Genomic DNA, 57,101 nt, shown 5'->3' with positions numbered 1-57,101 from the left:
TTTCCGTTTCCGTTTTCTTATAACTGAAGAGCTCGCGGGCCTTGATGACGGTGGCGACGGAGTCGGGTACGAGCTCTTCCCAGCTCGGGTCTTTGGCACGGATGCGGCGGAGGACTTCGCGCGAGAAGATGTGGAGGATGTCGGGGTTATAGCCCGTGAGGCACTCGATGTAGCAGTTGTCCTGGAGATGCGCGTAGAGGTTGCGCAGGTGGGGGGCGACCTGGATGTTGCGTGCGGTGACGGTGGCAGCCGGTGCAGCGGCGCGCAGCTGCGCGGCGTCGGGCACCCCGGGGGCGTTTGGCGCGGAGGGCAGCGCAGCGGGCGGCGTGCCGTTTTCGCCGGTGCTGATGTATTGCTGATACGCCTCAAGGAGCATCGGGTAGACGTAGAGCTTCACCGAGTGGCGGAACAGGCGCCCGAGCGATTCGAGGATGCCGCCCTCGAGGTTGTCGTAGTATTTTTCGTTAAAAATCTCGACCAGGTTGGTGATGCCCATCGCCATGCCGATCATCTCCTTGGTATAGCGGCGGAAGTAGGCGGTGAGCCGGTAAAACTCCGAGTAGTTGGAGATCAACACGGTGAAGCCGATCGCGCCGAGCAGATCCACGCGCGAGAGAAAGTCGGCCGAGTCAAACTCTCCGCTCGCGATCAGGTTCAGCACGGTGATTTCCATGAGGACGACGACCTCGCGGTCTTTGACGAGCGGCTCTTGCATGAACTGCTCGGCAGCGCACTTGAGCATGTCGACGTTTACGTGAGTCACCGGGCGGAAGCTGCCACGCTCGACGAGGATCGCTTTTTTGCGCAGCACTTCGGAGGGCTGGAGCACCGAGCCGCCGGGGCCGAACATGACGGCATTCGTCAAGCCGTAGTGCACGAGGAGCAGCGAGGTGAGCCGGTTGTCGATGTGCGCAAACTCGGGCCCGCGAAACTCGAGCATGTCGATCTCGATGCGCTGGGGGCTCAGGTGGTCGAGCAGCGAGGCGATGAATTTCTGCGGGTCGTGCCGGTAGTAAAATGCGGCGTAGACGAGGTTCGTTCCGACGATGCCGAGCGCCTCTTGCTGGAGCAGGTTGTCCTTATCCGACATGCGCACGTGCAGGACGATCTCGCTGGGCTCGGCCGCGGGCGCGGGCTGGAAGCGCACGCCCATCCAGCCGTGCTGCTCGTTGGTGCCCGAGTAGTTGCGCGCGGAGACGGTGTCGGCGAAGACGAAGAACTGGGTCTTCGCGCCGCGGCTCTCGGCGAGCCGCTCGCGCAGGAGCTCAAACTCGTGGTCGAGCATCAGCAGCAGCCGCTCCTGGGAGACGTAGCGCGGGGCTTTGCCGTAGATGGCGTCGCTAAACGTCATATCGTAGGCGGAGATCGTCTTGGCGACGGTGCCCGAGGCGCCGCCCGCCTGGAAAAACACGCGGGCGACTTCCTGGCCCGCGCCGATCTCGGCAAAGGTGCCGTACTTGCTGGTGTCGAGGTTGATGCGCAGGGCTTTGCGGTGGGTGGTGAGCAGGTCTTTGGAGTCGCCAGAATCAAGCATGACACGGGAGCGTGAGTGGGGCGCGGGAGCTGGCAAATATTCGTTGGGCAAACCGCTTGGAGGGGAGCATCGATGGCTCCTCGCCGCGCCGGCTCAAGGGGCGGCGGGGGGGGAGCGCGCGCTCCCGCATTCGCGCGCAGTGCGCGGTGCTCCTGTGCGCGCGGTGCTGCCTTCGCCCAACTCGGCGGCGGCGGTACCACCGTCGGAATGGACAGCCGCCCGCGCGTGCGGCTGGCTCTGCCGGTTTGGCTGGCTTGGCGGGCGCGGGGCCGCATGCTGCGCGCACGTATGAAGCATTTCTTGACCTCAGTGCTCGGGGCTTTTGTGGCGCTGCTCATTTTTGTGGGTGGCAGCTTTGCGCTCATGCTGCTGTTTGTGCTAGGGCTGGGACTCCTCGGGCAGCAGAGCAGCCAGGCACCTGAGGTGCCGCAGGGCGCGTACCTCGTCGTCGATATGGCGACGAGCTTTCGCGAGCAGGCGGGCGCGCCGGATCTGGACGCGTCGTTTTTCCTCGGGCAGGGAGCGCCGCGCACGCTGGCACTGCGACGCGCGGTCGAGGCGATCCGCGCCGCCGGGCAAGACCCGCGCATCGAGGGGCTCGTTCTCCTCGGCGCCAGCGGCAGCACGGGCCTCGCCGAGCGCCGCGAGCTGCGCGGCGCGCTGCTCGACTTCAAGGAGTCGGGCAAACCCGTCCAGGCCTACCTGAGCCACGCGATGACGGGGGAGTACTACCTCGCCTCGGTGGCCGACGACATCGCGCTGGATCCCTTTGGCGCAGTGGTGATGCCGGGCCTCGCCTCGCAGGGGCTGTTTTTCAAAAACGCCTTCGAAAAACTCGGCGTCGGCGTGCAGGTGACGCGCGTCGGCAAGTACAAGAGCGCGGTCGAGCCCTTCACCAGCGAGGGCTTCAGCAAGGAGAACCGCGAGCAGCTCCAGCAGCTCCTCGGCGACGTGTGGGCAAGCCTGCTGGGCGAAATCGCGGCGGGCCGTGGGCTGGAGGTCGCGGCGATCCAGGCGGCGGTAGATACCGAGGGGCCCTTGATGGCGGAGTCCGCATTGAAGTACGGCTTGGTCGACCGGCTCGCGTACCGGGATGAGATTTGGGAAGAGCTGAAGGAGCGGACGCAGGTCGAGTCGCCGCGCAGCGATTTCAGGCAGATCACGCTCACGAAATACGCGCGCGCCCTGCGCGTGGAGGGGCGGGAGGGGCGCAGCGGCGGCGACACGGGCGAAGACTCGGGGAAGATCCTCGTCGTCGCCAGAGAGGACGACCGCCCGCGCCCGCGCGGCCGCATCGCCGTGCTCTATGCGGAGGGCGCGATCGTCGACGGGCAGGGCGGGCGAGGGGAGATCGGCGCCGAGCGCTTCGTCTCGGAGCTGCGCGAGCTGCGCAAAAACGACCGCGTCAAAGCCATCGTCCTGCGGCTGGATAGCCCGGGCGGCAGCGCCTCGGCCTCCGAAGCGATCTTGCGCGAAATGCGGCTCGCCGCCGAGGTGAAGCCGGTCGTCGTCTCAATGGGCTCGGTCGCCGCGTCGGGTGGCTATTGGATCTCCTCCTTCGCCGACCGGATCTTTGCCGAGCCCGTTACGGTGACGGGCTCCATCGGCGTCTTCGGCCTGTTCTTTAACGTAGAGCAGCTCGCCGGGCGCCTGGGCGTAGGCGTGGACACGGTGAAGACAGGTCGCTTCGCCGATTCGGGCGCGATTGATCGCCCGATGACCGCCGCCGAGCTGGCGCAGGCGCAGCGCATGGTGGACTGGACTTACGAGCGCTTTATCGAGCGCGTCGCCGCAGGGCGCGGCCTCGCCCCCGACCGCGTGCAGGAGATCGCCCAGGGGCGCGTGTGGTCGGGCACGCAAGCGCAGCGGCTGGGCCTCGTCGACGAGCTGGGCGGCCTGCGCGAGGCGATCCACTACGCGGCGGAGTCCGCCGGACTGGGGAGCTACCGCGTGAGCGAATACCCGAAGGCGAAGAATTTTAACGAAATGCTGGGCGAGTTTTTTGAAGAATTTCTGGAAAGCTGCTTTGGCGAAGTGCGCGCGCGAAGGGGCGGGAGGGTGGCTCTGAGCGGGACTGCGCGCGTCTCGCTCGGTGCACTGTGGAAACGCGCCACAAGCGAGCTCCAGTCGCTCGAAACCTATAATGACCCCAACCGGATTTACGCGCGGTTGCCCTTCTCCGTGCAGCTCGACTGAGCGCACACCACTCGCGCACGATCTACCGCGCTCGCGCCGCGCGTGACCTATTCACCCAATACGCTCCCACCACCGACTTAAGCTTCTCTATGGAACACATACTAAAACGCGATGTGCAGGCGACCCGCATCCCCTCGGGCGAAGCGGTGACACTGCCAATCGGATCCGAGCTGCAGATCACCCAAACCCTCGGCGGCAACATCACCGTACGGCTCGACTCGGGGCTGTTTCGCATCGCCGCCGCCGATGCCGATGCACTCAGCGACTACGTGCCAGAGCCGGGCGCGGCCTCCGCGGATACACCCTCAGCGGACACCGCGTCGTTTAGCGCCGACGCCGTTTGGGCCGCGCTGCGCGGCTGCTTCGACCCCGAGATCCCCGTCAACATCGTCGACCTGGGCCTCGTCTACGATCTCTCCATCGAGAAGACCGAGAACGGTCAGCACCGCGTGGAGGTCAAGATGACGCTCACCGCGCCAGGCTGCGGCATGGGCCCCGTAATCGCCGAAGACGCCCGCCGCCTCATCGCCGCACTGCCCACCGTCGAAGACGTAAAAGTACACATCGTCTGGGATCCCATCTGGACGCCCCAAATGATCTCCGACCAAGGCCGCAAAAAACTCGGCCTCGAATAAGCCACCCGCGCCCAACGGGCCACGCGCATAATAAACGAGTCGAAGCTGACGCGCGGCCAACGAGCGGCTCGCCAAAAAAACAGTCTGAGACTGCCCTGCGCGGGCGGCGGCAGGCGGTGCCTGCACCCATTTACTGTGCCGCTTGTGGGCCGTGCGTTCCGCACAACCCGCAAGCGGCACAGTAGAAAGGGCCTGACCATTAATCGGTGATTCACCGGTAAATCGCTTCATCTCGCCCAAATGGGTCTACGCTCCTTTTTCGTTTCAGGCTTCTTCCCAGTCGCAACGCGACTGGGAGTGGGCCCGTTCAATTTGGGAATCGTGCTTCGGCGCTACGCGCCGGAGCCGATTCCCAAATTCAATGGCACGTGGCGCCCCGCCACCGCTGCACGCGTAGTGCGGTCTTCGCCTCTTCTCTTGGGCGAGTCGCTCGCCCTCCCGCCTGGCGGCTCGTCAATGGACGAGGGGGGCCTGACAGCCTTCGGAGTTGGGGCGGGCGATGACGCCCGGGTAGGGTTCGTCGGCGTAGGGTTTATCTGGCTCGGCGAGCAGGTGTGCGTCGCACACGGCGAAGAGCTCGGCGGCGCTGGTGCTGCGCCGCATCTCGTAGAGGAAGGCGCCGTCAGGGGCGACGCTTTGGCCCACGAAGTTGAGGTATTTCTTCATCTTGTTGACGTGGGCGCGCTCGGGGAAATCTGCGCTGCGCGTCGCCTCGTAGAGCCGCTCGATGTAGTCGCGCACCTGTGCCAGTGAGACGGGCGCGGCGGCCTGTCCGGCAAACGCCGCGCGGCACTGCGTAAAGATCCACGGATTGCGAATCGCGTGGCGGCCGATCATCACACCCGCTGCGCCTGTTTCGGCGAGGACAGCGCGCGCCCGCGCCGCGGAAGTGACGTTACCATTGGCGAGGACGGGGCAGGCTGCGCGGGCAACGGCCCGGGCGATCAAGTCGTAGTGCACCTCGCCGCGGTAGCCCTCGCGCACGGTGCGCCCGTGCACGCTGAGCAGATCGGCCGCGTGTCGGTTTACGCTATCGAGTACGGCCTCAAACGGCGCCGCATCGTCGAAGCCGATCCGCATTTTTACCGTAAAAAGGCCGGTGCCGCAGACCTCGCGCAGGGCGGCCAGGATCTCGTCGATCCGCTGCGGGTCGCGCAGCAGGCCGCCGCCCACGTTTTTCTTGTAAACCTTTGGCGCGGGGCAGCCGAGATTCAGGTCGATGCCTGCGATGGGGTGCGCCCGGAGCTCGCGCACGGTGCGGGCGAGCTGGGGGATGTCCTCGCCGATGAGCTGCGCAAAAATGGGGCGGCCCGTGTCGTTTTCGACAATCGAGCGCAGGATGTGCTTCTCGGGGCGGGAGCTCGCATGGACGCGGAAGAACTCGGTGAAGAAGTAGTCCGGCGCGCCGTAATGCGCGACCACACGCATGAAGGCGAGGTCAGTCACATCCTGCATCGGCGCCAGCGCCGTCAACGGCTGCCCCAAAATCTGTCCCTTCGGTAACATTCACACAAGCCATGCGGCCGGGGCGCGGCTGGCGAGTGTGCATTGCGGAGGTTTTTTGCCGGGGGCTTTGCGCAGCTCCGGGCATGTCGGTGCGCGCAGGTTCGCAGGCGCGCACTTGCCAGATAGTCGCATTTCTCGGGCGGGGTTTTGCGTAGAAGGTTGGACAAATCGGGAGGCGGCGGCATGGTTCGGCGCGAAAACGAATCCCGTTACCCACAACCCCCTGTTACATCCCATGAAATTCCTTAATCTTAAATTCATCCCGCAGAGCAGCGATCTGGCCTTGTTGCTCGTGCGTGTGCTCGCCGGTTTTGGCCTGATCTACGCTCACGGCTGGAAGAAGCTCACGAACTTTAGCGGCACGATAGAGCAGTGGACCCAGTGGGGGCTCAACCTGATCGGAATCGGTGCGCATGCCTCCGTCACGCTGGTGGTCTTTACCGAAGTGGTTTGCTCGTTGCTGCTGATCGTGGGGCTGAAGGCGCGCTTCGCCGCGCTGGTCATCGGGATAAGCATGGCGGTGGCATTCCTGCTGGTGCACAAGGCGGCGTTGACCGGCGATAACAACGGCGAGCTGGCCTTCCTCTACCTCGTGGCCGCGTTGGCGGTGCTTTTCGCGGGTCCCGGGAAGCTCTCGGTGGACGGGAGGAAGTAGCGGGACTTCTGTTGCAGGCCGTTTTTGTGGGTGCGCTGACGACGACTGCTGCGTGAGCGCACCCGTGTTTTTGGCGGGGGCAAAAAGGAGAGGGGCGGGAGTGGCGTAGTGTTTTTTGGTGGATTGTGGCGGCGGCTGTGCCACAGGAGCGACGGGATGACTAAGCGATCCACTGATGGGCAGCGTGCACTCTCGCGCGGCGGGCTGGTGCTGCTGCTCGGTGCACTGGCGGCTCTGGGGCCTTTGAGCATCGACATGTACTTGCCGGCATTTCCGCAAATCGCCGCCGATCTGGGCGTGGAGGTGGGGCAGGTGCAGCTCACGCTTTCGTTTTACATGGTGGGGCTGGCGGTGGGCCAACTGGTTTACGGGACGGTGTCGGACCGGCTGGGGCGGCGCGGGCCGCTGTTGTTTGGCACCTTTTTACTGTGTGTGGCGACGCTGGGCTGTGCGCTGGCGTGGTCGATCCACGCCCTGATCGCATTTCGCATCGCAGTAGCGCTCGGCGGATCGGCGGGGATGGTGATCACGCGGGCGATTGTGCGCGACCAGTTCGACGAGCACGAGTCGGCCCGGTTTTTCTCGCTGCACATGTTGGTGATGGGGGCAGCCCCGATCATGGCGCCGATTGTGGGCGGGCAACTGCTGCTGCTGGGCTCCTGGCGCGGGATTTTTTGGGTTATCGCCGCATTCAGCCTGTGCTGTTGGGTGGCCTTGCTCCGGCGTTTGCCGGAAAGCCTGCCGGTGGAGCGGCGTGTGCGCCACGGCGTGCGCGAGATTCTGCGGACTTATTGGGGGCTCCTGGGCGAGCGGGTATTCCTCGGTTACACGCTGGGGTCTGCCTGCGTGACGGCCGGGATGTTTGCCTACATCTCGGGCGCGCCCACGTTTTTCATCGAAGAACACGGGATCAGCGAGCAGGCCTTCGGCCTGTTTTTCGGGGCCAACTCGGCGGGGCTGATTCTGTGTTCGCAGCTCAACCTGCGCTTGTTGAAGCGCTTTTCCGCGCGGCGAATCATGCTCGGGACTTATACCGTAAAGCTGGTCGCGGAGCTTTTGTTTGTCGGGCAGCTTTTGCTCGGCTGGGGCAGCTTCTGGACGGCGCTGCCGTGCCTGTGGGTGTGTATCGCCTCGGGGGGGCTGATCTTCCCCAACGCGAGCGCACTGGGCATGGGCTTGGTGAATCGCAAGGCGGCGGGCAGCGCCTCATCGCTCATGGGGACGATTCCCTTTGCGCTCGGCGGGCTCTCCTCGGCCGCAGTCGGCGCAATGCACGACGGGACGGGCCGCCCGCTGGCAATCGTGATGGGCCTGATCGGCATCACCGGCTGGCTCATCACCATGATGATGACGCGAACCCGCCGTGCGCAGCAGCCGTAGCTGAGTCTTTCTCAGCGGCACTACGCGTGGGGCGGTGGCGGGTCGCCACTTCCATTGAATTTGCGATTTTGCCCGTGCGCTGTGCGTCCGAACAAAATCGCAAATTTAACGAGACATCCCCCCTGTCGCGTTGCGACAGGGGTTGAGGCATTCAATGCGAATGACGCGGAAACCCATTCGGGCGAAGTTTTTGGTTAACGCGTAAATCTCCTACCCGGGGCTGGAGGGGTTCGACTGTTTCAGTTGGCGCGCCACTTGCTGACGGCGCGCCACCCATTTCCTCTCTTAGCTCTTGGGAGCTTCCAGGCCGAACTCCTTCAGCAGGGCGCTGATTTTTCCGGTGATGTCGGCGCGCGGATCGGCGGGGTGCAGCCCGCTGTAGCGCAGGGTGCCATCGGGCGCGATGATCACCATGTGCGGGATGCCCTCGACGCCGTAGTCGGGGTTAAAGACTTCTTCTTCGCTGAAGACGACATCCCAGGTCATGTCGAACTTCTCCATAAACTCGGGCATCAGCGAGAGTTCGCGCTGCGGGTTGTTCTTGGTCTGGATGGGCTTGCGCTGGAGGTTGTGCACCGCGCCTTGCAGGCTGGTGACGCCGAGGAAGGTGACGGGCGCGCCAGCGAAGTGGGCGACCTCTTCGCGGATATTGGGGAAGGAGTTGATGCAGGGGCCGCACCAGGTCGCCCAGAAGTCGATGACGACGACCTGGCCGCGCAGGTCGGAGAGCTTCTTGAGCCCTTCCTTGCTCGACCACAGGAAGTTGAGCTCGGGGGCGGGCTTGCCGACGAGGTCCGCTTTGGGGGCTTGTTCGCTGGCGGCTCCGGCGACGAATTGGTCGAGCGCCTCAAGCGTGGCCGGGACTTGCTCGGCGGTTTCGGTGCCGGGGAAGTCGGTGGCGATGGCCGCGAAGAGTTTGCGCGCCTCGGCGGGATCTTCCCGGACCTGGAAGGTCATGAAGGCCTTGAAGGCGGCGAGCTGTGCGACGGGGTCAGAGCGGTCGCCCGCGTATTTGGCGATGAGTGCGTCGAGCTCCTTGAAAAGCTCATCGGCTACTCCGGGGCCGGCCGGGTGATCGATGTATTTTTCGATCAGCGTGTTGAGCTCCTTTGTGGCAGGTGCGAGTTCCTCGTCGCTTTGTGCGCTAGCGGCGGCGGCGGAGTCCGCCGCGTGTGCGTGCGGGCTGAGGCTCGGGCCAAAGAGCAGCGCGAGGGCGAAAAGGAAGAGGAGGGAGGCGGTGGCTTTCATGGAAGTGTATGTGTGGGAGAGATGAGGGAATGGCCTCTGGCAGCGGCCGGAGGCGTGAGTGCGGGAGAGTGATGTGTGCGCGGACTGCGACTGCGGACGATCAAGCGGAGAGACTGCGGTTGAGCGCACTGACGACGGCCTTGATTGAGGCGAGCTCAATATTCGTGTCGGTGCCTGCGCCGTAGAGCGTCTGGCCGCGCGCGGTTTTGATCTGGATGTAGGAGACGGCCTTTGCCTCGGCGCCTTTGCCCAGCGAGTGCTCGGAGTAGGAGAGGACTTCAAACTTGGGGAGCGTGGTCGTGGCGAGCGCGCGGACGAAGGCATCGATCGGGCCGTTGCCCTCGGCTCGCAGCGCGTGGCTCGTGCCGTCGAGCATGATCGAGACCTCGCAGTGCACGGCACTTTCGGTCTCGGTGGACTTGAAGTGCTGGATGGCGAGCGGTGTCGCGCGGTCGAGGTACTCGGCGACGAAGGCGCGGTAAATCTCCTGACTGGTGAGCTCGCGGCCCGTGCTGTCGGCCAGCGTGTTGATGAGGCGGCCGACTTCGCGGTGCATGGCCTTGGGCAGGTCGAGCCCGTACTCGCGCTCCAGGATGTAGGCGACGCCGCCTTTGCCCGACTGGGAGTTGATGCGGATGATCGCCTTGTAGCTGCGGCCGATGTCGGCGGGATCAATCGGGATGTAGAGCACGTCCCAAGGCTTGCCGTCGGCCTGCTTGGGCCAGGATTTCTTGATCGCGTCCTGGTGCGAGCCGCTGAAGGCCGTGAAGACCAGGTCGCCCGCGTAGGGCGAGCGCGGCGGCACTTCGAGCTTGGTGCAGCGTTCGTAGGTGTCGCGGATTTCGTTGATCTGCGAAAAGTCGAGCGCCGGGTGGATGCCGTGCGTGTACATGTTTAGCGCGACGGTGATGACGTCCAGGTTCCCGGTGCGTTCGCCGTTGCCGAAGAGGGTGCCTTCGACGCGGTCGGCCCCGGCCAGCAGGCCGAGCTCCGTAGCGGCGACGCCGGTGCCGCGGTCGTTGTGCGTGTGCAGCGACACAAGGCTGCGGTCGCGGTGGCGCAGGTGCGTGCAGAACCACTCGATCTGGTCGGCGTAGACGTTGGGCATCGCGTACTCGACCGTGGCGGGCAGGTTGAGGATGATCTTGTCGGTGACGCTCGGCTGCCAGACTTCGCTGACGGCCTCGCAAATCTCCAGCGAGAACTCGAGCTCGGTGCTGGTGAAGCTCTCGGGCGAATATTCGAGCTGAAACCGGGTGCCCTCGGCGACGAGCGGCTGCATTTTCTCCTTAAGAAAACCGACCGCGTGCGTGGCGATGGCGACGATCTCGGTCTTGGTCGCGCCGAAGACGTATTCGCGCTGCTTGGGCGAGGTGGAGTTGTAGAGGTGGAAGATCACGCGCCGCGCGCCGCGCAGCGACTCCAGCGAGCGCAGGATCAAGTCCTCGCGGCACTGGCAGAGGATCTGGATCGTCACGTCTTCGGGGATCAGGCCGCCCTCGATGAGGCGGCGCACAAAGTCGAACTCGATCTGCGAGGCCGAGGGGAAGCCGACTTCGATCTCCTTGAACCCGATTTTCACGAGCATGGCGAAGTACTCCAGCTTCTCCTCGATGCTCATCGGTTGGGCGAGGGCCTGGTTGCCATCGCGCAGGTCAACGCTGCACCAGATCGGTGCTTGGGTGATGGTGCGCGAAGGCCATTGTCGGTTGGGCAAATCGACCGGCGGGAAGGCGCGGTACTTGGTGACGGGCGGAGCTTGCATGACTGAATTAAAGGGAGGGGTGGGAAAGTGTGATTTCAGGAAACAACAGAGACGGTGAGCGAGTGCGAGGCTCGGCCAATGGCGCTGCGCGGGGCAGAAGGCGGCGGCGTATCGCATCGGGCGTGGCGCGCGGCTCGCGGGAAAAGCCTCGCTGCGCAAGACTGGCGCGGGACAGGCGGGAAACTGGAGAGCGCACGATCACCCGGATGGCGCAAGGTAGCGCGCGGGCGATTCACAGATCGTGCGCGTTGCTAAGTCGTAGGAGGACTTGCGGCCAGTTTCGCATTGGGAAGAGAGCGCGGAAGCTAGGCCGCTGCGCCGCGCCGTCAAGGCAGGCTTCACGGCTCTTTGTCTCAAGGGGCGCGCTGGAGCGCTTTCCGGCCGTGGCAGTCGCGTCGCGAATCGCCGGCCGGCACCCCGTGCCGATCGGCGCGTGGTGCGCGCGCCGCGGTTTCGATGTGCGGAGCAGCAGGCTTTTTAATGCGCGATATTACGCGGTCTTATTCCGGATGAGATCGGGCGAGCGGGGGGCTTCCGGCGCCGGTGCTCACGTAACTTGCTCCAGTGGCTCGCGTCTTGTCACGCGTGTATGATGCTGCTGAAATCGCGCTATGTCTGACGATGACGAGTCCTTCGACTTGCTGGCCTGTCTCGCGCGAGTGCGGGAGGGGGATCAAGCGGCGGCGCGCGAACTCGTCGACCACCTCTACCCGCTGGTCATCCGCATCGTCCGCACGCGTGTGCCGCGCCGCCTCACCGAAGAAGACCTTGCCCAGGAGGTGTTTATGAAGGTCTTCTCACGGCTCGATCAGTATCAGGGCGCAGTGCCACTCACGCACTGGGTGTCGCGCATCGCGGTGACGACCTGCATTGATGCGCTGCGCGCGCAGAAGCGCCGGCCCGAGTTTCGCTGGGCCGATCTTTCGGAAAACGAAGCCCGCGTAGTCGAGCACGCTGCCTCTCCCGACACCGGCCTGACCGCAGGTGACGCGCTCGCGGCCCGCGAGATCATCGACCGGCTCCTAGGGCAGCTCAAACCTACCGACCAGCTCGTCATTCGTTTATTAGACTTGGAGCAAAAAAGCGGAGCCGAAATCAGTGCCCTGACCGGCTGGTCTACGACCCTCATCAAGGTGCGCGCCTTTCGCGCACGGCAGAAACTCCGCAAACTTTTTGAAACCCTAGAACGAAAGGAACGCTCATGAAGCCGTCCCATCTTCCTCTTTCCTCCGCCAATTGCGCGGGCGAATCGGCCCGCCGGGCTCGCCGCTCTGCTGATGCGACCTGGGCCGAGCTCACCCGCGCCGCGCGCCAGCTATCGAGCGCAGAGTTTTCCGCCAACTGCGGTCCGGAGGCCGCGCCCTACGGCTTCGCCACGCGGGTTGCCGCGCGGGCCCTCGCGCAACGGCGCAGCAGCCCATCGCTGCTGGAGACGCTCTCGCTGCGCGCACTGGGCCTCGCGGGGCTCACGATGGCACTGGCCCTCGCGGCGCATTTCTTCGTGCCGCAGAGCGTAGCCGCTGCGGATGAGGAGCTGTTTTTCGCGGTCGAAGACCCCTCCGCGATCATCCTCGGTGAGGGTGGAGGTGCTTATGAATAAGCGCTGGAAAATCATCCTCGCATTTTGCGGTGTGTTTTTGGCTGGAGCGGTCGTTGGCGGGCTCGCCGCCCGTCGCGGCCTGGCCTCGAAAGCACCGCCTCCGCGGCACGGCAGCGGGCGCTCGCTGGAGAGCTTTGCCCCTTCGGTCATGCGACGCTACACCGCGCGGCTGGAGCTCGATGAGGCGCAGCGCGAGCAACTCCGCGAAATCGTGCACCAGGCCGAGCGCGAGCTGCGCGAACTGCGTGGCAACACCTTTCAGGAAACGATCGCGATAGGCGACAAGATGAACGCACAAGTGGAGCGCCTGCTGCGCTCCGACCAGCGCGACCGTTTCGAGACACTCAAGCAAGACGTGCAAAAATACTGGGAGCGTGAACGCATCCGCCGCGAGCAAGCGCAGCGCCCGGGCGACAACGGAAAGCGCGAGCCACGGCCGGGCTCCGGGCACTCAGAGAAGAGGCCTCAGAGGTGAGCGCGCGTGCGTGATGGCGCGCGTCCCCGCTTGGTGCGTCCCGCCGGCGGGGCTGGCTGCCGAGATTGCCGGAACGCCTCACGCTGGTCAGGCGCGGCTACCCTCTGCCGCGTCGTCTGCCGCGCGCCTCGTACCCGCATGTGAAGCAGCGAGCTCCGTAGCCGCGCGTTTTTGAGTGCGCGATTTTCCGCAGTTTGCCGATTTAGCGATTGATCGGCCCTTGGCAGCTCCTAGCTTCCGCGGCGGCCAGGTGCCATGCATGGGCACAGCGCGTGAACCCCGCCAGGACCGGAAGGTAGCAACGGCAACGACGCTGTCTCAGTGCCGTGGAGTGCCTGGCCACTTTTTTTTGCTTTGCGCTTGGCGGGCTTGGACTTGGGCTAGCGGGCCATGTCGAGCAGCTCCTACCAAGTGATCGCGCGCAAGTGGCGCCCCCAAACGTTTGAAGATGTGGTGGGGCAAGACCATGTGGTCCGCACGCTGCGCAACGCGATCGCGCGAGGCCGCATCGCCCACGCGTACCTGCTCGTGGGGCCGCGCGGCACGGGGAAAACATCGACCGCGCGGATCTTTGCCAAGGCGCTGAACTGCACCGGCGGGCCGAAGGCCGATTTCGACGTAAACGACCCCGTCGTGCAGGCGATAACGGACGGCTCTTCGCTCGACGTAATCGAGATCGACGGCGCCTCGAACAACTCGGTGGATCAGATCCGCGACTTGCGCGACGATGTGCGCTACGCGCCCAGCCAGGGGAAGTACAAGGTCTACATCATCGACGAGGTGCACATGCTCTCGAATCAGGCCTTTAACGCCTTGCTGAAGACGCTCGAAGAGCCGCCCGAGCACGTGAAATTCGTCTTCGCAACGACCGACGTGCAGAAGGTTTTGCCGACTATCCTGTCGCGCTGCCAGCGCTTCGACCTCAAGCCGATCCCTGCGGAGCTGATCATCGGGCGGCTGCAAAAAATCGCTGACGACGAGAAAATCGCCATCACGCCCGAGGCGCTCGCCTGCATCGCGCGGATGGCCGATGGCGGGCTGCGCGACGCGCAATCGATCCTCGATCAGATGATCTCCTTTTGCGGGAGCGAGATTGCCGAAGCCGATGTGCTCGACGTTTACGGCCTCGTCTCTGCCGAAAAAGTCGCCGCGCTCGCCGCCGCGCTCGCCGCGGGGGATCACCCGCAGATCATCGCTCTGGTCGACGAGTGCGACGCGGCGGGCCGCGACCTCGTGCGCCTGCTCAGCGACCTGCAAGCGCATCTGCGCAAGGCGCTGCTCGACGCAATCGCCCAAGGTGGCAGCACCAGGCTTCTTGGCGGCATCCCGATGAGCACCGAGCAGGTGACGCGGCTCCTCGACGCGCTGCGCGAAGGGGAGGGCAGCGTGAAGCTGGGGCTTTCGGAAAAAATCAACTTCGAGGTCGCGCTGCTCAAAGCCGTCGAGGCGAGCCGTGCGCGCGCGATTGATTCGCTCATCAAGGAGTTGAGCGCTCTAGCCGAGGAAGCGGGTGAGCCGTCTGCCGAAAGCGGCTCTGCCGCTGACGGCGAAAAAAAAAAGGGCTGATTGAGACGCTCGAAGCGCGACTGGCCGCGCGGTTGGCCGAGGCGTATGCCGCTGAGCGGTTGTCGTATTTTGCGCCGTCAGCCGCAGTGAGTGTTGCCGTTGCTTCTGGTGCACGTGCGCCGTCGACGGGCCTTCGAGCGGAGCAAGCGGTTGCACCGACCGTCGCACAGGTGAGCGCCCCTGCGCCGGGTGCCCTTTCCGATGAGGACGCGGCCTCTGCTTCCTTTGCTGCGCCAGATGACGATGTCCCCATAGGGCCGAGCGAGGAGGAGGAGAGCGCTTACCTCGCCGAGGAAGCGGCGAGCGGCTATGGACGGGGAGCCGGTTTTGGGCTTTCCGCCGCAGAGGGCGAACCAGAGGCGACGTTCGCAGGGCCGCTGCCGAGCCTTGCTTCACTTCAGGAGAAAATCTCGCCGGCGACCTTGGCCCTGATCGATGAGTTGTTCCGCGCCAAGTTTACGCGAGTGCAACGCGTGCACGCCAAAGACCTGAAGTCATAGGCCACGGCGTCCCGACGATTCGTCGCAAAGAAACAGAGCCAGAAATTCCCGCTGCGCGCGGGGCGGTGGCGTGGCGCCACGTGCCATTGAATTTGCGATTTTGCCCGTGCGCTTCGCGCCCGCACAAAATCGCAAATTTAACGGACCATCCTCCCTGTCGTTTCACGACAGGGGCTGAGACATCAAGTGCGGATGGAGCGGGTTACCCATTTGGGCGCGGCGAAAAAGTTAACGGGTTAAACTCCCGCCTGAGCTCCGTTCAGGGATTTCATTCAACTGTGCGGTTTGCTGCCGTGCGGGACGCACGGCAGCAAACCGCACAGTAAATGGGTGCAGGCACCGCCTGCCGCCGCCCGCGTAGGGCCACCCTCCCGTCCTACGCGCAGCGGAAAGAAAGTCGTGGGCGTGGCTACCGTTGGGCAGCAGTGGTTTCGATGACGATTGCGGTGAGGTTGTCGCGGCCTGAGCGGTCGAGTGCTTCGGCGATGAGTCGCTCGGCGAGCGGTGGCTGCGAAGCCGTTTTCCCCGAGATTGGCGCACCGTTTTCCGTGTTGCTGCCGAGTACGGGCTCGCGCCCAAATTCTTCGAGGTGGTGATCCCAGAGCCCATCAATGAGCCCATCGGAGCAAATCAGGAAGCGGTCTCCGGGCTCGTAAACGACGGCACCGAGTTGCGGATCGGCAAACTGTCGCCCTGCACCGAGTGCCTGGTTGAGCATGTGCTTCATCGGGTGCTGGCGGGCTTGGCGTTCGTTGATTTTTCCTTGGCGGCGCAGCCAGCCGGGGTGCGTGTGATCGTGCGAGAGCTGGCGCAGCGCGCCCGACTTTGGCAGGTGGTAGATCCGGCTGTCGCCGATGTGGGCAAAGAAGACTTTCTGCGGTGTGATCCAGCAGAGGCTGAGCGTCGCGCCCATGTCGCGGCATTCTTCGTAGCTGTGTCCGAGGTGGACGAGCTCGGCGTGGATGGCGTGGAAAACCTCCTGGAGCACTTCCGTGTGATCGAGCGCGACGCCGCTGGCCGAGAGCCGGAAGCTGCGCGGCAGCCAGCGCGAGAGTTTATCGATGGTGATCCGGCTGGCGAACTCGCCCGCCTGCGCACCGCCCATGCCGTCGCTGACGGCAAAGACAAAGTCGAGCGCGTCGGTGGAGGCTTCGCCAAACTTGCCGAGGTGGTGTAGCTCGTGCCCATCGAAACACAGCCCGATGAACGCGTCTTCGTTGTTTTTGCGGACTTTGCCCCGGTGTGTGAGCGCCGACCAGGTGAGGCGAATACAGTCTGCGGCTTTTCCCGAATCGTCTGTCGCGGGTTCCCCGGGCTCGGGCGCTGCTGGCTCGGCGTGTTTATTTGTCATGAGGTGCGGGTTGCGTCGGGGCGCTCGCATCTTCGAGCAAGGTCGCGAGTTCAAAGTCGATGAGGCAGAAGCGCCCATCGGCAATCCGGTAGGTGACGTTGCGGGGGTACGGGTCGTCGTGCCGCACGCCATAGCTCTCAAGCTCGACGAACAGGGAGCGCAGCTTCTCGTCGCTGATGTGCTCGACGCGGCGGCCACAGTTGGTGGTTACGATTTTAAGCTCCTGCGGGTCAGCGCTGATCAACCGCGGGACGAAGTGGCAGCCGCGCGCTTCGAGGTGCTGGAGCACGCGCACCTCGTTGGCGAAACGCTCGGCGGCCTCGCTCCCGCGAAACGTCTTGTGCACCGTGCCATCGAAGCCGATGCGCACGAGCGCGCGGTTGGTGTCTTTGCGATCTTCAGGCATGGCCCGCGAGAGCCTCCACCCGCACTCGACTTAGGCAAGCTCCCGCTATTCGCGCGCTCGCCCGCCCGCCTGTCCGGCAGGCGCGGCGCAAGAACTACCCGATGCCGTCTTGATTGGCGTCAAGCTTGGCGGGCTCAAGGCGCGGGGAGAGCAGGTGCATCACGAGAATGGCGGCGAGGTAGGCGAGACCGGCGATGATGAACATGACGCTGTAGCCGCCCGTATTTTCGCGCAACCAGCCCGCCCCGAGATTCATCATGAAGCCGCCCATCGCTCCAAAGAACCCGCCGATTCCCACGACAGAGCCGACCGCTTTTCGCGGAAACATGTCGGAGACCAGCGTGAAGATATTGGCCGAAAATCCCTGGTGCGCGGAGGCCGCCAGCCCGACGAGCCACACGGCGACCCACTTGCCCTCGACATGCGGGGCGAGTGCCACAGGGAGGATGCACGCGGCGCAGACGAGCATCGCGGTCTTGCGCGCGGCGTTGGCACTCCAGCCGCGTTTCAGGAGCGAGGAGCTGAGCCAGCCGCCGCCCACCGAGCCCACATCCGCGAGCACGTAGACGGTGATCATCGGGAGCCCGATCGTGCGCAGGTCGACGCCGAAGGTATCGGCCATGAAGAGCGGAAACCAGAACAGGTAGAACCACCAGATGGAGTCGGTGAGGAGTTTGCCGAGCGCAAAGGCCCAGGTCTGGCGAAAGCGCAGGAGGCGGCCCCAAGAGACTTTTCCTGGCGCGTCGGGCGGGTCGCTCTCGATGAGGCTGAGCTCGCCTGCGGAGATGCGCTTGTGCTCGCGCGGGCGCCGATAGATCGGCCACCAGAACGCGATCCACACGAGCCCCGCCAGCCCTGTGACGATAAAGGCCGTGCGCCAGCCCCAGGTCAGCGCGAGCCACGGAACGATGAGCGGGGCGAGGACGGCGCCGACATTGCTGCCCGCGTTAAAAATGCCCGTCGCCAGTGCGCGCTCTTTCTTGGGAAACCACTCGGCTACCGTTTTGATCGCCGAGGGGAAGTTGCCCGACTCGCCCAGCCCGAGTACGAAGCGGGCGATGCCAAAGCCGAACACGCCTTTGGCCAGCGCATGAGCGGCGGCGGCGAGCGACCAGAGCGCGAGGTAGGCCGTGTAGCCGATGCGCGTACCGACGCGGTCGATGAACCAGCCCGCGAAGAGAAACCCGAGCGCATAGGCGAGGGTAAAGGCGGCACTGATCCGGCCGTAGTCCTGATCGCTCCAGCCGAGCTCGTCGCGCAAGAGTGGGGCGAGCACGCCGAGCACGGCGCGGTCGATGTAGTTGATGGTCGTCGCAAAAAACAGCAGCGCACAGATGCTCCAGCGGTAGCGGCTGACAAAGCTCGTCGGGGTACTCATGGGATAACGCGTGAACTTTTAAATGTTGGGGTCTGGGGGGCGGGTATCGGCCTTAAGCCGCGGCGGGAGGAAAGCCATTTGGCCCGGCCAAGGCGACAACAGAATAAGTGAAAGCCGCAGGCGCGGATGCCGGAGACTGGCGAGAGGGCGCGGGCACTGACGCTGCGGTCGTCGACCGGGGGGGCGGGAGGGAGGGGCGCTTTTTTTCCCATCAACGGGCGGCGCATGCGGCGACGGGTAGTGCGAGGCCGCGCTCCCGTGCTATTCAGGCCACGGGGCCTACCACGTTTCGACGGGGCCTCTGGGGACGGGGATCGCGCTGCGCTCGGCAGGCGCGGAGCTGTCGCGGTGCTCGGCTTCCATGAAAGAGGCGCGCAGCGGATCAAGCGCGTAGCGGGGGAGCAGCTCGCCGCTCTCGTCGCAAAACTGGGTGCGCCATTGGATGTAGCGCCCGAGGACTGCGGCGAAGTCCGCGCGCGAGTTGATCGTGATGACGTCCTGCTTGAAGGGCTTCGCGGGGCCGAAGCGTTTGGCGTACCAAGGGGCGACTTTTCTGAAAAGCCGCGCGCCGTGGGCCTCGCCGTAGAACTCGCAGTAGCGGTCGAAGTGCCGCTGCATGACGCGCACGCGCTCGGCGAAGTCGGGCTCGGGCAGCAGCTCGCCGCTGCGCAAGTAGTGGGCCGTGCGCCGAAAAATCCACGGGTCGTAAAACGCGCCGCGCCCGATCGACACACCCGCGCAGCCCGTCTCGGCGATCATCTGCCGCGCGGCCTCGGGCGTGGTTACGTCGCCATTACCGATAACGGGGATCGTGCGCACGGCCTGAACCACGGCGCGGATGCCGCCCAGGTTTACGCGACCGCTAAAGCCTTGGGCGCGCGTGCGCCCGTGCACGAAGATGGCGGCGACTCCGGCCTCCTCAAGGACGGCAGCGAGCTCCGGTGCGCTGAGGTTATCCTCGTCCCAGCCGAGGCGCATCTTGGCAGTGATCGGGATTTTCACGGCCTCGACCATCCCGCGCACGAGGGCCGCGGTTTTCCTCAGCTCGGTCATCATGGCGGAGCCGCCGCCCACGCGGACGACTTTTTTGACCGGGCAGCCCATGTTGATGTCGACGGACTGCGCGCCGCAGGCCTCGGCGATTCGCGCTGCCTCGCGCATTTCCTCGGGCACGTTGCCAAAGAGCTGAATCGCGAAAGGGCGATCTTCGGGTGAGCTGGCGATAAGCTTCAGTGCGGCGGGCGTGCGCTCGATCAGCGAGCGGGCGTTGACGAGGTCGCAGGTCGTCCACGCGAGCCCGCCGAGCTCGCGCAGAGTCAGCCGGAAGGGCAGGTTCGTGTATCCCGCCAGCGGCGATAAGAAGAGGTTACTGCTTAGTGTGTACGGGCCGATTTTCACAGTGCTGAAAGGCAACTTCACCTACGCTCCCGCGGCCTGGAAGCACGCATTGTTTTGTGCCCTTTTCGCGCGCGCTGGGGTCCGAATTGGGTGATTTGTGCGACAAAGACGAAGCGGCAGCGACGCTTCGCCAATGAAAACGGGCTGCGCCCCCGCTCGCACGACTCGGGAGTCACGCACTGTTTTCTACTTTGCTCGCGCAGGGCGCGGGCAGTGTTGTCGGCGTAGTTTTGTGGACGATTAGCGCCAAACTCTCCATTGGGCGAAATCCCAGTCGCGGAAGGGGGTGATTTGCAGTCTTTCACGCAGGGCGTCTTTGCTGACCGCGAGGCCGTCTTGATTGGCTTTTTCGAGCCATGCTTCTGCTTCGGACTCGCTCTCCCTGACGCCCAGTCCTTCGAGGTGCATCACCGCCAGGAGCACCTGGGCTTCGGGGTGACCTTGGTCTGCGGCTTTTCGCAGCCAGCGGGCGGCCTCGGCGTAGTTTGAGGCGGAGCCGGTGACGCCTCGTTTGACTTCTGCAAGGTAGATCAGCCCCAGAGTCAATTGGGCATGGAGGTGATTGTGCTGGGTGGCGGCTTTCCGGTACCAGTGGATGGCTTCGCGCAGGTCTGGCTTGAGGCTATCCAGCCCGTTTTCAAAAAATTCCCCCAGCCGGTAGAATCCCTTGCCGGTGCCGTTATCGGCCTTTGCCGGATCTTGCTCCAGCATCCTGAAAGCTAGAGCCCAATATTGCAGTTCCCCGTGCTCGGGAGTCTCGGGGGCGTATGCCCGTGCGGCATGCTCAACCTTGGCAGCGGCCCGGCCCAGGTCGCGTGCCAGTTCTGCGGATTGACTCGACCCCGTTTGCGCCACTGCGCTGCTGTAGGCGCAGCAGGCCATCAGGATTGCGGATGTGAAAATAGGGCGGTGGGTCATGGACGGCTTCCTTGGTGATGGGGCTGGGGATTGTGGGCAATCCCTGACGGAGTACGCGGCTTGTCTGCGAGAGGCTTGGCGTGGGGGGATGCTGGCTTCATTGCGAAGCGTGCTCGGTGCCAAAAAAAAGCCGCTCCGAAAATCGGGAGCGGCTTTTGCAGCGAGAGGGGGGGGGCGTGGTTTTGCGCAAAAGGGAGCGCGGCGCGGTGTCGTTTTTTTGGTGAACCGATCAATTTTGCCGAGCGGGTTCTCACTTTCTCTCCACCTCTGCGCCCGCCTCAGAACTTGAGGTTGGCGGTGAGCTTGAAGCTGCGGGGATCGCCCGGGACACCCGCCCAAGTGCCCCAGCCGCGCGCGTAGTACTCTTTGTCGAAAAGGTTGTAGAGGTTGAGCGTGAGGTTGACTCGCCCGTTTACGCGCCAGCGGGCAAAGAGGTCTACGGTTTGGTAACCGGGGAGCTCAAAATCACTGGTGACGTTGGCCTTGCGCGCATCGGTATGGGTGTAGGCGCTGCCTATCTCGAAGCCGTGCGGGAGCTCGTAAACGGCGAAGAGACTGGCGTTGTGCAGGGGCACGCCCGCGAGGCGGTTGCCAGTGTAGTTGGCGCGGTTGTCTCGGGTGACCTTGGCGTCGATGTAAGCGTAGGCAGCGATAAGCCGGAGCGCGTCGGTGAGCTTGCCGCTGACCTGCATGTCGAAGCCGCGGCTGCGCTGCTCGCCGACAGTGATGCTATCGATGACTAGCGGGTCGGGGTGTGGTGTTTTTACGTTTTCTTTGGTGATTTGAAAAAAGCCGAGCGTCGCGCCGAGCCGCCCGCCGAAGAGGTTAAGCTTACTGCCCACTTCGTAGCCGATGCCTTTCTCGGGGGCGTAGACCTCGCCGTTGGAGTCGACACCGTTGGGCTTGAAAGAGCGCGAGACGTTGGCGAAGGCGCTGACTTGCGGTGTAAATTTGTAGAGGAGTCCGGCGCGCGGGACGGTCGCATCGCGGTCGTAGCTGCTGCGGTTGCCGGTGACGCGGTTTTGGCTGGAGGTTTCGACCGAGTCGTAGCGGAGCCCGAGCGAGCCGATGAGGTTTGGTGTGAAGTAAATCTGATCTTGGATGTTGATCGCGTAGCTCTCCTCGCGGGCGAAACTGTCGGACAGGCTTGTGAAAGCGGGGGGCGGTTTTCCGTGGTCTTTGGAGGGCTCAAAAATATCGACTCCATACGCATTGGTGGAGCCCGTGGCGGGGTAGATCATGTCGGAGCGATAGAGCTCATACTCGACACCGATCAGGACCTGGTGCTCCCAGCCAAAGAGACTGAACTGGCCGTGTACCTCGGCGTGGTTGTGGAGGTCTTGCCACTCAAAGTTTCGTACGCGGTAGAAGCGGCGCACGATGTGCGGCGTCGCGGCGAGCGGTGCGCTGGGCTCGGTCGCGGCCCCTTGCAGGTGGCCGTGGTAAAACTGGCCTGCCAGTCGCAGTTTCCAGTGCTCGTTAAGTTGGTGCTCGAGGCTGGTTTGGAGCGATTGGTTTTTGTTTTTGATTTTGCCGCTGGAGGGCTCGCCGTAGAAGTTCTTGATCCGCACTTGCCCAAAATGCCCGTCGATTGCGGGGATGCCGCGGTCGAAGACGTTGTCGTTGCGCACGTATTGGCCGTCGATGAGGAGCAGCGTTTTCGCGGTGATTTGCCAGCTCAGGCTCGGCGCGAAGACGTAGCGCTGGATTTCGATGAAATCGCGAAAGCTGCCGTTGTCTTCGAGTGCCATGTTGAAGCGGCCCAGCAGACTGCCGCTGGCGTTGAGCGGCGAGTTGGTGTCGAGCGTGGCGCGGTAGCGATCCCAACTGCCGACGCTACTGCTGATCCGCGTGAAGCGCTCGGCGCGCGGCTGCTTGGTGACGAGGTTGACGAGCCCGCCAGGTTCGCCGCGACCAAAGAGGCCGGAGGCCGGGCCCTTGAGCACCTCGACGCGTTCGAGAGTCGCCGCATCCGGCTGGCTGTTGGTGCCCTTTCCCGAGCTAAAGCCGTTGCGATACATGGCGCCCGTGGTAAAGCCGCGCACATTGTAGCCAGAGATGTTCATCCCGCCAAAGTCGTTGCCGCGTGTGACACCGCCCACGAAATCAAGCGCGCGGTCGATACGCTCTTCACCGAGATCGGCCATCACCTCGGCAGTGACGACGCTGACGGCGCGAGGCACATCTTCGAGCGGAACGTTGGTGCGCGTGGCGGTAGACGAGCGGGTAGGGCGCCAGCCTGCGCCGACTTCGTCGCGCCCCTGCACGCTGAGCGAGTCCAGATGCACGATCTCATCGGCATCGATCAGGTCGAGCGCGTCGTTGCCTCGAGCCGCTGCGTGTGCGCTTGGCACCATGGCGGCCCCAGCGAAGATGCTGGTGGCGCATAGCGTGCGCAGCAGCGCGGGCCTGATGCGAGCGCGTCGGAGCACTGGGCCCTTTGCGGCAGTTATCGAGTCTCCCTGTGTGAGTGGGGTGTGGGTTTTCATGAGTGTTTGCTTGTGTAAAAGTGTGTGAGCTCCCGCTCCGACTTTGGGTGCTGCGCACTGCTCGCGCCGTGGGCTCGCGGCCGGCGGCTTTGTGGTTTCGGCCTAGCCACAAGTCGCGGAGCGGCTGGCAGTAAGAATAGTCGCGCCGCCCGGACGGCGGAGCCACCGACCCTACAGAAGGCGTCAAGCCCCTGCGATTAATCCGGAATTGGCGGCCCGTTTAGTCGTGCTCATAGGGCTGCCCGAGGAAGGCCAAGGTCGTGTGCAGGAAACCGCGGTTTCCACTGGCATCTTCCTCGGCGATGAAGCCCGCGATGACGTTTAGTCCGGGGTTGCGCACAACAATGCGGGTGCGGCCTTCGGCATCGGTCGTGGGAGACTCCTCACCTGCGCTGAGCGCGACCGTCCCTACGCCGCGATAATCACTCATCAGGCGGACTCCGGCGGCGGGCTTGCCATCGATGTAGGCGCGAATGGGTAGGGGATTTCCGGCGCCGACTTTCAGCGGATCAACCTCGGGCACGAGCAGGAGTCGGATGTCCCTGATCTGATCGAAGCGTGCACCTTCGCGCAGGACGATTATCGCGTTTTTAATGTTTTTGGCAGAGGTATTTTCGGGTCGGAAAAACTTGGCATCCAGCGAGGCCACGACGACCGCGGGGGCCGTGCGCGGAACGAGCAGCGCATGCGTGTCCGTGCGCTGGATATCGATCTTGATCGCGCGGCCATCGATATCGTAGCCCCAAGCACCCACGAGGTTTTCGCTCGGGTAAGCTTCGACGGCAGGACCGTGGCCAAAAGTGGCTTCGAGCCGACCATAGCGCGGCTCGATCCAAAACCCGTGGGCAAGGGCTTGAGCCGTGGCGACGGCACTTAACAGAAGGGCGGCGAGAGTGCATCGGACTTTCATTGTGACATGTGGGTTAGTCGTTGAGAGCGGTTTACTCGATTAACCGATCGACTTGAGCGGGTGGGTTTACATCGGCCTCACAACCTGAGACTGATATTCAAACTAAAGTTGCGCGGGGCGGCAGGGACTATCCATGTGGTGCTGTGAAATTTGTCGTAGTATTGTTTATCGAATAGATTATTTACATTCAGCCCGATACTGATGTTGGCATTGGGCCTGTAGCGCAGGAATAGGCCCGCTGTCAGATAGTCAGACACAATCAAACGGTTGACATCTGTACCCGTGGGCCGCTCACCGACATAGTTTACAGAGGCACCAATCTCCGAGCCTTTTAGTACAGTAGTTTGGATTTGGTATACTCCCATCAAGCTTCCGCTGTGTCGCGGGATACCCTGGAGATCTCGTCCCACGGGGAGCGAGGGGGTGTTGCTTTTGCTTACCTCGGCATCGATATAGGCGTAAGCAGCAATGAGGCGCAGCGACCTTGTCAGGCTGCCGGCGATTTGCATATCAAAACCTTCGCTGCGCTGCTCGCCGATCGGGATTTGTTGTACGATACTAGACGCCGGATAATCAGGGTTGCTGGTAAGTACGTTTTCTTTTGTAATATGAAACAGCCCGAAGGTTGCACCCAATCTCCCGTCAAAGAGTCCAAACTTGGTGCCGATTTCGTAACCAACCCCTTCCTGCGGCTTGCGCGAATTTCCGAGTTCGTCTACTCCATTGGGTTTGAATGACTTGGAGGCACTGGCGAATACGTTTAGCTCTGGCAGGATTTCGTATACGAAGCCGAGCCTTGGCGTAGTGGCATCCTTTTTCTGGGGCGTATTAATGGCACCGGTGATGCGGTTATAGCCTTCGAGTTTGTAGTCCTCAAAACGCAGGCCTAGTTGCGCACGCAGTCTCTCTGTGATCTGAACTTGGTCCTGGATATTGAAGCCCCAGATTTCCGTCGTTGATAAACTGCTGGTATGTGAAGCGATTGGCGGTTTGGGCGCGCCATAAACAGGGTTATAAATATTTAATGAGTAGTTCGGGTCGTAATTACTGTGAAAAAAGTCAGAGCTGCTGCTGTAGTCTTCGTGCTCAATGCCAAGCAATAACTGGTGAGACATGCCCGCAAGTGTGAAGCTCCCTATGAAATCCAGGTGTGTCATATTCCCATGCCACTCGAAATCACGGTCGCGCCTGCGGCGTTGTATCACATCAAAATCAGGGCCAGCAGGCTGACGGTTTTCGGCGGCTTTGCTGCGCAGGTGGCCGTGCCAGTTTTGGTGGCCGAGTCGGACTTTCCAATTCTGCCCGAGTTGGTGAATGAGTGCGGCTTGGAGTGATTGATTATTATTGCGCGACATGCCATCGTTGGGCTCTCCCAAAAATCGCCTGATACTCATTCCTTTTATATTGCCGTTTACGGGAGTGATACCGCGGTCGTATGTGGAGTCGTTGCGCACGATTTCCGCATCCACCTGGATCTGGGTTTTATCGTTTATGTGCCAAGTCAGGCTGGGGGCGATGACTTGGCGTTGCTGTTTCACGTATTCGCGGAAGCTGCCGTTGTCCTCGACGGCCAGGTTGAGGCGCGTGAGCACGGTGCCGCGTGCATTGAGCGGGTGGTTGATATCGAGTGCGCTGCGATAGCGATCCCAGCTGCCTGCCGAGAGTCGTACGTTGGTGAACGCGTCTTGCTGCGGACGCTTGGTCACGATGTTGACGAGCCCGCCCGGATCGGATCGGCCGTAGAGGCCGGAGGAGGGGCCTTTGAGGACTTCGACGCGCTCAATCGAGGCGGAGTCGGGAGAAGCACTGGTACCACGGTTAGCGGGAAAACCGTTGCGGTAGATCTCGCCTGTGCTGAAGCCCCGCACGTTGTAGCTGGAGATTTGTAGCCCGCCGAAGTCATTGCCACGCACTACGCCTCCGGCGAAATCCAGCGCGGCGTCAATGCGGGCGACGTCGAGATCTTCGAGTACTTGGGCCGGGATTACGCTGACCGACTGTGGGATGTCCTCAATCGCGGTGTCCGTACGTGTAGCACTGATGGAGCGCGGGGCGTGGTAGCCATCGCTGGCTTGCACGCTCATCGGGTCGAGGTGGTGAATCTGGTCCGCATCGGCGAGATCGAGAGCCGCATCATTGCTGCCGCTCCGTGCGGCCGAGAGCGATGCCGGAGTTTGGGCGAGGAAGCCAGCGGCCAAGAGCGCCATTAATGCCGCGGCGGTGCGAGCTACGCTGGTCCGGGGCTGGATCGTGGAAATGGTTTGTGAGGTGTCGGTCATGTTCGGTTTGGTGTGTTCTTTAAAAAAGAACTGGTCTCAATCTTGATTGAATGAGTAGCCGTCAAGCCTCACCGTGAAATAATTAGCTTTTGAAAACTCGCTGATACGGCGTAGTAGAAGTTTTCTTATCTATCTGGAATCCAAGATTTAATCCGATCTACTGGTCGGCTATTCGGCCTGTACGTGGAGGATTTTTCCACCGTGCAAAAACGATGAGCAGCTCGCCGAAGGCTGATCTTTCTCGGATTACGCTGGCCCGGGTTGCTGAGTTCCAATGTGCGACTAGCGAGCGGCCGGTCTACTCACCCCGTAGCGACTTACCGCACCCTGCTTGCGCACAACAACACGCTCCGTGCTATCCGCGGGTCACAACTCACTCGTAAACCCCAAAATTCGCCTGAATGGAAAGCCACTCTCCTGGCGATTCACTCCTCAGGGGGCTCAATGGGGAGGGGCTTTATTTTATGTGACAGCTTGGGTGGGATGCAGTGTGTATACGCACGTATGAACATGTGCGGGCCCGCGCCAAAGCTTGCCCATACTGTTCAGACCCCGTTTTTTATGCGGCGGAGGGCTTCGTCGAGTGTGCTGCGCGAGCAGCTGAAATTGAGCCGGACGCAACGCCTACCCGGAAGAAGCGTCATTCAATTGAGCTTTTGTCTGTTATTTCTGAAGCTAACCGGCTCACCAAGAAGGTGGTATGATGGCAGATAGCGCAATTATGACATTTTGATCAGATTTAATCTTGAATTTTAGTAAAATGTACTAATCCTCGTGGTGCTTTTCTTAGTAAAACCCTGTCTTACCCCGAAGTGAAAACTCGACGTGTGCTGCCTGTGCGCTGTGCGTGGCTTCCATTGCTGTGCCTCGAACTTTCGATTACTCAGGTGCAGCATTGGCTGCGCAGCTTGTGCAACGAGTTGACAATGCCCCGGAGATTCTCCCTCACATCCTTTTATTACACTCAAAAAGCACGCGAATTGCGTCTTTTCAGGAACTTTTTGCAGCAAACGAATGCCATAATTACGATTAAAGCACTACCCGCTCTGCTGGTATTTCCGCACTTTTATCCCTCTTCCTCTAAATGATGACCTCCTGATATTCCTGATTTGGAATTTTTATTTATGATAAAAGAAAAACATAATAATGCTACGGCCGGTGCAAATTTAGAAATTGCTGGCGGCCTTTCTCGTCCTATCAGCCGTCGCGCGGCATTGCGTACTGGGGTGTTGGGCGGAGTTGGCCTTGCCGCTGCCTCCGGGGTGAGTTCCTCCCTTGCGGCCTCTCCCAAGTCGGGGGACTATCCCCCGCTCAAGGGAAGGATAAAACACTCGGTAGTCCGTTGGACTTTCAAACAGATACCACTGGACGAGCTTTGCGTGGCGATCAAGCAGATCGGATTTTCGGCGACGTCCCATGTGCCGCCGAACGACTGGCCCACGCTGAAAAAACATGGAGTGGACTGCTCCTTGTGTTGGGGCGGCATCATTAATATCAGCAGAGGCTGGGCGAATGCGAATGAACACGAAGAGCTGGTGGAGCGCTGCACCAAGCAGATTGATTTTGTAGCCGACGCAGGCTACCGCAACACGGTCATCTTCTCGGGCAACCGTCGCGGGATGGACTTGGAAGAGGCCTTGACCAACGCCGAGGTTGGCCTGAAGCGCGTCCTTGGCCATGCCGAAAAGCGCGGCGTTACGTTGGTGATGTCGATGCCGAACAGGATAGACTTTCCGGACTATCTTTGCAGCAACCCCGACTGGGGCGTTGGCCTGTGCAAGCGGCTGGGCTCGCCCAACTTTGGGCTGCTTGGCGACACCTACCATATGCAGCTGACGCGAGGTGATGTCATCGGGACCATTCGCAGATTCCACGAGTATTTCGTGTACTTTCACACGGGTGGCGTCCCGGGACGCTGCGAGATAGACGACCGCCAGGAGCTGAACCATACCGCCGTTTGTCGGGCACTTGTCGACGTGGGCTACAAGGGGTATTTTTCCCAAGAGTTCATTCCGACTTTAAAGGATCCGACCAATGCCGAGCTCATAGCCTTACTGACTAAGGCTATACATATTTGCGATGTTTAGCTGATAAGCCTTACTGCTGTCTTTAAACCAATAACCTTTTAATATTCCAGTATTGGGGAATCTTTAATTATGACGAAAGAAAAATATAATAATGACACGGTCGGTACAGCCTCAGGAAATGCGGGCAGTGTTTTGATGCAGTCTATCAGTCGGCGCGCGGCATTACGTACCGGGGTGCTGGGTGGTATTGGCTTAGCCGCCGCCGGGCTAAGCCCCTCTCGCGCGGCTCCAGCCCAGCCAGCGAAGTATCCTCCGCTCAAAGGCAGGATAAACCACTCGGTGGCTTACTGGCCTTTTAGGAGAGTAATGACGCTCGACGAGTTTTGCGTGGCGATGAAACAGATCGGGTATTCGGCTATTTCTCATTGCCGTCCCTATCAATGGCCAACATTGAAGGCACACGGGCTGGACAGTTCATTATCTGCTTGCGATGGGCCTATGGATTTTGAGAATGGCCTTGTGACGGCGTCAGTTCACGACGAGTTGGTGGCGCGCTATCTTAAGGCCATTGATCTTGCAGCCGATGCGGGGTACCGGAACCTGCTCATCGCTGGTGGAAATCGCCGTGGCATGGATGTCGACGAGGGGCTGACTAATGCCGAGAATTGTTTAAAGCGTATTCTCGGGCATGCTGAAAAGCGCGGGGTGGTGTTGGCGATGGCGATGGGCAACACTAGGCAGCACCCTGACTACTTTTTTGACAGTGCCGCTCTGGGGGTAGTCTTGTGTAAACGGGTCGGCTCGCCCAGCTTTGGGCTGATCTACGACATCTACCATAGGCAGATGATGGAGGGCAATATCAGGGGCACTATTCGCAAGTACCATGAGTACTTTGTGTACTACCACACCGGTGGCGTTCCCGGCCGAAATGAGCCCGGCGACCCAGATCAAGAGCTCAATTATCCAGCCATCTGCCGGGCGATTGCAGATAGTGGCTACAAGGGCTATCTGGCTCAAGAGTACTTCCCGAAAAAGCGGCCTTTGACTAAAGACATTATTACTGCTTCTCTGCGTGAGTCATTACATGTTTGTGATGTTTGAAGGTTCATCGCATCAGCTTGGGCTTTCCCATGTATACTCATGACCAATCAGTACGCAGGCCGAAGGAGTTCTTTATAGCAAACAAAGGGCGCAGTCTACCGCTGGGGTAGACTCGCCGCCGGCTTGTTTCGCTCGGTGAGGCCTGTGTGAGGCGGGCCGCGCCTGTTTGGCCGAGTCTACCCGTCAACCGGAAAAATCGCCCAAACGGGAAGCCTCCTTCTCTGGTGGCTTCCTTGGGAGCTCTGCCCGGACTGCGGGAACTATTGCCGCTAAAAGCCCCTCCGCTGAAGGGGCTTTTGTGCGGGTTCTTGTTTTTTGAAAAAGCGGGCGGGGCCAAAGGCTCGTCCGGTACTCAGATCCCGTTTTTTATACGGCGGAGGGCTTCGTCGAGCGTGCTGAGCGGGCAGCCGAAGTTGAGCCGCACGTAGTGTCCGGCAGGGGCGCCGAAGAATGCACCGTCACTCAGGCCAACGCCGTGTTTTTCAAAGTGTGCGACGGGATCGCTGAGGCCCAGTGCGCGGACGTTTAACCAAGCTAGGTAAGTGGCTTCAGTCGGGGCCTCGATTTCGATGCCGGGAAGCTCGCGGCGGACGAAGTCGCAGAGGTGGTCGCGGTTGGTTCGCAGGGTATCGAGCAGGGCTTGGCGCCAGGGTTCGCAGTCGCGGTAGGCGGCTTCGCAGGCGGCGTAGCCGAGCGCATTGACTTCGGGCACGATGCCGGTAGCGGCGTGGCTAAATTGCGCGCGAAGTGCGGCGTCGGGGATGATGGCCAGCGAGGTGCCGAGGCCCGGGATGTTGTAGGTCTTGCTAGGGGCCATGAGCGTGAGGCTGCGGCGGGCGATCTCGGGGCCGAGTAGGGCGCTAGGCGTGTGCTTGAGGGCCGGATCGAGGATCAGGTCGCAGTGGATTTCGTCGCTGCACAGGATGAGGTCGTGGCGCAGGCAAAACTCGGCGATGCGCTCCAGTTCGTCGCGCCGCCATACGCGGCCGATCGGGTTGTGCGGACTGCATAGCAAGAAGAGGCGTGTGCGCGGAGTGACGGCGGCTTCGAGCGCGTCCCAGTCGATGCGCCACTGCGCGGTGGGGGCGCCGGATGCGTCGAGCCGTAGCGGCACGGTGACGGTGTGGCGTCCGCCGTTTTTTGGGGCGGACATGAAGGGCGGGTAAATCGGGGCGAGGGTGAGGACTTCATCGCCCTCGTCGGCAAAGGCGCGCGCGGTGACGTTTAGCGCGCAGACGAGGCCTGGCAGCCAGACGATCCAGCTCGGGTCGATGCGCCAGCCGTAGCGGTCTTGCATGGCGGCGACGACTGCGTCGGTGGTGCTTTGGCAGGGGCGGGCGTAGCCGAAGATGCCGTGGTCAATACGCGCGTGCAGCGCGTCGAGAATCGCGGGAGCCGAGCGAAAGTCCATGTCGGCAACCCACATAGGGAGGATGTCGCGGTTTTCGTACTTGAGCCATTTTTGGGAGTCGGTGCCGCGGCGCTCGGGCGGGGTCGTAAAGTCGAATTGCATAGGTTGCGGGCGAGTCTTGTGCGGGGCGTTTTGGCGTTGCGATTCAAAACCGTGTGTTAGCGTGCGGGGTTGTGAATCGGGGAGACCACGCAGCCAAGTTTACCGTGCGATTAGCCGAGCGAGGCGGCACGGTTTTTTACGACGCCGAGTGCGGGCTATGTCGGGCTTGTGTGCGGTGGTTGAGGCGTGCTGACACGCGCGGGAGGCTGAGCTTTGCGCCGTTGCAGGTGGGCGAAGAACTTTGGGGCGGGGGCATCGGCGTGAGTGCAGGCCGAGGCACGCCGCCAATGTTGGAATTTGGAGGTCCTTTGGTTGGGCGAGGGCGTCCGGACAGATCGAGCGCGTTGCTCGCTGATGGCACGCCTGATGCCATCGTGGAACCGGATTTTTTGCGAGAAAACGAACTGCTGCCGAAGGCGAGCGAAGACTTTGATTCGATGGTATTTATACCGGATCGCGTGCGAATCGGTAAGCCGGAGTTTTTGTTGCGCACGGATGCGCTTGTGGCGGCGCTGCGGGCCTGCGGCGGTAGCGCAGCGTTTTGGGGTAAACTGCTCAAGCTGGCACCACGGGGATTGCGCGACTTAGGCTATCGCCTCGTTGCTCGCTACCGGCATCGATTTTTTAGCGACTAAACTGCTGGTAGTCTTTCGCTTTGAGAAGAGGGGGTGATAATGGCAGCGGCGATTATGCCGTTTTGTTGAAGTTTTATTTTGCTTTTGAGGGGCAGTGCCTTCTCCCTCAGGTCGCTTCCCTTAGTAAAACCCACCCCGTCCCCAAATGAAGAAATGCTGTCTGTCCGTGGCCGCGCTGTGCGCCGCCTTTTTGTCGTGTTTCGGCCCCTCAGGCTGTTCGCAGCAAGGCGGGAAAGCAGAGGATAAGCCCGTGGCGATGCATATGCATTGGTTGCGGGATATGGCCTCAGAGGAAGCTCAGTTTGAAACGGTGCGCGCGGCGGGAGTCCGCTTGGTGGAGATTTCCGGCAGGCAAAGCCTATCGGCGGAGGAGCTGAAAGCGCTTCTGGACAAATATGAGCTTCGGACCATCGGGATGTACGTCGGGGGACTGGATGGGGGGCTAAACGAGCTGCGCAACAATTTAGACGGGCTGGTGGCTTTCAACAAAGCAATTGGTAATCGCGTGCTGGTGGTGCCTTCCGTGCCAAGGGAGGAGCGACCTGATACGGCGCAAGGCTGGATAGCACTAGGCAGGGAGCTTGGCCAGTTGGCTGAGAGGGCGGCGGCGGCCGGGATGTTGCTCGCTTACCACAATCACGACTTTGAGATGGTTGAATTCGGTGGGAAAACCGCGCTGGAGTTGCTATTTGAATCGGCGGTTTCCGCACTTAAGGCGGAAGTTGATGTGGCTTGGGTGGCGCGTGGAGGGCGAGATCCCGCGGAAATGTTGGAGCGGCTTTCTGGGCGTGTGTACTCGATTCACGCTAAGGACAATTGGCCGGAGGGGGAGGGCGAGGCTGAACGTGGGTTTGCCGACGTAGGCTCGGGCGTGCTTGATTGGGCCGCCATTTTGCCCGCTGCCGCTCGGGCTGGTGTGCAATCATCATTGAGCACGACCGCCCTAACGACCCGGCAGAGTCAATCAGGGGTAGCGCGGAGTATCTCAAGGCACATTTGCCTCAGGGGACGGTCTACTGATGAAAGGAATTATATATGAACTACTCAACATACAGGGTCAGTCGGCGCCTAGCGCTGCGTAGTGTAATACTTGGTGGTGTCGGTCTTGCTTCTGCCGGGCTAGGCGCAGCTTGGGCGGTCGAGCCTCAAGCATCACACGCTTCGCTGAAAGGGAGGTTGAAGCAGTCCGTGGCCCGCTGGACCTATAGGAAACTGTCACTTGATGAGCTTTGCCAAGCGGTGAAGCGGCTTGGCTTTTCAGCGATTGATTTGGCTCGCCCGGCTGATTGGCCGACCTTGAAGGCGCATGGAGTGCACTGCTCAATGTGCTGGGGAGCTGAACTCGGTTTAGCAAAGGGCTTTGCTGCCTCGGAGTATCACGATGAGCTGGTGACGCGTTATCTTGAGCATATCGATTTGGTGGCCGATGCCGGCTATCGCAAATTGATCTGCTTTTCTGGCAACCGAAACGGTATGGACCCTGAAGAAGGACTGGCGAATGCCGAGGTTGGGCTGAAGCGTATTCTGGGACATGCTGAAAAGCGCGGTGTGATGATCGCAATGGAGTACTTGAACTCTAAAGTGGACCATAAGGATTACCTATTCGACAATTCCGAGTGGGGTGTTGCTTTGTGCAAGAGACTGGGTTCACCCAATTTCGGCATCCTTTACGATATCTACCATGCGCAGATAATGGAGGGCGATATCATCGCCACCATTCGTAAGTACCAACAGCACTTCGTGCATTATCACACGGGCGGTGTCCCCGGTCGGCATGAGATCGGGGCTGATCAAGAGCTCAACTATCCGGCCATCTGCCGGGCGATTGTGGAGACTGGCTTCGATGGTTACTTGGCGCACGAGTTCATTCCGACTGCGCCAGACCCTGTGGATTCTTTGCGCGAGGCTGTACACTTGTGCGATGTCTGACTTGATTTCGATTATACACTCTCGTTTTTCTATATTTACATAGATAGCTCTTGATTCTTGGTTTCCTGGAGACCCTCTTATGGCAAACGAAAAATATCATTACGATGCGATCGTCGTTGGTTCAGGTATCACGGGCGGTTGGGCCGCAAAAGAGCTGACCGAGAAAGGGCTCAGGGTGCTGATGCTTGAGCGCGGGCGTAATATTGAGCACGTCAAAGACTATGTAAATGCATGGAAAGAGGCGTGGGACCTTCCGCACCGGGGACGTCCAACTCCGAAGCAAAGAGCGGTGACAAAGGGGTGGTTGTTTTCGCAAGCAACGCTGGGAATGTGGGTTGATGAGCGGGATAGCCCGTATACCGAGACTAAGCCCTTCCGTTGGGTTCGTGGTTATCATGTGGGGGGGCGTTCGCTCCTATGGGGGCGGCAGAGCTACCGGATGCCTCCGATGGACTTTGAGGCTAATGCGAAGGAGGGGATCGCGATAGATTGGCCGATTCGGTATAAAGATCTCGCGCCGTGGTATGACTACGTGGAGCGTTTTGCGGGGATAGCGGGAACGATGGAGGGCTTGGACGAGGTGCTGCCTGATGGTCAATTCCTGCCACCGATTCGGCTCAATGCTGTCGAGCGGGATGCGGCTGCTCAGATTAAACGAGCCTTTGGTGGCACGCGCCATCTCATTAATTCACGTGTGGCCCATGTCACCGAGTACCGTCCCGAGCAGGGGCGGGCGGCTTGCCAGCTTCGGAATAAGTGCAATGTAGGCTGCCCATATGGGGCATACTTTTCGACCCAATCGGCTACACTGCCTGCGGCGATGAAAACGGGGCGGCTGACCCTGCGTCCGTTTTCAATCGTGAAGGAAGTTCTGTATGATAAAGACCGTAAGCGTGCTCGTGGCGTCGAGATTATCGATGCAGAGAATGGCCAAACCTATCAGTACACAGCTCGTGTTATTTTTATCAATGCAGGCAGTTTTAACTCAACTTGGTTGTTGATGAACTCGGCGACTGATGTTTGGGAAGGTGGGCTTGGCTCCTCCTCGGGTGAGTTGGGGCACAATGCCATGGACCACCACTCGGGTGCGGGTGGAGGCGGACAGGTCGAAGGCTACTTGGACAGTTATGTCTTTGGTCGTCGTCCAGTGAGTGGTTTTTATGTGCCTCGTTTCCGCAATGTAGGTGGCGACAAGCGCGATTACCTGCGCGGCTTTGGATATCAGGGCGGGGCTGGCCGGGGCCGAGGCGCCCCTGGAGCTGGCGATATTGCTGTTGGCCCGGAGTTGAAGGAGGCTCTCAGTGTGCCAGGAAACTGGAATATCAGCATGGGGGGCTTTGGCGAGATGCTGCCGTATTACGATAACAAGATCAGCCTAGACCCCGTGCGCAAAGACAAGTGGGGCCTGCCTATTTTGGCGATAGACGTATCGCTGCATGAAAACGAGTTAGCTATGCGCAAGGATATGAAAGAGGCAGCGCAGGAGTTTTTTGAGGCCATAGATTTTGTTAAAAATGTGGGTAGTCACGACGGCGGCTATACACCGGGGAATGGGATTCACGAGATGGGGACGGCGCGGATGGGGCGTGATCCGAAGACTTCGGTGCTGAATGCGCATAACCAAGTGTGGGATGCGCCGAATGTCTATGTGACTGACGGCGCGTGCATGACCTCTTCGGGCTGCGTGAACCCGTCGCTGACCTACATGGCAATTACTGCGCGCGCGGCCGACCATGCCGTGCGAGAGCTAAAAGCGCGGAATCTGTGAGTTCAGGTACTCTTCGTTTCACTTTAACTCCTCCCGGCTGGTCTGGACTCTGCCTAACCTAAATTGGCGAACCCTAACTCCAAAATCACTAAGTCTTCTACATCTTCTGGCTCCTTGACTCTTATGAATACCTCACGACGGAAATTTATCAAAAATACCTCAACTGCCGCCGCGGCCTTTACCATCGTTCCCCGGCATGTGTTGGGTGGCTCAGGCTTCGTTGCTCCTAGTGAAAAGCTGATTGTGGCTGGCATTGGCGTGGGGGGAATGGGAGATGCTGATCTCCAGCGCATTCACGGCAGCGGAAAGGCGGAAATTGCTTATCTGTGCGATGTTGATGACCGCCGCGCGGCGGCCTCGGTGAAACGCTTCCCCCAAGCCAAATATTACAAGGACTTCCGCGAGATGCTGGACAAGGAGCATCGGCATATCGACGCCGTCTCCATTTCCACGCCTGACCACAATCACGCCATCCAGGCCTTGGCCGCGATGCAACTAGGCAAGCATGTTTATGTGCAAAAACCCATCGCTCATGATGTCTGGGAAGCTCGGATACTGACTGATGCGGCCAAACGTTACAAGGTAGTCACTCAGATGGGCAATCAGGGTGCCTCCAATGATGGCCCGCGCCAAGTGCGCGAATGGTATGAAGCCGGTTTGCTCGGCGATGTACATACTGTCTACTGCTGGACTGACCGCCCGGTGTGGCCACAAGGTATTGCTTGGCCCAGCCAAGCAGCGAGCGTGCCTGCTGAGCTGGACTGGGATCTGTGGCTCGGCACCGCTCCGTATCGCGACTATGTGGACAAGCTTGTGCCGTTCAACTGGCGCGGCTGGTGGGATTACGGCACGGGCGCACTCGGCGACATGGGCTGCCACCTTCTGGAAGTGCCCTTCAGTGTGCTCGGTCTACAATATGTGCAGGATGTGCATGCTTCTGTCGGTTCGGTCTACGTGGACGAGTTCCGCCGCGGGGATTTCCCCGAAAGCTGCCCGCCGTCTTCTCACGCCACCATGACTTTTCCCAAAACCGAACGCACACAAGGGCCAGTCACCTTGCACTGGATGGATGGTGGCATCCAGCCTAGCTTGCCTGACGAACTCGAAGCGGGCGAACTGTTTGGTGATGGGGGCAATGGCATTTTGCTTGTCGGCACCATGGGGAAGGTGCTGGCCGATACCTACGGTGGCAAGGCCCGCCTGCTGCCTACCTCCCGCCAAGCAAGTGTGCCGCAAAAATACGCCCGCGTGGAAGGCCAGGCACGGGGGCACTGGGCTCAGTGGGTGGATGCCTGTCTTGCTGGATATGGGCGCAAGGAAGTTAGTTCTCCCTTCGAGATTGCTGGGCCGCTGACGGAGGCGCTGCTCATGGCCAATCTCGCCATTCGTGGAGCTGCCCTTCGGGTTGGGAACCAATATCCCGGCCGCAGTCTCAAGCTACTATGGGATAACAGTGCCATGCGGGTGACTAATTTTGACTTGGTTAACCAGTTCGTGAAAAGGGAGTACCGCTCGGGCTGGGAGGTAAACTACACTTTCTGAGTGATAGACGGTGACTCCACAAAAGCTCCGCTGAGGCGTTCTCTCCCTTTTCCTATACTCAGAGAGCAACACCCGACTCCCAGTTTCGGGAAAATATCTCATGACAAACGCACCATTTCGTTACGGCGTGATTGCCGCTGGCTGCTACTATAGGCGGCCACGGGATTACCGGGTTGGAGTTTTAACAAGGGGGAAGCTGTAACATGAGCTTTTCGACTTACACAATGAGACGCCGCCCAATTCTTTGTGCTGCCATGGCTGACAGTGTTGACATTGCCTCCCTTGGAATGGGGGCTGCTCGGGCGATTGAGCCGCAGGCGCGGGACTTTTCACTCAAAGGCAACCTCAAGCAATCAGTGACCCGCTGGACATACGGGATGCTGTCACTCGACGAACTCTGCCAGACGGTGAAACAGTTTGGTTTTTCGGCTATTGAAGCTGTTGGTCCGGCGGACTGGCCAACCTTGAAGGTGCATGGGATGAACTGTCCCATGTGTGGTGGTGCGGAGCTCGGCTTGGCAAAGGGCTTTGCGGTGCCGCAGTATCACGATGAGTTGGTGACTCGTTATCTTGAGCACATTGACTTGGTGGCCGATGCCGGGTATCGCAAAATGATCTGCTTTTCCGGTAACCAAAATGGGATGGATCCTGAGGAGGGATTGGCCAATGCCGAGGCTGGGCTGAAACGGGTCTTGGGTCACGCTGAAAAGCGCGGTGTGGTGTTGGCGATGGAGCTGTTGAATTCAAAGGTGGATCACCCTGACTACCTATGTGATAACACTGCATGGGGAGTGGCTTTATGCGAGAGGATCAGTTCGCCGAGTTTTGCGCTGCTCTACGATATCTACCATATGCAGATCATGGAAGGGGACATTATTGCTACCATCCGCAAGTACCACACCTACTTTATACACTATCATACGGCTGGCGTGCCCGGGCGGCATGAGATCGGTGCAGATCAGGAGCTGAATTATTCGGCCATCTGCCGTGCGATTGTCGAAACTGGCTTTGATGGCTACTTGGCACACGAGTTCATCCCGACTGCACCAGACCCTGTGGATTCTTTGCTCGAGGCTGTGCGCCTATGCGACGTTTGAAACGGTTTCGTCTCTCACTTAATTTTGCCTTCTAATTTTAATCCCCTGCTTTCTTAACTCCCAAAATTTCAGGCTTCCCTTGCTTTCTGGAGACCCTCTTATGGCAAACGAAAAATATGATTACGATGCGATCGTCGTTGGTTCAGGTATCAGTGGTGGCTGGGCTGCCAAAGAACTAACCGAAAAAGGGCTGCGAGTCCTGATGCTTGAGCGCGGGCGTAATATTGAGCACGTCAAAGATTACATAAATGCGTGGAAGGAGCCTTGGGACTTTCCTCATCGCGGGCGCCGGACTCGAAAGATGATTGAGGATCACCCAGTACTCAGGCGCGACTATCCGCTAAACGAAGCGACCTCCGGGATGTGGGCCAATGAGCAGGATAACCCTTACACCGAGATTAAACGTTTCGACTGGTATCGTGGCTATCACGTGGGGGGACGCTCTCTCTTGTGGGGGCGCCATAGCTACCGCTGGGCTCCGATGGACTTTGAGGCTAATGCCAAGGAGGGGATCGCGATTGATTGGCCGATTCGGTATAAAGACCTCGCGCCGTGGTATGACTATGTGGAGCGCTTTGCGGGTATCGCTGGTTCTTTTGAGGGCCTCGACGAAGTACTACCCGATGGTCAATTCCTGCCGCCGGTTCCACTAAATGTGGTCGAGCGCGACGTGGCAGCCCGCATCAGGCAGGCTTTTGGCGGTACTCGTCACCTCATCAACTCACGCGTGGCCAACATCACCGAGCATCGCCCCGAGCAAGGACGCGCAGCTTGCCAATATCGCGACAAATGCTGGCAGGGCTGTCCTTACGGGGCGTATTTTTCGACCCAGTCAACGACGCTACCAGCCGCGATGAAAACGGGGAGACTGACTCTGCGTCCATTTTCGATTGTGAAAGAAGTCCTCTACGACAAAGATCGCAAGCGCGCCCGAGGCGTCGAGATCATTGATGCTGAGAACGGTCAGACTTACCAGTATACAGCCCATATTGTATTTTTGAATGCCTCGACGTTTAACTCCACGTGGCTGCTGATGAACTCGGCGACTGATGTTTGGGAAGGTGGGCTTGGCTCCTCTTCGGGTGAGCTGGGGCACAACGTCATGGATCACCACTTCCGGTGCGGAGCGGGAGGTCGGGTCGATGGCTATCTGGACAGTTATGTCTTTGGTCGCCGCCCAGCAGGCTTTTATGTGCCGCGGTTTCGCAACGTGGGTGGCGATAAGCGTAACTACCTGCGCGGCTTCGGTTATCAGGGCGGCGCTGGTCGCGGTCGTGGACTGTCGGAAGTGGTCGCTGAGCTCTCTGTTGGTCCGGAGCTAAAAGGGGCTTTGAGCGAGCCAGGAAACTGGAGTATCGGGATGGGGGCCTTCGGCGAGATGCTGCCGTATCATGACAACACGATCAGCTTGGATCCTGTGCGCAAGGATAAGTGGGGCCTGCCTATTTTGGCCATGGACGTATCGATTCGAGAGAACGAGCTGGCGATGCGCGAGGATATGAAAGCAGATGGGGTGGAAATGCTTGAGGCGGCCGGAGTTAAAAACGCCCGCGCCTACGATTCTGGCTATGCACCCGGGCAGGGTATTCACGAGATGGGGACGGCGCGGATGGGGCGCGATCCGAAGACTTCGGTGCTGAATGCGCATAACCAAGTGTGGGATGCGCTGAATGTCTATGTGACTGACGGCGCGTGCATGACCTCTTCGGGCTGCGTGAACCCGTCGCTGACTTATATGGCGATGACTGCCCGCGCAGCCGATCACGCCGTGCGAGAGCTCAAAGCACGTAATCTATAACTTAAACAACAGAGCTATTCTTATTATGAACCGTCGAGAACTCCTGAAACTGATCGCTGCGGCCACTGGTGCGGCGATGATTGGCACCCCCCAATTCCTCTATGGCTACATCAACCCGCCAGAGGCGAACAACGACTTCTCCGAGGCCGATGTCGCCAAGCTGGATGAGATCGCCGAGACGATCATTCCCAGAACTGACACTCCGGGTGCGAAGGATGCGGGCTGTGGGCTCATCATGGCGCAGATCGTGACCGATTGCTACTCACCTGAGGAGCAGCAGCGCTTCCGCGAAGGGCTGGCGGACCTTGATAAGCGCACCAATGGCCGCTTCATGAAGATGTCACCCAAAGAGCGCGCCGACTTGTTTCGCACTCTGCATGCTGAGCTGAAGGCTCCGGATGTTGAGGGTGGACCACCCAAGCCGCATTACTTTACGATGTTTAAGCAGCTCACCATCTGGACCTTCTTCAGTTCCGAAGTGGGGGCAAAACAGGTGTTGCGCTACGTAGCCGTTCCCGGGCGCTACGAGGATATCCCTTACGAGCCGGGAATGCGGGCTTGGGCGACCTGAGCCGGGTGCGCCACGAGAACACAGTTACAGCTTCTACTGAGCTTTAAAACCATTAGGGCTCCTCGGGAAGACTGAGGGGCCGTTCAACAAAGGAGTTTATATGATGAAGAAATCCCTCTCAGGATTAGCCCGCCTTTCGCTGGCTGTTGCGGTTTGTGCTGCAGCACAAGCTCGGGCTGCCGCTCAGCCACGCAAGCCCGCCGACTCGGAGGTTTGGGAGCATGTCCCTGTGCACGTCGCCACACCTCCGAATGCAGCTCCCTCGGATGCGGTGGTGCTGTTCGACGGCACAAACCTTTCCGAGTGGGAAAGCGAGACCGGCAGGCCGGCTCCTTGGCATGTGGCCGATGGCGTGTTGACTGTCGTGCCTGGCAGCAAGGGGATTCGCACCAAGCGGAGTTTTTGCGACATCCAGTTGCACATCGAGTGGCGCATCCCAAACGAGCCGCAGTCGAATCGGAGCCAAAATCGGGGTAACAGCGGCGTTTTCCTCCAAGAGCGCTACGAGGTGCAAATACTCGATAGCTACGAGAATCCGACCTATTCCAACGGCCAAGCTGCCGCGATTTACAAACAGGCCATCCCGCTGGTGAATGCCTCGCGCGCGCCGGAGGAGTGGCAGACTTATGACATTATCTGGAAGGCTCCGCGTTTTTCTAAAGGGGGCGGACTGATTTCGCCCGCACGGATTACGGTGCTGCACAATGGCGTACTCGTGCAGAACGACATCGTTATCGCGGGGAGGACAAACGCCGCTGAGCCGTCTTACACTCCGCACGGCTGTGCGCCGCTCTTCCTGCAAGATCACGGCTCGAAGATCAGTTTCCGCAATATTTGGGTGCGCGAGCTATAGCGCGCGAATGCCCGAGAGCTGAGAAATTGACTGCCGCCCGCTTTCTTTATTGGCGCACCGCGCTTCGTCTCGACTTTGCGTGATCGCAAGCCGCGCACGGAGGGACGCGCGGCTAGGGCTTTCGCTCCGGTATCAGCAGCGAGGCGAGAATGGCCGTGCCGAGGAGGCCTGCAATCACGGCGAGTGAGCTGCCGATGCTGATATGTGCCCACGGCTCAATCAGCATTTTAACGCCGATGAAGCAGAGCACGAGCGCGAGTCCCAACTTCAGATAACGGAAAAGCTGCATGATGCCGCTGAGCGCAAAGTAGAGCGAGCGTAGCCCGAGGATCGCAAAAATATTGGAGGTCAGCGCAATAAACCCGTCGCGCGTGATCGCCAAAACTGCGGGGAGCGAATCGAGCGCGAAAACCAAGTCGGTCGTTTCGATGACGATCAGGACGACGAAGAGGCTGGTCGCGACTTTCGCATAGTTGGGTTGCTGGGCCTGCGCGCCGTTTGCCGAAAGCTCGGCGGCGCGATTTTCGCGGACGAAGAAGTGGCCGCCGTGTGGTTGCTCGCTGACGGGGAAGAAGCGGCGGAAGAGCTTTACGGCGAAGTTTTGCTCAGGGTTGACGTCGGCCTCGTCACCCTTGCCTGGCAGCGCCATTTTGATGCCCGTGTACACGAGGAAGGCGCCGAAAAGGTAGAGGATCCAGTGGAAGCGATTGATGACGCTCACGCCTACGAGGATGAAGACCGCCCGCATGAGCACGGCACCGACGATCCCCCAGAAAAGCACGCGGTGCTGGTAGCGCGCGGCGACCTTGAAGTACGTGAACACCAGGATGAAGACGAAGACGTTGTCCACGCTCAGCGAGAGCTCGATCAAGTAGGCAGCGAGAAACTCTTGGGCCGAGGCGGGGCCGCGCCACCACCAGATCAGCGCGTTAAACGAAAGCGCGAGCGTGGCCCACACGGCGCACCAGCCGAGCGCCTCCTTCATTTTTACCTCGTGTGCCTCGCGCTGAAACACGCCCAGGTCGAGGGCCAGCATGGCCGATATGAACAGGAAAAAACCGACCCACGCCCACCAAGGCAGGGCAGGCAGCGTATCCACAATCGCGAAGAACCGGACGGCAACAGCAGGCATGGCAAACATCGGCCGCGAAGCATGCGCCCGGCCCCACCTCCTTCGAGCGTTTTTTCCACTGCGCGTGGGGCGGTGGCGTGGCGCCACGTGCCATTGAGTTTGGGAATCGGCTATCGGCGCTACGCGCCGAAGCACGATTCCCAAATTTAACGGGACATCCTCCCTGTCGCGTTGCGACAGGAGAAGGAGCCTGAATCGCGGATGGAGCGGAAACCCATTTGGCCGAGGTGAAAAAGTTTACGGGTTAAACTCCCACCTGAGCTCTCATTCAACTGTGCGGCTTTGTTCTTCGGGCAGAATGCCCGAAGAACAAAGCCGCACAGTAAATGGGTGCAGGCACCGCCTGCCGCCGCCCGCGTAGGGCCGCCCCCCACGCGCAGTGGGGCGATCCTTTCGTTTGGTGGCGCGCTCGTTGGTTCGCCGTCCTCCCTGCCGCTTGCATAATTCAGTGACTGCCGCTGCGGTGCAGGGCGTCGACTGGTTATTGGGCGGAGAGCTCCCTATCCCTCTCGCTTCCTGAGCCCAAACTTATTAGTGCTGCAGGCTGGTGGTGAGGGCAGCGGTGGCGTGGCGGAGGGCAGCTTCGAGGTGTGGGTTGCCGCTCAGGTCGCCCCACAGGCTGGTGTCGGCACAGAGGGCGGCGACGGGATCGGCTGCGGTGCAGATCCGGCGGGCCTGTTGCTCGTCCATCGCCTGGTCTTGGTAGGTGTAGGGGAGCTCGCCGCGCTGCCAGCGTTGCAGAAAGAGGAGAAAGAGGGCAGGGAGCGCGGCGGTTGCCGAGATGTCCGCGCCGACTGCCAAACGCTCCCGCAGTGTGGGGGCGATGAAGCCGGGGATTTTTGAAAATCCGTCGGCTGCGACGCGTTGGTTGGTGTCGCGGATGGCGGGGTTGGCGAAGCGGTCGAGTACGATGTCGCGATAGGCGGGGAGGTCTACGGGGCTGGGCTGCCCGGGCTGGCTGAGCGCGGGGATGACGTCGCGCGTGACGTAGTCGTAGGCGATCTGGCGGATCTCGGGCACGTGCGTGCCTTCGTGGATGTAGGTGAGCCCGCGCAGCGTGCCCGCCCAGGCGATGGCGCTGTGGCTGGCGTTGAGGATGCGGATCTTGGCTTCTTCGTAGGGGGCGACCGAGGTGACCAGCTCGGCTCCTGCCTGTTCCCAGGCGGGGCGGCCCGCGATGAAGTCGTCCTCAATCACCCACTGGATAAAGCTTTCGGCCATGATGGGGGCGGCATCTGCCCAGCCCGTGGCCTGGCGCACGCGCTCGCGCAGCTCGGGCGGCGGGCGCGGGGTGATGCGGTCTACCATCGCGTTGGGGCAGCTCGTGTTTTGCTCCGCCCAGGCGCGCAGCTCGTCGAGTCCAGCGAGCCGCATAAACTCCAGCAGGGCCGCGCGAAACTTCGCTCCGTTGTGCCGTAGATTATCGCAGTTTAGCAGCGTGACGGGGCCGCTGCCTTTGGCGCGGCGGGCCTGCAAGATGGCGCAGATCGCGCCGTAGAGTGTGTCGCCCGCCTCGCGGCCTCCTGTTTTTCGCGCGTGCTCAATGGCGGCGGCCAGCTCGCCCATCTGTGGGTTGAGCGCGCCGCTGCCGTCGATGAAGTAGCCCGCCTCCGTCACGGTGAAGGAGATGATGCGTGTATCGGCGGCGCTGCCGCGCTCAATTACGCGGGCGAGCCCGGGGGCGTAGGGGATGACCTCGCGCAGGGCGGTGATTCGCTGGTACTGGGTTGCCCCATCGGGCGCGACCGTCTCCAGCGTGTAGCGGCCGCCTTGGGCAGCGAGCGCATCGACCGCGCCGCTGGGGTCGGGGCGCAGGTTGGCGCTGATGAGTTGCCAGTCGGCGGTGCCCTGTGAGGGCGGGGCTTGGTGTGCGGAGGCGTCGTCGTGCGCAGCGTCGCGCGGGGCGCCGTTTTGAGCGGCTTTGCTCTGCTCAAGTAGCCGTTGAAAGTAGACGGCTTGGTGTGCGCGGTGGAAGGAGCCGAGGCCCAGGTGGAGTTGCGTGTAGGGGCTGAGGTTAGGGGTTGAGGTCACTTTTGGTGTCTTCTTCTGCTTCGGTTTTTGCTTCTGCCTCGGGGGTATCTGAGGTGGTGTTTTCTTGGGAAAGGGCTTCCTGGGGTTCCGGGAAATGCTGGTATTCGTCGTGGGGATGAGGAATGCCCTGGTCGTCCAGGTAGGGCGTTGGGGAAAACTCGGGGCTGGGCGTACTCGGGGGGGGAGGCGTGGCTGTGTTGAGCGGGGCATCAACTGGCGCACTGAGGTTGGCGCTGCGCTCCACGTCGTCGATTGCGCGCTTGAATTCGTCTTCGACGTTGTTCGCGGCTTTGCGGAATTCGCGCATGGTCTTGCCCATCGTGCGGGCAAACTCGGGCAGCTTTTGCCCGCCAAAGAGCAGCAGTACCACGAAGAGGATCATCATCAATTCGGGCCCGCCGACTCCCTCGATAAAAGCGATGTGACTGGAAAGGGTACTCATGTGGGGTGGGGACTCTGAGGGGCTGCGGCGGCTTATGTAAATTGAGTAAATTGAAAGTGTGCGACGGCTGTGGCGGTGCTTGCGTGGGGCGGGCAGCTCCCTACTGTCCGCCCGCATGTTGCCCAAGGCCCTTTCCCTTATCGGATACGTTGTCCTGCTCCTGCTCGGTGCGGTTGCGGCCAAGTCCCAAACGCAGGAGGCAAGACCGGCGGTGGTCGCTGCGGCTCAGCCAGTCGATGCTCCCGCACCGGGCCCGCTGGCTGCCGCTGCGCCTGCCGTAGCTTCTGCCGAGGCAGCCCCGAGCGTGGACGCAAACTCACCGCTCGCAGCGCAGCTAAAGGTGGTCGTGATCCCGATCCGCGAAGCGATTGCCAAGCCGACGCTCTACGTGGTGCGGCGCGGGCTAAAGGAGGCGATCGAGCGCGCGGCCGACATGGTCGTCATCGACATGGACACGCCGGGCGGCGAGGCGGGCGCGATGCTCGAAATCATGGAGGCGCTCGATAAATTCCCGGGGAAGAAATTCACCTACGTAAACAGCGAGGCGATCTCGGCGGGGGCGATTATCGCTTCGGTGAGTGACGAGATTTACTTCGCTCCGCGCGGAGTCATGGGCGCAGCCGACGTGGTCACAGGCTCGGGCGCCGACATCCCAGCCGCCATGAAGCGCAAGATCGACAGCTACATCTCGGCCAAGATCGAGAGCTACACGACACACGCGCCGCGCCGCGCCGAGGTCATCAAGGCGATGCGGCTGCCCGAGTTTGAGCTCAAGCTCGACGGGCAGGTCATTAAAGAAAAGGGCGAGCTGCTGACGCTCACGGCGGAGAAGGCGATCGCGCTCTACGGCGAGCCGCCGACGCCGCTGCTGGCAGCGGGCGTGGCCGACGATGTGGAGTCGCTGCTCGATAGCCGCCTGGGCGAGGGGGGCTACACGCTGGAGCGGCTCGATGCGACCTGGTCGGAGCAGCTTGCCGTGTGGCTCTCGGCGATTGTGCCGGTGATGCTCGGGCTGGGGCTGCTGGCTTTGTTCATCGAATTCAAGACGCCCGGCTTTGGAATTTTCGGTGTGGTGGGACTGACGCTGCTCGGGCTGGTTTTCTTGAGCAACTTCGTCGCGGGGCTCTCGGGCCACGAGCCCGCGCTCATCTTTGCACTGGGGCTGATCCTTGTCGCAGTGGAGTTGTTTTTCCTGCCGGGCACGGTGGTTTTCGCGCTCAGTGGCGTCGTACTGATGCTGGGCTCGCTGCTGTGGTCGATGGCCGATATCTGGCCAAACGAGCCGATCTCCATCTCGGGCGACATCTTTTTAAGCCCGCTGCTCAACCTGCTCGGCGGCCTCGCGCTGGCACTCCTCGGCGGCCTCGCGCTGCTGCGCTTTTTGCCGAAAGGAGTGTTCTGGGATCGCGTCGTCCTCGCGGCTGCGGCGACGGGGACGAGCGCGCCCGAGATTGAGGAGGAAAGCTTGATCGGACAAATCGGTGTGGCCGCGACCGCACTCTTTCCCAGCGGTCAAATCGAGGTCGATGGGCGCCGCTACGAAGCGCGGGTGGCTGTGGGCACGGTCGATGTGGGGCAGCCGGTCGTCGTGCGTGCGCGGCGCGAGTTTGAGCTCCTTGTCGAAAAAGTGGTCGCGGCGCACGGCACCACGCCGGTCGCCGCCGTCGCTACTCCGGAGGGAGGGGCAAGCGCATGACGGCGATCCTGCTCTGTTTTATAGTCGGGGGGCTCCTGATCAGCTTCGAGGTTTTCGTCCCGGGAGGGATCCTCGGCCTGCTTGGCGGGCTGGCCCTGCTCGTGGCCGTGGGGCTGAGCTTCTACGACCACGGTGTGAGTGGCGGCGCGCTGGCCTTTTTTGCGGCGCTGGCCTTCGTCGGGGCCGTTCTCTTCGTGGAGTTCAAGCTCCTGCCCAAGACCGCGCTCGGGCGCAGCCTTTTCCTGAAAGGCAGCGTTACGGGCACCGCGACGGCCGCCCCACAAGACACGCTGGTCGGCGCGAGCGGCGCGGCGCTGACAGTGCTTGCACCCAGCGGCTATGTGCTCATTGACGGTCGGCAGCACGAAGCTTTCTCTCGCAGCGGCTTCATTGCTGCGGGCGCGTCCATCAAGGTCGTCGCGGCCGAGAGCCTCCGGCTCATCGTCATTTCAGAACCCAACTCAAGTCCCTCCTGAGCTCGCCTCACTACTCCCCCTAATATGAATGCTACTCTTATCCTCATGATCGCGGCGGCAGTCGCCGGCCTGATCGTCCTCGGCATCGTTATCTCGTTCTTCAACGTCTGGCTAAAAGCGTGGCTCTCCGGCGCCTACGTCAGCCTTGTAAACCTCGCGATGATGCGCCTTCGCGGCGTGCCCTACGGCATCATGGTCGAGGCGCGCATCCGCGCGGTAAAGGCGGGCATCCAGCTGGAGATCAACGAAATCGAATCGCAGTACCTCGCTGGCGGAAACGTGATCGCCTGCGTCCAGGCACTCATCGCCGCCCAGAAAGCGCGTATCGAGCTCGATTGGCAGCGGGCCTGCGCGATTGACCTCGCGACCAAGGGCTCTGGCAAAAGCGTCGAAGAAGCCGTCCGCACTTCCGTTGACCCCAAGGTGATTGACTGCCCCAACCCCGAAGGCGGCCGCACCACCATCGACGGCGTCGCCAAAGACGGCATCCAGGTGAAGGTAAAGGCGCGCGTGACCGTGCGCACCAACCTCGACCGCTTCGTCGGCGGTGCGAAAGAGGAAACCGTGATCGCCCGCGTGGGCGAGGGTATCGTGACCACCATCGGCTCGGCAGACAGCTACAAGGTCGTCCTCGAAACCCCCGACAGCATTTCGAAGACCGTCCTCTCTCGCGGCCTCGATGTGGGCACCGCCTTTGAAATCCTCTCAATCGACATCGCCGACGTCGATGTGGGCGACAACGTGGGCGCCAAACTTCAGGAAGCCCAGGCGGAGGCCAATAAAAACATGGCCCAGGCGCAGGCTGAAATCCGCCGCGCGGCCGCTGTCGCGCTTGAGCAGGAAATGAAGGCCAAAGTGCAGGAGATGCAGGCCAAGGTCGTCGCCGCCAAGGCTGAGGTGCCGCTCGCCATGGCCGATGCCTTCCGCAGTGGCCGCCTCGGCGTCATGGATTACTACCGTATGGAAAACATGCAGGCCGACACCGATATGCGGAAGTCGATCTCCGACGACAGCGGCGAGTCCAATAACTAAGAAAAACGCGGCTGCCACCGACCCCAGCCGGAGCGGGTCGCCAACAACGCGCAAAGGTATGTGCCTTTCCGTTTTGGCGATTCGTCCGGTTGACCGGTTTTTCCGCAAGCTCGCCGCCGAACCGCTCCCAGCGCCGCCGCCTTAACCCTCCAAACGCTCCCTCCGCCGTGGACTGGATCCTCGACCACCTCCAACTCGTCATCGCTGTCGCGGCGGCCTTCGCCTACTGGCTGAGTGCGCGCAGGCAGCAGCAGGCCGAGAACGATCAGGGCCCGGAGCAGCAGCCTCAGGCGCAGCTACACGACGAAGAGTCGGCGGCCCGCCAGCGTGCCGAGCAGGCGCGGCGCATCCGCGAAGAAATCCAGCGCAAGATCGCCGAGCGCCAGGGCCGCCCCGTCCCGCTTCCTAGTTCGCAGCAAGCAAGGCCGCAACCGCGCCCCGCACCTGCCGCGCCGCAGTACAGTGCTCCCGCGCGGCCCGATCTCTACGCGGCACTGCGCGAGCAGCAGCAGCGGATCGAAGCCGAGCGTCGCCGCCTCGAAGAAGCCCGCCAGCGTGCCGCGCAAATCCGCTCCGGCGCGGGCGTGGGGGGCCGCTCGGGTGGGGCGCGCCGCCGTAATCCCGCGGGCACTCGCTCCGCCGCCGCGGCCGCTGCGGCTGGCACGGTGGGCGACATCCGTGTCGAGCTGCGCGACCGCGCCGCGCTCAAGCGTGCGCTCGTCTTGCGCGAGATCCTCGGGCCGCCTGTAGCGAGCCAAGGCCGCGCTTAACGTCACACAGACTTTTTGATGACCTCATCGCCTCTAGATATGGCTGATCCCAACAGCCCCTCTGTGAACTTTGATAAACCGACCTACACGGTGCGGCGCACGCGCCGAAAGGAGATCAGCCACGGGCTCTACACGAAAGACCCGATCTCTGGCGAAACGCTGTTCACCAAGGACGTCGCCGAAAACCAGATGGTGGTGCCCACCAGCGGTCACCACTTCCCGATTGGGGCGCGCGAGCGGCTCGGCTTCCTCATGGACGAGGGCAGCTTTAGCGAAACCGATGCCAAACTGCGTTCCGCCGATCCGCTGGGGTTTAGGGACTCGGTGTCCTATCCGGATCGCCTGCGCAAATACGAGAAAGCCAGCGGGCTAAGCGAAGCGGTCGTCTGCGGCGTGGGCTCGATCCACAACATCGAAGTCGCGATTGCCGTCATGGATTTCCGCTTCTGCGGCGGGACGCTCGGCTCGGCCACGGGCGAGAAAATCACGCGCACCATCGAGACCGCGATTTCCAAAAAAATCCCCTGCATCATTTTCAGCACCTCCGGCGGTGCGCGCATGCAGGAAGGCATCCTCTCGCTGATGCAAATGGCCAAGACGAGCGCCGCGCTCGGGCGCCTCGCCGAGGCGCGTTTGCCCTACATCTCCGTGCTCACGCATCCGACGACTGGCGGCGTCTCTGCCAGCTACGCCACACTGGGCGATGTGATCATCGCCGAGCCCGGGGCCCTGATCGGCTTTGCCGGGCCACGCGTGATCAAAGACACGACAAAGGTCACGCTCCCCGAAGGCTTCCAGAGCGCGGAGTTCCTGCTCCAGCTCGGGCTGATCGACCTGATCGTGCCGCGCCCCCAGATGCGCGACCAGATCGGCGCCCTCCTCCAGGCCCTCCACATCGGCGAGAAATAACAGCGCCGGGGGGCTGTGTGAGTTGGTTTAAAGGGATCTATTTTACCTGATTTTATGGCGTCTGATCACGGACCCACTGATCTCGCTGCGCGTTACGCGGCGGTGACTTCGTACCTGTTCGATCTCAAAGTGTCGCACGGGATAAACTTCGGGATAGACCGCATGCGTGCCTTTGCTGCGGCACTGGGAAATCCCGAGTCTCAGCTCCCGCTCGTCCACGTCGCGGGCACCAATGGCAAGGGCTCGGTCGTGGCGATGCTCGACTCGATCCTCCGCGCCGCGGGTTGGCGGGTCGGCATGTACACCTCTCCGCACCTCGTGATGCTGGGCGAGCGCGTGCAGGTGGATCGGCGCCCGCTCAGCCCCGAGGAGATCGTCGCTTACGTCGATGAGCTGCGCGGTGTGGTGGAGCAGCAGGCGGGCGCAGTGGAGGCCGAGGCCTCACCGAGTTTCTTTGAGTTCATGACGGGGATGGCGCTTCTCCAATTTTGCAGGAAGCGCTGCGACATTGGCTTGGTAGAGGTGGGCCTCGGAGGCCGGCTTGATGCCACCAATATCGTAGTCCCCGAGCTCAGCATCATCACCTCCATCGGCATGGATCACTGCGAAATCCTCGGACACAGTTTGAGCGAGGTCGCCGCAGAAAAGGCCGGAATCATCAAGCCCGGCGTGCCGGTTGTGATCGGCCGGATGCCGAGCGAGGCCGAGCAGGCGATCCGCGCTCGCGCTGCCGAGCGGGGCGCAGCCGTGCACTCAGTGCGCGAAGCGTTTGGCGAAGCCCTGAGCGATTACCCGCAGACGAATCTGGAGGGCGACTACCAGCGTTGGAATGCGGCGACGGCTACGCTCGCCGCGCAGGTACTGGGCCCGCGCTGGAAACTAACGCCGGAAAAAATCGCCGACGGGCTAGGGCGCGTGGACTGGTGCGGACGCTGGCAGCGAATGCAGGTCGGCGGGCGACTCTTGATTCTGGATTCCTCGCACAACCCCGAGGGGGCAGGCGTATTGGAAAACAACCTCGCGCGACTTGTGGCCGAGACAGGGCGGCAGCCCGTGGTGATTGCAGGTGTGCTCGGCGCGGCGCGGGCCCAGCCCCTGCTCGAAGCGATTTCGCGGCATGCGAGTACCCTGCACCTCGTCGTGCCGAAGCAGTCCCGTGCTTGCTCGTTGGACGAGCTGCTCGGGCTGGTGCCAACGGCCTTTCGCGGGAAAGTCATCTGCGACACCGTTGAGCGACTTTTTCCCGAGCCAGCCGAGTGCGCAGCGGGTGGCCCGGATGATGTGATCGTGGTGACTGGCTCCATCTACCTGATCGGCGAAGTCCTCGCCCGCCTGGCCCCGCCCAGCCGCGCACCCGAACCCCGCCTCCAGGATTTTTAGGGCAATCTAAAAAATCCGTCCCTTTTCCTCCGTTCATCCACCGGTTACACGCGCGGTCTGGATGCGTGCTTTTGTATCGGCCAACAGGGCTGGGTAGAGTCCTTGGGCGCGTACCAACATTTCCAACCACCGGTTGGAGTTTTCCGTGAGAGAGTTTTGCGTTCGTTGTTATCGGTGGTGGGAGGGGGGGAGCACCGCTGCGCGTAGTTACGCTTCGGCGAGTTTGAGGAGCTCGGCGGTGGGGGGGATGTCTTTGATGATCTGGGAGGGCTCGGGGCCGACGCCGAGGTAGCGCAGGCGCGGGAGTTGCTCATCTGCGGGCCGCGCAAGGCCGTCGTAAGCGGTGCCGATGAGCGCGTGCATCATGGCGGCGGTGTAGCGTTGGGCCGCCGTGGGGAGCTGGGCGAAGTGGCGGATTTGCGAAATATCTTCGGGCCAGCCAGGGTGGCGGCTGTAGTGCGGGCGCAGGGTTTTGCGGATGGCTTCGTTGCGCGGGACGTGGGTGTAGCGGCGGCCTTGCGGGTCTTCGTAGGCGGTGCAGATGAGGAGTTCCTCGGCGCCTGTCAGGGCGTCGATTTTGTTGATCATGAGGTCTTGAAAACCGCCGTAGCGCAGGGCGTCACCTTTTTCCACGGCGTCGTACCAGCCGACCATGCGTTGGCGGCCCGTGCTGGTGCCAAACTCCAGTTGCTTGAGCCGCGCGGTGAGCGGGTGGGTATCGTCCATCTGGGTGATAAAGGTGTGGGTGCCGACCTTGGTGTCGTAGGCTTTGGCGACGGCGATGGTGTGGAGCGCCTGGAGGGGGATGCCCGCGCTCTCGAAAAACTCGGGCACATAGGTGTGCGAAGCGGTGACGTTGGGCGAGTAGCCGTGGCGTTTATCGAGCCAGTAGGCCTGGCCGAACTCGCCGATGATGCTGCGGCCTGCGGCTTGCTCGCGCAGGATGAGCTCGCGGACTTCGCCGATGTTGGCGGCGAGGGCGGTGCCCGCTTCCCAGTAAACCCGGGTGAGGGTGTCGAGATCGAGAGAGTAGGGGGCGGCTTTCCCGCGGAAGCGGTGAAAGTCGAACTCCTCGGGGGCAAACAGTCCCAGGCTGATGCCTTCCTCGTTGGCGCGGCGTTCGGCAGTGCTGAGGGTTTCAAAGAAGCTGGTGAAAACATCTGCCGGGACGCGGTAGACGTGCTGGATGGTGTCGAGGGCGCGCTGGGCGCGCTGGGCGAGCTTGCGCGCGAAGTAGTTGGGGCCGGCGAGGAAGTCCGAGTAGGTGATTTGCCATTGGCCGACTTCTTCGTGGTAGGCAGGGGTGATGCCGCGGCCAGTGGAGCCGCGCGGTTCTTCGCCGAGCGTGTGGGTGCGGTAGTGCTCGGTGGCGAGGTCGAGGAGCCGGTGCGTGAGGTCGGAGACCATCGTGCGCTCGTCGATGCGCAGGCGCGAGAGGATGGCGTAGCCTTTGTGTTCGAGGGGGCGCGCCTCCCACCAGATTTTGCGCGGATCGGCGACGACGCCCGCGCCCATGCACAGGTGGGCAACGTCGGCGACGACGACGCCTGCGGGCAAGAGGTTGAGCTTGATGCCCCCCGCGGTGTGGCCCGAGTTGGCACCGCCGTTGACTTTGAGGACGGTGGAGACGGCAGCGGGGCTGCCGCGCAGCTCGTCGGCGACTTCGGGGATGAGGCGGCCTTTGCCTTCGTCACCAAAGGAGATGCCGACGTCGGCGATGAGTTGGCTGGAGAAGGGCGTACTGCTGTTGGGCTGAGTCATGTGTCGTGTACAGGGCTGAGAAAGTGTGGGTGAAAAAAGGGAGGGGAGGGCGCATTTCGCTCCATGCGAGGCGTGGGCTCTTCCTTGTCTGCGATGCGTGTAAATGCGGCTGTGGGCGTGGGAGCCGTGCGGGCTTGGCAAGACCTGCACAGCCCGCGCACGGTTCGCCGCGCCGCGCGTCATAGTGTGTGGCAGGCGGTGCAGTGCGGGGGCCGCGTCTAGTTTGTGCGGGTGGAGACTTCGACGACGTCGTGCGGGGCGGCTTCTTTTTGTCCGGCGGGGCTCACGCGGACGTAGCGGGCTTTGGCGCGGAGCTGGTCGAGCGTGGCGGCGCCGAGGTAGCCCATGCCGCTCTGGAGGCCGCCGATGAGGTGGGCGAGGGTATCGTCCACCGAGCCGGAGACTTCTTTTAGCGCCTCGATGCCCTCGGCGGTGATTTTGCGCGTGGTGTCGTTTTTATCGTGGCCGTAGCGCGCGGCGCTGCCCGATTTCATGGCGGCGAGGGAGCCCATGCCGCGGTAGCTTTTGTAGAGTTTGCCGCCGATCTCCATGATCTCGCCCGGGGCCTCGCGGCAACCGGCGAGGAGGCCGCCGAGGATGACGGCGTCGGCCAGGGTGAGGGCCTTTACGATGTCGCCGGACTTGGTGATGCCGCCGTCGGCGATGAGGCGTACGCCGAGCTTGCGCGCGGACTGGGCGGCGAGGTGCAGCGCGGTGAGCTGGGGGATGCCGACTCCGGCGACGACACGTGTCGTGCAGATGGAGCCGGGGCCTTGGCCGACTTTTACTGCGGAGGCTCCCGCTCGGGCGAGAAACTCGACTCCGGCACCGCTGGTGACATTACCCGCGATGATGGTGAGCTGCGGAAAGGCGTCGCGCACGAGCCGCACAACCTGGCCGAGGCTGGCAGTGTGAGCGTGGGCGCTGGAGATGGCGACCGCGTCGATATGCTCAAAGACGAGGGCGTCGATGTGCTCCAGGATGGCGTCGCGATCCAGGCTCCCGTCGGGGCGGCGTTGCGGGGAAATGGCCGCGCCGACGACGAGCCGAAACTGCGCGTCGCGTGCGGGCTTGCGGCGGGCCTTGGCCTCGCTGGTGATTTTTTCGACGTCTGAGCTGGTGACGAGGCCGCGGAGCTGGTCGCGCGCATTGACGACGAGCATTTTGTTAATGCCCAGGTGGGTATTGAAAAACTTGTCGGCGGCGGCGATCGGGTCCTGGGCGATGGCGGCTTCGTCTTCGGTGATGAGGGCCGAGCGCAGGGTCATGACCTGGGCGACAGTGCGCGCACGGTAGCGCTCCTTGACGACGTTGCCCGGGAGCAGGCCGATGAGCTGGCGCTCGCCCGTGACGACGGGAAAGGTGCTGAAGGTAAACTTGCGCTCCTCGATCATGGCGAGGACGTCGCCAATCGTGTCGGTGGGCGAGACGGTGATTGGGTCCTGGATGAGGCCGTGGATGTGGCGCTTCACCCGGGCGACTTCCTTTACCTGCTCCTTGGGCGGCATGTTGTAATGGATGAGGCCGAGGCCGCCGTTGAGCGCCATGGCGATGGCCATGCGCGACTCGGTCACGGTGTCCATGTCCGAGGAGAGAATCGGGATGGGGAGCCGCAGGCTGTCCGAAAGGCTGGTGGCGGTATCCGCCTCGCGGGGCAAGATCTCGGAGTAGAGCGTCGCCAGCGAAACGTCGTCGTAGGTCAGCGCGGCGGGCTGGTTGGCGCGGAAAAACGCGTCCGCTGTGAGGTAAAACTCGGCGTCCGTCGCGGTGAGTTGCGGCGCGGCTGCTCCGGCCGGATCGGGCTTCCTTGCGGGCTCGTACGCGGAGCGGGTCGCAGGCTCGGGGGCAGTTTGCACGGGCGTGGTTTTGGGCGTGGCAACCTGGGTCATGAGGCCGCAATCGGGATAGGCGCAGGCGCGCGCGGCGCAACCGCAATCTGTGCGCGTGCCGACTACGGGGCGTTTTACCCTGCGCCCGCGCCTGCGCTGGAAGGGGCGACTCTCATCATGCGCGGAGGCGCCGAAAACAGAGCGGCACAGAAGTTTCAAAAAAACAGGGGCCGTGTGCCCACGTGCGCGGCCTGTGGGGTTGCGGTGCCCACGTGCGCGGCCTTCGGATGAGCGACGGCCCATCACTTCCGCGCCATTTTTGTGAAAACTCATAGTCCGCCCACACGCATTGAATATCGTCCGTACTGTCTGCCGTTTTTACGGCCCGTGCTCACAGCGCATGGGCCGTGGCGCGAGCGGCGCGGTGTACTCGTGCGGGTAGAGGACGCGGCTGGGCGGGTACACTACACGGAGGCCGCGCCACTGCCTTGGACGGGAGGGGCGGGAGGGCGGGGGAGCGACCGCACTTTTGATTTAAGCAAGGAATCGCTGACACCGGATCACGTGCAACGGCTGATCGGGCGCCGGGCTCCTGCCCCCCTTCCGGACACTTCGTCGCGCGAGGTCGCCGCGCTCTTGCCTGCCGGGCGGGCGGCAGTGGATGCCATGCGCGACCGGCGCGCCGCGGGCTTTCGCACCTTTAAGTGGAAGGTCGGCGTAGCGAGCGATCCGGCCGAGGAGCTCGATATTTTAGACGAGCTGTGCGCGGAGCTTCCCACGGAGGCTGCTGCGGGCGCTCGTCCTGCTCGGCTGCGGCTCGATGCCAATGGCGGCTGGGATCAACGGACTGCCGAACGCTGGCTGGAGCGTTGTGCCGAGCTCGGCAGCAAAATCGAGTTTATCGAACAACCCGTGTGGGCCGGGCCGGGCGCGTCGGCACGTGAGCAACGGCGCACGGAGGATGTGCTGCTCGGCCTCAGCGCAGATTACCCGACGGCCCTTGCGCTGGACGAATCGCTCCTCGGCGATGGAGACGTGCATGGCTGGCTTGAGCGCGGCTGGCAGGGCGTGTTTGTGGTCAAACCGACCTTGCTTGCGGAGCCTGCGACTGTGCTCGCGGAGCTGGCGCGAGCGGATGCACGGGTGGTTTTTTCCAGCGCACTGGAAACGGCAGTCGGCGCAAAGGAAGCGCTGCGCTGGGCTTTCGCATGGGAAACGCGTGCGCGGCGGGAGGGGCAGCAAGGGCGGGAGAAGAGGGCGGGCGCGCGACAGACCGAGCCGTACGCGCTGGGCTTTGGTGTGTGGCCGCTCTTTGCCGAGGCGGCACTCAATGGGCCTTGTGCGTCGCCTTTTCTGAGCCGCGAAGCCGTAGAAGCGATTAATTCGGAGGCCGCATGGAACGCGCTCAGTTAGAAAAAATCGTACACGCCACTGGCGTGGTCGAGCAGCATGGAGCCCACGTGTTTTTGTGCGATCCGCATTGGTCGGCTGCACAGCGTGTGAGGTTTTCTGAAATCGCGGAGCAGGCGCGGCGGACGGCGGACGAGCGTCAAGAAAGCGGGGAGGCTCGGGAAGAGCGGGAGGCGAAAGGGAGCCGCGCTCGTCCGCCCCACACCCTGCGCGGCTGGCTGTGCATCCCTACGGGCGGCAGCAGCGGCGGGCTCAAGTTCGCGCAGCACGACGAATTGAGCTTGGGCGCGGCGGTACGCGGTTTTTGTGCGCACTTCGGAGTCGAGCGCGTGAATGCGGTAGACGTCCTGCCGCCCTGGCACGTCAGCGGGTTGATGGCGCGGCTGCGCTGTGCGGCGACTGGCGGCAACCATCTGTCGTGGGATTGGAAGCGGCTGGAAGCAGGCGCTTTTCCAGAAATTCCAGGCTGCTCGGTAGCGGGGGCCAGTAAAGCTGTGGCAGGCGACGCGCCAGAGGGAGCCGCGGCTGAAACGTCCGCGTGGTTTCTATCACTTGTGCCGACACAGTTGCAGCGGCTGCTGAAGCGGGGCGTGGCCGCCCGCCAATGGCTGCGTCGTTTTGATGCGATTTTCATCGGGGGCGGCCCTCTGTGGCGTGCCTTGGCCGACGAAGCAGCGGCTGCCAGACTGCCGATAATTTTAAGTTATGGGATGACGGAAACTGGCGCGATGATTGCCGCACAGCAGTCGGGCGACTTTGCTGATGGTGATCGCAGCAGCGGCCCGCCGATGCCGCACGCACAAGTGGAGGTCAGCCGCGAGGGCGTGCTGCGCGTGCGCGGCGAGTCGGTGATGCGCGGCTATTGGGGCGAGGGAGGCGACTTTGCCCAAGGCGGCGTTTTTACGACGGCTGACCTTGCCCGCATCGATGATGGCGGGCGGCTGCATATCCTCGGCCGGCGCGACGAGGCGGCGATCAGCGGCGGCGAAAAAGTACGGCTCACCGAGGTCGAGGCCGCCCTCCGCGCCGCAGTGCTGTTTGACGACGTCGCGGTATGCGCCGTGCCCGACCCGGAATGGGGCGAAGCCGTCGTGGCGTGCTACCTGAGCACAGATGGTGCGCCGATCCCCGCCGATTCGCTCAAGGGAATCACGGCCTCGCTCGCCCGCCATCAAAGGCCGCGGCACTGGCTGGCCTTTGCGCCTGCGGA

The 57,101-nt window shown here is 62.0% G+C and carries 46 protein-coding genes, 1 other RNA gene and 1 pseudogene (1 of these 48 running past the window's edge); 30 read left to right on the top strand and 18 right to left on the bottom strand.

Features of this window, described 5'->3' with window-relative positions; genetic code table 11:
- Window positions 1–1,534: the 5' portion of a nucleotidyl transferase family protein gene (locus AXK11_RS03535; RefSeq protein ID WP_068629376.1), read on the bottom strand. 62 nt of this gene lie to the left of the window's left edge; the window shows 1,534 of its 1,596 coding nt (coding positions 1–1,534); it begins with the start codon at window positions 1,532–1,534; the stop codon falls past the left edge of the window.
- Between the two features lie 288 nt (window positions 1,535–1,822).
- Here AXK11_RS03535 and sppA point away from each other — a divergent pair, with 288 nt between their 5' ends.
- Together sppA and sufT are read left to right on the top strand one after the other, a co-directional pair.
- The gene (gene sppA, locus AXK11_RS03530; RefSeq protein ID WP_082780848.1) at window positions 1,823–3,730 is read left to right on the top strand and encodes a signal peptide peptidase SppA; all 1,908 of its coding nucleotides are present in this window, start codon (window positions 1,823–1,825) and stop codon (window positions 3,728–3,730) included.
- An 89-nt stretch (window positions 3,731–3,819) separates the two neighbouring features.
- Window positions 3,820–4,365 (top strand): putative Fe-S cluster assembly protein SufT, encoded by a 546-nt coding sequence (sufT, locus tag AXK11_RS03525; protein ID WP_068629374.1) that lies wholly within the window; start codon window positions 3,820–3,822, stop codon window positions 4,363–4,365.
- A gap of 453 nt (window positions 4,366–4,818) precedes the next feature.
- Here the strand turns inward: sufT and AXK11_RS03520 are convergent, their stop codons facing one another.
- Window positions 4,819–5,871 carry a tRNA dihydrouridine synthase gene (locus AXK11_RS03520; protein WP_068629372.1) on the bottom strand — a complete coding sequence of 351 codons (1,053 nt, stop codon included), beginning with the start codon at window positions 5,869–5,871 and terminating at the stop codon, window positions 4,819–4,821.
- A gap of 235 nt (window positions 5,872–6,106) precedes the next feature.
- Between AXK11_RS03520 and AXK11_RS09995 the strand changes: the two genes are divergently transcribed.
- Both AXK11_RS09995 and AXK11_RS03510 read left to right on the top strand, forming a co-directional pair.
- Window positions 6,107–6,526 (top strand): DoxX family protein, encoded by a 420-nt coding sequence (locus AXK11_RS09995; protein ID WP_068629370.1) that lies wholly within the window; start codon window positions 6,107–6,109, stop codon window positions 6,524–6,526.
- Between the two features lie 156 nt (window positions 6,527–6,682).
- Window positions 6,683–7,906, top strand: a complete 1,224-nt coding sequence (locus tag AXK11_RS03510; protein WP_068629369.1) for a Bcr/CflA family multidrug efflux MFS transporter — start codon at window positions 6,683–6,685, stop codon at window positions 7,904–7,906.
- Between the two features lie 285 nt (window positions 7,907–8,191).
- Here AXK11_RS03510 and AXK11_RS03505 read toward each other — a convergent pair whose 3' ends face one another.
- Together AXK11_RS03505 and leuA are read right to left on the bottom strand one after the other, a co-directional pair.
- On the bottom strand, window positions 8,192–9,154 hold the full coding sequence (locus AXK11_RS03505) for a peroxiredoxin family protein (RefSeq protein WP_068629367.1): 963 nt from the start codon (window positions 9,152–9,154) through the stop codon (window positions 8,192–8,194).
- 100 nt (window positions 9,155–9,254) lie between these two features.
- Window positions 9,255–10,919: a 2-isopropylmalate synthase gene (leuA, locus tag AXK11_RS03500; RefSeq protein ID WP_068629365.1), complete on the bottom strand. Its 1,665-nt coding sequence runs from the start codon at window positions 10,917–10,919 to the stop codon at window positions 9,255–9,257.
- Between the two features lie 611 nt (window positions 10,920–11,530).
- On the opposite strand from leuA, the gene AXK11_RS03495 reads away from it, so the two are divergent.
- From AXK11_RS03495 to AXK11_RS03470, 6 genes are all read left to right on the top strand, one after another.
- The gene (locus AXK11_RS03495; protein ID WP_068629363.1) at window positions 11,531–12,124 is read left to right on the top strand and encodes an RNA polymerase sigma factor; all 594 of its coding nucleotides are present in this window, start codon (window positions 11,531–11,533) and stop codon (window positions 12,122–12,124) included.
- On the top strand, window positions 12,121–12,519 hold the full coding sequence (locus tag AXK11_RS03490; protein ID WP_068629361.1) for a hypothetical protein: 399 nt from the start codon (window positions 12,121–12,123) through the stop codon (window positions 12,517–12,519). Before AXK11_RS03495 ends, AXK11_RS03490 begins: the two co-directional genes overlap by 4 nt.
- Window positions 12,512–12,994, top strand: coding sequence for a hypothetical protein (locus tag AXK11_RS03485; RefSeq protein ID WP_068629359.1), 483 nt, complete (start codon window positions 12,512–12,514; stop codon window positions 12,992–12,994). The genes AXK11_RS03490 and AXK11_RS03485 overlap by 8 nt, the downstream gene beginning before the upstream one ends.
- A gap of 244 nt (window positions 12,995–13,238) precedes the next feature.
- An RNA gene (ffs, locus tag AXK11_RS03480) (signal recognition particle sRNA small type) lies at window positions 13,239–13,338 on the top strand.
- A gap of 46 nt (window positions 13,339–13,384) precedes the next feature.
- Complete coding sequence (gene dnaX / locus AXK11_RS03475; RefSeq protein ID WP_068629357.1) at window positions 13,385–14,560, top strand: DNA polymerase III subunit gamma/tau; 1,176 nt, start codon at window positions 13,385–13,387, stop codon at window positions 14,558–14,560.
- Window positions 14,561–14,730: 170 nt separating this feature from the next.
- Window positions 14,731–15,060 carry a hypothetical protein gene (locus AXK11_RS03470; protein ID WP_068629355.1) on the top strand — a complete coding sequence of 110 codons (330 nt, stop codon included), beginning with the start codon at window positions 14,731–14,733 and terminating at the stop codon, window positions 15,058–15,060.
- Window positions 15,061–15,469: 409 nt separating this feature from the next.
- Here the strand turns inward: AXK11_RS03470 and AXK11_RS03465 are convergent, their stop codons facing one another.
- The 8 genes from AXK11_RS03465 to AXK11_RS03430 form a co-directional block, all read right to left on the bottom strand.
- Window positions 15,470–16,411, bottom strand: a complete 942-nt coding sequence (locus AXK11_RS03465) for a PP2C family protein-serine/threonine phosphatase (RefSeq protein ID WP_082780835.1) — start codon at window positions 16,409–16,411, stop codon at window positions 15,470–15,472.
- Entirely contained in the window at window positions 16,401–16,817 is a 417-nt protein-coding gene (locus tag AXK11_RS03460) for a BUD32 family EKC/KEOPS complex subunit (RefSeq protein ID WP_068629352.1), read from the bottom strand. Before AXK11_RS03460 ends, AXK11_RS03465 begins: the two co-directional genes overlap by 11 nt.
- A 94-nt stretch (window positions 16,818–16,911) precedes the next feature.
- Window positions 16,912–18,195 (bottom strand): MFS transporter, encoded by a 1,284-nt coding sequence (locus AXK11_RS03455; protein ID WP_068629350.1) that lies wholly within the window; start codon window positions 18,193–18,195, stop codon window positions 16,912–16,914.
- 279 nt (window positions 18,196–18,474) lie between these two features.
- Window positions 18,475–19,593, bottom strand: coding sequence for a tRNA dihydrouridine synthase DusB (gene dusB / locus AXK11_RS03450; protein WP_068629432.1), 1,119 nt, complete (start codon window positions 19,591–19,593; stop codon window positions 18,475–18,477).
- Window positions 19,594–19,833: 240 nt separating this feature from the next.
- Entirely contained in the window at window positions 19,834–20,511 is a 678-nt protein-coding gene (locus tag AXK11_RS03445; protein ID WP_082780834.1) for a tetratricopeptide repeat protein, read from the bottom strand.
- A 278-nt stretch (window positions 20,512–20,789) separates the two neighbouring features.
- Window positions 20,790–22,868: a TonB-dependent siderophore receptor gene (locus tag AXK11_RS03440; protein WP_068629430.1), complete on the bottom strand. Its 2,079-nt coding sequence runs from the start codon at window positions 22,866–22,868 to the stop codon at window positions 20,790–20,792.
- A 352-nt stretch (window positions 22,869–23,220) separates the two neighbouring features.
- Window positions 23,221–23,910 carry a DUF4198 domain-containing protein gene (locus AXK11_RS03435; protein ID WP_068629345.1) on the bottom strand — a complete coding sequence of 230 codons (690 nt, stop codon included), beginning with the start codon at window positions 23,908–23,910 and terminating at the stop codon, window positions 23,221–23,223.
- Between the two features lie 77 nt (window positions 23,911–23,987).
- Window positions 23,988–26,189, bottom strand: a complete 2,202-nt coding sequence (locus AXK11_RS03430) for a TonB-dependent siderophore receptor (protein WP_197456788.1) — start codon at window positions 26,187–26,189, stop codon at window positions 23,988–23,990.
- Window positions 26,190–27,313: 1,124 nt separating this feature from the next.
- On the opposite strand from AXK11_RS03430, the gene AXK11_RS03425 reads away from it, so the two are divergent.
- Complete coding sequence (locus tag AXK11_RS03425; protein WP_082780846.1) at window positions 27,314–28,276, top strand: hydroxypyruvate isomerase family protein; 963 nt, start codon at window positions 27,314–27,316, stop codon at window positions 28,274–28,276.
- A 135-nt stretch (window positions 28,277–28,411) separates the two neighbouring features.
- The gene (locus AXK11_RS03420) at window positions 28,412–29,317 is read left to right on the top strand and encodes a TIM barrel protein (RefSeq protein ID WP_068629344.1); all 906 of its coding nucleotides are present in this window, start codon (window positions 28,412–28,414) and stop codon (window positions 29,315–29,317) included.
- A 352-nt stretch (window positions 29,318–29,669) separates the two neighbouring features.
- On the opposite strand, the gene AXK11_RS03415 is transcribed toward AXK11_RS03420, so the two are convergent.
- On the bottom strand, window positions 29,670–30,830 hold the full coding sequence (locus tag AXK11_RS03415; protein WP_068629343.1) for a MalY/PatB family protein: 1,161 nt from the start codon (window positions 30,828–30,830) through the stop codon (window positions 29,670–29,672).
- Between the two features lie 53 nt (window positions 30,831–30,883).
- On the opposite strand from AXK11_RS03415, the pseudogene AXK11_RS10400 reads away from it, so the two are divergent.
- The 10 genes and pseudogenes from AXK11_RS10400 to AXK11_RS03370 form a co-directional block, all read left to right on the top strand.
- Window positions 30,884–31,045: pseudogene (locus tag AXK11_RS10400) on the top strand (DCC1-like thiol-disulfide oxidoreductase family protein); the annotation flags it as partial.
- A 72-nt stretch (window positions 31,046–31,117) separates the two neighbouring features.
- Window positions 31,118–31,465 carry a thiol-disulfide oxidoreductase DCC family protein gene (locus AXK11_RS09680; protein WP_156469177.1) on the top strand — a complete coding sequence of 116 codons (348 nt, stop codon included), beginning with the start codon at window positions 31,118–31,120 and terminating at the stop codon, window positions 31,463–31,465.
- 145 nt (window positions 31,466–31,610) lie between these two features.
- Window positions 31,611–32,504: a sugar phosphate isomerase/epimerase family protein gene (locus AXK11_RS03405; RefSeq protein WP_082780832.1), complete on the top strand. Its 894-nt coding sequence runs from the start codon at window positions 31,611–31,613 to the stop codon at window positions 32,502–32,504.
- Window positions 32,501–33,394 (top strand): hydroxypyruvate isomerase family protein, encoded by an 894-nt coding sequence (locus AXK11_RS03400; protein ID WP_068629339.1) that lies wholly within the window; start codon window positions 32,501–32,503, stop codon window positions 33,392–33,394. Before AXK11_RS03405 ends, AXK11_RS03400 begins: the two co-directional genes overlap by 4 nt.
- Window positions 33,395–33,473: 79 nt before the next feature.
- The gene (locus tag AXK11_RS03395) at window positions 33,474–35,162 is read left to right on the top strand and encodes a GMC oxidoreductase (RefSeq protein WP_068629337.1); all 1,689 of its coding nucleotides are present in this window, start codon (window positions 33,474–33,476) and stop codon (window positions 35,160–35,162) included.
- Window positions 35,163–35,285: 123 nt separating this feature from the next.
- Entirely contained in the window at window positions 35,286–36,704 is a 1,419-nt protein-coding gene (locus AXK11_RS03390; protein WP_068629424.1) for a Gfo/Idh/MocA family protein, read from the top strand.
- A 287-nt stretch (window positions 36,705–36,991) separates the two neighbouring features.
- Window positions 36,992–37,801, top strand: coding sequence for a hydroxypyruvate isomerase family protein (locus AXK11_RS03385; RefSeq protein WP_068629422.1), 810 nt, complete (start codon window positions 36,992–36,994; stop codon window positions 37,799–37,801).
- A gap of 100 nt (window positions 37,802–37,901) precedes the next feature.
- Window positions 37,902–39,599 carry a GMC oxidoreductase gene (locus AXK11_RS03380; RefSeq protein ID WP_068629335.1) on the top strand — a complete coding sequence of 566 codons (1,698 nt, stop codon included), beginning with the start codon at window positions 37,902–37,904 and terminating at the stop codon, window positions 39,597–39,599.
- A 25-nt stretch (window positions 39,600–39,624) separates the two neighbouring features.
- Window positions 39,625–40,170: a gluconate 2-dehydrogenase subunit 3 family protein gene (locus AXK11_RS03375; RefSeq protein ID WP_068629333.1), complete on the top strand. Its 546-nt coding sequence runs from the start codon at window positions 39,625–39,627 to the stop codon at window positions 40,168–40,170.
- Between the two features lie 103 nt (window positions 40,171–40,273).
- Window positions 40,274–41,023 carry a 3-keto-disaccharide hydrolase gene (locus tag AXK11_RS03370; RefSeq protein ID WP_068629331.1) on the top strand — a complete coding sequence of 250 codons (750 nt, stop codon included), beginning with the start codon at window positions 40,274–40,276 and terminating at the stop codon, window positions 41,021–41,023.
- Between the two features lie 112 nt (window positions 41,024–41,135).
- On the opposite strand, the gene AXK11_RS03365 is transcribed toward AXK11_RS03370, so the two are convergent.
- From AXK11_RS03365 to AXK11_RS03355, 3 genes are all read right to left on the bottom strand, one after another.
- Window positions 41,136–42,155 (bottom strand): TerC family protein, encoded by a 1,020-nt coding sequence (locus tag AXK11_RS03365; RefSeq protein WP_082780845.1) that lies wholly within the window; start codon window positions 42,153–42,155, stop codon window positions 41,136–41,138.
- 531 nt (window positions 42,156–42,686) lie between these two features.
- Window positions 42,687–44,186, bottom strand: coding sequence for a D-arabinitol 4-dehydrogenase (gene dalD / locus AXK11_RS03360; protein WP_068629329.1), 1,500 nt, complete (start codon window positions 44,184–44,186; stop codon window positions 42,687–42,689).
- Window positions 44,170–44,628, bottom strand: a complete 459-nt coding sequence (locus tag AXK11_RS03355; protein ID WP_068629327.1) for a Sec-independent protein translocase subunit TatA/TatB — start codon at window positions 44,626–44,628, stop codon at window positions 44,170–44,172. Before AXK11_RS03355 ends, dalD begins: the two co-directional genes overlap by 17 nt.
- A 115-nt stretch (window positions 44,629–44,743) precedes the next feature.
- Between AXK11_RS03355 and AXK11_RS03350 the strand changes: the two genes are divergently transcribed.
- The 6 genes from AXK11_RS03350 to AXK11_RS03325 all read left to right on the top strand — a co-directional run bounded on the left by AXK11_RS03350 (window position 44,744) and on the right by AXK11_RS03325 (window position 50,891).
- On the top strand, window positions 44,744–46,324 hold the full coding sequence (locus AXK11_RS03350) for an NfeD family protein (protein ID WP_082780829.1): 1,581 nt from the start codon (window positions 44,744–44,746) through the stop codon (window positions 46,322–46,324).
- Window positions 46,321–46,800 (top strand): NfeD family protein, encoded by a 480-nt coding sequence (locus AXK11_RS03345; protein WP_068629323.1) that lies wholly within the window; start codon window positions 46,321–46,323, stop codon window positions 46,798–46,800. Before AXK11_RS03350 ends, AXK11_RS03345 begins: the two co-directional genes overlap by 4 nt.
- Window positions 46,801–46,824: 24 nt before the next feature.
- The gene (floA, locus tag AXK11_RS03340) at window positions 46,825–47,832 is read left to right on the top strand and encodes a flotillin-like protein FloA (protein WP_068629321.1); all 1,008 of its coding nucleotides are present in this window, start codon (window positions 46,825–46,827) and stop codon (window positions 47,830–47,832) included.
- A gap of 167 nt (window positions 47,833–47,999) precedes the next feature.
- Entirely contained in the window at window positions 48,000–48,602 is a 603-nt protein-coding gene (locus AXK11_RS03335) for a hypothetical protein (protein ID WP_156469176.1), read from the top strand.
- Between the two features lie 39 nt (window positions 48,603–48,641).
- Window positions 48,642–49,511 carry an acetyl-CoA carboxylase, carboxyltransferase subunit beta gene (gene accD, locus AXK11_RS03330; protein ID WP_082780828.1) on the top strand — a complete coding sequence of 290 codons (870 nt, stop codon included), beginning with the start codon at window positions 48,642–48,644 and terminating at the stop codon, window positions 49,509–49,511.
- Between the two features lie 54 nt (window positions 49,512–49,565).
- Entirely contained in the window at window positions 49,566–50,891 is a 1,326-nt protein-coding gene (locus AXK11_RS03325) for a bifunctional folylpolyglutamate synthase/dihydrofolate synthase (RefSeq protein ID WP_068629317.1), read from the top strand.
- A gap of 207 nt (window positions 50,892–51,098) precedes the next feature.
- On the opposite strand, the gene AXK11_RS03320 is transcribed toward AXK11_RS03325, so the two are convergent.
- Together AXK11_RS03320 and guaB are read right to left on the bottom strand one after the other, a co-directional pair.
- A complete protein-coding gene (locus tag AXK11_RS03320) occupies window positions 51,099–52,652 on the bottom strand; it encodes an adenylosuccinate synthetase (RefSeq protein ID WP_068629315.1) in 1,554 nt (517 codons plus the stop codon).
- Window positions 52,653–52,870: 218 nt separating this feature from the next.
- Window positions 52,871–54,541, bottom strand: a complete 1,671-nt coding sequence (gene guaB, locus AXK11_RS03315; RefSeq protein WP_082780827.1) for an IMP dehydrogenase — start codon at window positions 54,539–54,541, stop codon at window positions 52,871–52,873.
- A gap of 327 nt (window positions 54,542–54,868) precedes the next feature.
- Between guaB and AXK11_RS03310 the strand changes: the two genes are divergently transcribed.
- Window positions 54,869–55,894, top strand: a complete 1,026-nt coding sequence (locus AXK11_RS03310) for an enolase C-terminal domain-like protein (protein ID WP_156469175.1) — start codon at window positions 54,869–54,871, stop codon at window positions 55,892–55,894.
- A partial coding sequence (locus tag AXK11_RS09315; protein WP_156469174.1) for an AMP-binding protein occupies window positions 55,876–57,101 on the top strand: 1,226 nt, incomplete at its 3' end. The genes AXK11_RS03310 and AXK11_RS09315, both read left to right, overlap by 19 nt.

The sequence above is a fragment of the Cephaloticoccus primus genome, assembly GCF_001580015.1.
GTDB classification, from domain to species: Bacteria; Verrucomicrobiota; Verrucomicrobiia; order Opitutales; family Opitutaceae; genus Cephaloticoccus; species Cephaloticoccus primus.
Note: the sequence above shows the minus strand (reverse complement) of the source record. Positions and strands in the feature narration are given on the sequence as shown.

What these genes read in the sequence shown, in the direction of transcription:
- sppA (WP_082780848.1), top strand. Translation starts at nt 1,823, where the DNA reads ATGAAGCATTTCTTGACCTCAGTGCTCGGGGCTTTTGTGGCGCTGCTC.
- sufT (WP_068629374.1), top strand. Translation starts at nt 3,820, where the DNA reads ATGGAACACATACTAAAACGCGATGTGCAGGCGACCCGCATCCCCTCG.
- AXK11_RS03520 (WP_068629372.1), bottom strand. Translation starts at nt 5,871, where the DNA reads ATGTTACCGAAGGGACAGATTTTGGGGCAGCCGTTGACGGCGCTGGCG.
- AXK11_RS09995 (WP_068629370.1), top strand. Translation starts at nt 6,107, where the DNA reads ATGAAATTCCTTAATCTTAAATTCATCCCGCAGAGCAGCGATCTGGCC.
- AXK11_RS03510 (WP_068629369.1), top strand. Translation starts at nt 6,683, where the DNA reads ATGACTAAGCGATCCACTGATGGGCAGCGTGCACTCTCGCGCGGCGGG.
- AXK11_RS03505 (WP_068629367.1), bottom strand. Translation starts at nt 9,154, where the DNA reads ATGAAAGCCACCGCCTCCCTCCTCTTCCTTTTCGCCCTCGCGCTGCTC.
- leuA (WP_068629365.1), bottom strand. Translation starts at nt 10,919, where the DNA reads ATGCAAGCTCCGCCCGTCACCAAGTACCGCGCCTTCCCGCCGGTCGAT.
- AXK11_RS03495 (WP_068629363.1), top strand. Translation starts at nt 11,531, where the DNA reads ATGTCTGACGATGACGAGTCCTTCGACTTGCTGGCCTGTCTCGCGCGA.
- AXK11_RS03490 (WP_068629361.1), top strand. Translation starts at nt 12,121, where the DNA reads ATGAAGCCGTCCCATCTTCCTCTTTCCTCCGCCAATTGCGCGGGCGAA.
- AXK11_RS03485 (WP_068629359.1), top strand. Translation starts at nt 12,512, where the DNA reads ATGAATAAGCGCTGGAAAATCATCCTCGCATTTTGCGGTGTGTTTTTG.
- dnaX (WP_068629357.1), top strand. Translation starts at nt 13,385, where the DNA reads ATGTCGAGCAGCTCCTACCAAGTGATCGCGCGCAAGTGGCGCCCCCAA.
- AXK11_RS03465 (WP_082780835.1), bottom strand. Translation starts at nt 16,411, where the DNA reads ATGACAAATAAACACGCCGAGCCAGCAGCGCCCGAGCCCGGGGAACCC.
- AXK11_RS03460 (WP_068629352.1), bottom strand. Translation starts at nt 16,817, where the DNA reads ATGCCTGAAGATCGCAAAGACACCAACCGCGCGCTCGTGCGCATCGGC.
- AXK11_RS03455 (WP_068629350.1), bottom strand. Translation starts at nt 18,195, where the DNA reads ATGAGTACCCCGACGAGCTTTGTCAGCCGCTACCGCTGGAGCATCTGT.
- AXK11_RS03445 (WP_082780834.1), bottom strand. Translation starts at nt 20,511, where the DNA reads ATGACCCACCGCCCTATTTTCACATCCGCAATCCTGATGGCCTGCTGC.
- AXK11_RS03440 (WP_068629430.1), bottom strand. Translation starts at nt 22,868, where the DNA reads ATGGTGCCAAGCGCACACGCAGCGGCTCGAGGCAACGACGCGCTCGAC.
- AXK11_RS03435 (WP_068629345.1), bottom strand. Translation starts at nt 23,910, where the DNA reads ATGAAAGTCCGATGCACTCTCGCCGCCCTTCTGTTAAGTGCCGTCGCC.
- AXK11_RS03430 (WP_197456788.1), bottom strand. Translation starts at nt 26,189, where the DNA reads ATGACCGACACCTCACAAACCATTTCCACGATCCAGCCCCGGACCAGC.
- AXK11_RS03425 (WP_082780846.1), top strand. Translation starts at nt 27,314, where the DNA reads ATGATAAAAGAAAAACATAATAATGCTACGGCCGGTGCAAATTTAGAA.
- AXK11_RS03420 (WP_068629344.1), top strand. Translation starts at nt 28,412, where the DNA reads ATGCAGTCTATCAGTCGGCGCGCGGCATTACGTACCGGGGTGCTGGGT.
- AXK11_RS03415 (WP_068629343.1), bottom strand. Translation starts at nt 30,830, where the DNA reads ATGCAATTCGACTTTACGACCCCGCCCGAGCGCCGCGGCACCGACTCC.
- AXK11_RS09680 (WP_156469177.1), top strand. Translation starts at nt 31,118, where the DNA reads ATGTTGGAATTTGGAGGTCCTTTGGTTGGGCGAGGGCGTCCGGACAGA.
- AXK11_RS03405 (WP_082780832.1), top strand. Translation starts at nt 31,611, where the DNA reads ATGAAGAAATGCTGTCTGTCCGTGGCCGCGCTGTGCGCCGCCTTTTTG.
- AXK11_RS03400 (WP_068629339.1), top strand. Translation starts at nt 32,501, where the DNA reads ATGAACTACTCAACATACAGGGTCAGTCGGCGCCTAGCGCTGCGTAGT.
- AXK11_RS03395 (WP_068629337.1), top strand. Translation starts at nt 33,474, where the DNA reads ATGGCAAACGAAAAATATCATTACGATGCGATCGTCGTTGGTTCAGGT.
- AXK11_RS03390 (WP_068629424.1), top strand. Translation starts at nt 35,286, where the DNA reads ATGAATACCTCACGACGGAAATTTATCAAAAATACCTCAACTGCCGCC.
- AXK11_RS03385 (WP_068629422.1), top strand. Translation starts at nt 36,992, where the DNA reads ATGGGGGCTGCTCGGGCGATTGAGCCGCAGGCGCGGGACTTTTCACTC.
- AXK11_RS03380 (WP_068629335.1), top strand. Translation starts at nt 37,902, where the DNA reads ATGGCAAACGAAAAATATGATTACGATGCGATCGTCGTTGGTTCAGGT.
- AXK11_RS03375 (WP_068629333.1), top strand. Translation starts at nt 39,625, where the DNA reads ATGAACCGTCGAGAACTCCTGAAACTGATCGCTGCGGCCACTGGTGCG.
- AXK11_RS03370 (WP_068629331.1), top strand. Translation starts at nt 40,274, where the DNA reads ATGAAGAAATCCCTCTCAGGATTAGCCCGCCTTTCGCTGGCTGTTGCG.
- AXK11_RS03365 (WP_082780845.1), bottom strand. Translation starts at nt 42,155, where the DNA reads ATGCCTGCTGTTGCCGTCCGGTTCTTCGCGATTGTGGATACGCTGCCT.
- AXK11_RS03355 (WP_068629327.1), bottom strand. Translation starts at nt 44,628, where the DNA reads ATGAGTACCCTTTCCAGTCACATCGCTTTTATCGAGGGAGTCGGCGGG.
- AXK11_RS03350 (WP_082780829.1), top strand. Translation starts at nt 44,744, where the DNA reads ATGTTGCCCAAGGCCCTTTCCCTTATCGGATACGTTGTCCTGCTCCTG.
- AXK11_RS03345 (WP_068629323.1), top strand. Translation starts at nt 46,321, where the DNA reads ATGACGGCGATCCTGCTCTGTTTTATAGTCGGGGGGCTCCTGATCAGC.
- floA (WP_068629321.1), top strand. Translation starts at nt 46,825, where the DNA reads ATGAATGCTACTCTTATCCTCATGATCGCGGCGGCAGTCGCCGGCCTG.
- accD (WP_082780828.1), top strand. Translation starts at nt 48,642, where the DNA reads ATGGCTGATCCCAACAGCCCCTCTGTGAACTTTGATAAACCGACCTAC.
- AXK11_RS03325 (WP_068629317.1), top strand. Translation starts at nt 49,566, where the DNA reads ATGGCGTCTGATCACGGACCCACTGATCTCGCTGCGCGTTACGCGGCG.
- AXK11_RS03320 (WP_068629315.1), bottom strand. Translation starts at nt 52,652, where the DNA reads ATGACTCAGCCCAACAGCAGTACGCCCTTCTCCAGCCAACTCATCGCC.
- guaB (WP_082780827.1), bottom strand. Translation starts at nt 54,541, where the DNA reads ATGACCCAGGTTGCCACGCCCAAAACCACGCCCGTGCAAACTGCCCCC.